Raw genomic sequence first — 43075 nt, 5'->3', positions numbered from 1 at the left:
GCGCGGCCCGCGGGCGCGCCCGCCCCCCCCCCGCCCGGCCCCCCCCCCGCGGGGTCGTGGCGTCAGCCCGTGTACTTGCTGAAGATCTTCGCGAACTCGTACGGCTGCTGGGTGATGTTGGTGCACTTGGCCAGCGAGCCGGTGCAGGCGTTGGCGTCCCGGGTGGCGTCCCAGAAGGCGAGCAGGCCGAGGTGGTTCTGCTGGGCGAAGGTCGTCAACTGCTGGGCGGCGGCCTGGTTGTAGATCTGGTGGTCGTCGTTCTCGCCGATCATCGGGGTGACCCCGACCATGGCCCACAGCTGGGCGTCGGTCTTCGCCGGGTAGAGCGCCTTGAGCTGGCCGAAGGTCGCCTGCGCGGCCTGGACGGCGGCGTTGCCGTAGTCGCTGCCGGAGCGGTAGTAGTCCATCGCCATGATGTTCACCAGGTCCAGGTTGACCCCGGCGTCCCGGGCGGACTTGACGATGGCGACGCCGTCGCTGGTCAGGCCCTCGGGCAGGACGGGCAGGGTGAGCGAGACCTTGAGGCCGGGGTGGGCCTGCTGGAGCTTGGCGAGCGCGGCGGAGCGGCGGTCGTTGGAGGCGGTGTCGGCGATCGCCGCGCCCTCGATGTCGTAGTCGACGTAGCGCAGGTTGTAGGCGTTGACGACCGCGTCGTACTCGTTGAACAGCGAGTCCACCGAGGTGCAGGCGGCGGCGAGTTCGGTGCCGCTGGCGCCGCCGAAGGAGAGCCTGACGTCGCCGCCGGCCGCGCGCAGCGCGTCGACCTGGTCCTTGGCCCAACCGGTGCGCGGGTCGTAGGCGTTGAACCAGCTGGCCTTGCAGCCGACGCCGGTGACGAAGCCCATGGTGTAGCCCTTGACGCCGCCGGCCTTGGCCATGTCGGGCATGGACGGGGTGGGCCAGGCGCCCATGTCGATGTACGGGGCGACGGGGAGGGCGACGTTCGGCGGCGGGGTGGTCGGGCCGCCGGTCGGGGTGGAGGTCGGCGGGGTGGTCGGGGGAGTGGTCGGTCCGCCGCCGCCGGGGCCGGTGAGGGTGACGTCGTCGGCGAGGTAGGCGCCCTGCCCGTACCAGCCGTGCAGGTAGACGTTGACGCTGGTGGTGCTCGGTCCGGTGGTGAAACTGGCGGACAGCTGCTGCCAGTTGGCGCCGCCCGGGGTCCACACGGCGGGGTCGGTGACGCCGCTGCCGGTGGCGCCGAGGTAGACGTACTGGCCCTGCACCCAGGCGCTCAGGGTGTAGGTGGTGTTGGGCTGGACGCTCACGGTCTGGCCGCACTGCGCGGTGTCGCTCGCGCTCACCGCCCCCTTGAGGGCGTCGGTTCCGCTGTGGGCGCCGGAGGTGACGATGCTTCCGGTGCCGGCGGAACAGCTCCACGGGGCGAGCGTGCCGCTCTCGAAGCCGCCGTTGGCGAGCAGGTTCGCGTCCGCGGCGCCGGCGTTCCCGGCGAGGGCGGCGAGGCCGCCGGCCGCGAGCGCGGTGGCGGCGGCGAGGCTCAGCAGGGTGGTCCGGCCGGCGGGGCGGCGGCGGGTGGGGGCGTGCTGGGGCGCGCTGGGCATGGGGGTGCCTCTCGGAGCGTGGGGCCGCCCGCGCCGCGAAGGGGGGAGACGCGGGGCGGGCGGCAGCATGGGGGCTGTTCCGGTGCGGGAGGAGCGCGGTGCTGAGGATCAAACTGGACTAGACCAGCTGTGCACGTCAAGCACTTCCCGGGGTTCGGGAGCCTTCCGAGAGCAGGTTTTAGGGAGGGTTTAAGGAGGGCGGGTCGGCCCGTGACGGCCCGTCAGCCGGTCAGCCGCCGCAGCAGGGCTTGCACTCCTTCACCTGGACGTCGTCGAGCACCGGCCCGAAGGCGCCCCGCACGGTGCTCTCGAAGGTCAGCGTGGTCGAGGAGTTGTACGCGACGAAGCTGAACTGCCGTCCGACGTAGCCCATGGCGGCGCGGGTCCTGCCGGTGACGTCGAAGGAGAAGTCCTGGAAGTCCTGTCCGTCGATCAGCACTCGGCCGGTCCGCAGGGCGGGCCCGCCGCCGGGGTTGCCGGCCAGTGCGTAGCTCACCGAGTAGGTGGCGCCGGGGATCGTGGTGAAGGTCTGGGCGATGGCGCCGCTGTCGGCACCGTTGAGGTCCACCGACTGGTCGCCCTCGGCGGCCTGCCAGAACCCGGCGCCGATCAGGTCGACGCTGCCGCTGGTGACCAGCCACGGGCCGATGCTCTGGCCGGTCACCGGCTCGGTGAAGGTGTTCGGCGCGATCTTGGGGGACTCGAAGCTGCCGTCGTCGAAGCGGCTGAGCGCGCGGTGGCCGGCCGCCTGGGCCGGGGCGGCGAGGCCGGCGGTGGTCAGCGCGGTGGCGGCGGCGAGGGTGAGGGCGAGGGCGGCGGTGCGGGTGCGCGAGAGCGACATGGGTTCCTCCCCGAGGCGGGCGACGTCTTCGGTCGCCTCCGTGGCGGCGGGCCGGGTCGACCGGCCGCGGACCGAGCCTCGACCGTCGCGGCGAGCCGTGCCAAGACCGGACCGGCGGCGCCAGGTGGCGCGATGATCCCGCGACCGGGCCCCCGCGCGCCGGTTTGGCGGGGCGGACGTCCGCCGGGCCCGGGCGGACCGTCCGGGGGCGAACGCCCGGGCCGACGGCCGGGTGCGGGAGCCCGGTGGTGAAACCGGAGGCGCGCGCCCCGTTCGCGCCGCACGGCGGTCCGATGACCGTACCGGAGGCGGGGGTTGACCTCGGAAGGCTTGACCTCGAGTGCACTCCAAGGGGGAAGCTGGCGGCGTTGATCCACTTCGGCTCAGCGGAACCACAGAGCGGAACCACAGAACGGAGCACCGTCATGCGCAGCGCCTTCTTCGGCAGCGGCGGCCCGGAGGTCGGCGTGATCGGCCTCGGCTGCATGGGGATGACCCACGCCTACGACGTCCGGAGCCGGGACGACGAGAGGTCCGTCCGGGTCATCCACCAGGCCCTGGACCTCGGCGTCACCCTGATCGACACCGCCGACGTCTACGGCCCGTACAGCAACGAGGAGGTGGTCGGCGCCGCCCTGGCCGGCCCGCACCGCGAGCGCGCCTTCCTCGCCACCAAGGTGGGCATCGTCCCGGGCGGCGGCGGCCCGAACGTGCGCGACGGCCGGCCCGAGCACGTGCGCCGCTCGATCGACGACAGCCTGCGCCGGCTCGGCACCGACCACGTCGACCTGTACCAGCTGCACCGGGTCGACCCGGCCGTCCCGATCGAGGAGACCTGGGGCGCGCTCGCCGAGGCCGTCCGGGCCGGAAAGGCCCGCCGGATCGGGCTCTCCGAGGTCGGCGTCGAGGAGATCCGGCGCGCCCAGGCGGTGCACCCGGTGGCCTCCGTGCAGTCCGAGCTGTCGCTGTGGACCAGGCACGTGCTGGCCGAGGTGCTGCCGTACACCGAGGAGCAGGGCATCGCCTTCCTGCCCTTCTCGCCGCTCGGCCGGGGCTTCCTGACCGGCAGCATCTCCTCCTTCGACGAGCTGCCCGAGGACGACCTCCGCCGCCGCCTGCCGCGCTTCCAGCAGGACGCGCTCAAGGCCAACCTGGCGCTGGTCGGCAGGGTCCGGGAGATCGCCGAGCGGCTCGGCACCACCCCGGCGCGGGTCGCGCTGGCCTGGGTGCTGGCGCAGGGCCGGTACGTCCTCCCGATCCCGGGCACCAAGACGCCGCGCTACCTGGAGGACAACGTGGGCGCGGCCGCGGTCGAGCTCTCGGCGGCCGACCTGGCCGAGCTGGACGCGCTGCCGGCCCCGGAGGGCGGGCGCTACTGAGCGCCCCGGGCGTCGCCCGCCCCGAGGGCCCGGGCCGTCACCGCTCCATGACCCAGACCAGCTGCCGTCCGGTCTCGCCCGGGGCCCGGACGGCGGCCTCGGTGACCCGGTCCAGCCGGTAGCCGAGCTTGCGCGGGACGGCCGCGCTGGCGGTGTTCGCCCGGTCGCAGCGGATCTCCACCCGGGCGATCCCGGGCAGCGCCAGCGCGGCCTGGGTCAGCGCCCCGGCCGCGGCGGTGGCGATGCCGCGGCCGACGTGCCGGGCCGCGACCCAGTAGCCGATCTCCAGCGCGCCCGGGCCGAGCCGCGCGTGCAGCCCGAGGGCGGCGACCACCCGGCCGGGGGCCTCGTCCAGGTCGGCGAGGTACATGAAGTCCGTCCCGGCCTCCCAGGCGGCGGTGCCGGCCCGGGTCCGTTCGGCGGTCCGGGCCCGGGTGGGGACCTCGGCCGCCCAGTCCAGCCAGGGCCGCAGGTGCTCCAGGTTGGCCCGGACCGCCCGGTGCAGCGCGGGTGCGTGGGCGCTGCGGCGGCGGTGCAGGCAGAGGCCGCCGGGCAGCCGCAGCAGTTCGGGCGGCCGCCCGGTGGTCACCTCGGGTGCCGCCCGGACGGGCTCGCAGGACTGCGGCAGTGCGGGGCTCATGGCGGCGATTATGTCCTTGGCCCGGACCTGCCACATCCGGACGGGGGCGCATCCCGTCCCGCCGACCGGCGGGGGCGGGCGGGAGCGGGAGAGGGGCGGGAGGAGGCGGCCTCCGGCGCGTCAGAGCCGGACCATCACCTCGTCCAGCTCCTTGCGCCGCAGGTCCGGCACCCGCGCCCCCTCGGCGGGGTAGCCGACCGGGATCACGTACGCGGCCCGCTCCTCCGCCGGGCGCCCGCACACCTCGTTGAGGAACCGCATCGGGCTCGGCGTGTGGGTCAGTGTGGCCAGCCCGGCCTGGTGCAGCGAGGCCAGCAGCAGTCCGACCGCGATCCCCACCGACTCCTTGGTGTAGTACGGGCGCGGCGAGTCGGGGCCCTTGTGCACCTCGAAGACCACGATCACGGCCGGCGCGTCCTCCAGGAACGGCTTGTGCCAGTCGGTGCCGATCGGCGCCAGCGCGGCCAGCCACTCCTCGGACGCCCGGTGGCCGTAGAACTCGCGCTCCTCCGCCTCGGCCGCCTCGCGCAGCAGCCGCTTGCGCTCCGGGTCGGTGATCACCACGAACCGCCAGGGCTGGACGTGGGCGCCGCTGGGCGCGGTGCTCGCGGTGCGGACGGCCCACTCGACCACCCCGTCCGGGATCGGTTCGGTGGAGTAGTCGCGGACGGTCCGGCGCTGCGCCATCACGTCGTGGAATGCCTTGCTGCGGGCCTCGGCCTGGTGGGCCGGCACCGTCATCGGGGTGAGCGGGACGGTCGGGTGGGGCGTCCCTGCCACTGCGCTGTCAACCATGGCCGACAGCACAGCACATGACGGCCGCTCCGGGAAGAGGTAGAGACCAATTCCCGGGGCGGCCGTCCGTGTCTCGAAGGAGCCTAGAGCTCGTGCACCCGGCCGCCCCGGACCTCGATCCGCCGGTTCACCGCCACCGTGTCCAGCATCCGCCGGTCGTGGGTGACCAGCAGCAGGGTGCCGGTGTACGAGCCGAGCGCGGACTCCAGCTGCTCGATCGCGGGCAGGTCCAGGTGGTTGGTGGGCTCGTCCAGCACCAGCAGGTTGACCCCGCGGGCCTGCAGCAGCGCCAGCGCGGCCCGGGTGCGCTCGCCGGGGGAGAGGGTGCCCGCCGGGCGCAGCACGTGCACCGCCTTGAGGCCGAACTTGGCCAGCAGGGTGCGCACCTCCTCCTCGGTGAGCTCCGGCACGGCGGCCGCGAAGGCGTCCGCCAGCGGCTCGCCCCCGAGGAAGAGCCCGCGCGCCTGGTCGACCTCGCCGACCACCACGCCGGAGCCCAGCACGGCACTGCCGGAGTCGAGTGCGAGCCGGCCGAGCAGGGCCGCCAGCAGGGTGGACTTGCCCGCGCCGTTGGCCCCGGTGATCGCGACCCGGTCGGCCCAGTCGATCTGCAGGTCCACCGGGCCGAAGGCGAAGTCGCCGCGCTGGGCGACGGCCGCCCGCAGGGTGGCCACCACCGAGCCGGAGCGCGGCGCGGTGGCGATCTCCATCCGCAGCTCCCACTCCTTGCGCGGCTCCTCGACCACGTCCAGCCGCTCGATCATCCGCTGGGTCTGCCGGGCCTTGGAGGCCTGCTTCTCGGTGGACTCGGTGCGCTTCGCCTTGGCGTTCTTGTCGTTGTCGCCGCCCTTGCGGCGGGCGTTGCGGACCCCGTGCTCCATCCAGTTGCGCTGCATCTGCGCCCGGGCCTCCAGCGAGGACTTGGTGTCGGCGTAGTCCTCGTACTCCTCGCGGGCGTGCCGGCGGGCCACCGCCCGCTCCTCCAGGTACGCCTCGTAGCCGCCGCCGTACAGGTTGACCTGCTGCTGGTGCAGGTCCAGCTCCAGCACCTTGGTCACGGTGCGGGCCAGGAACTCGCGGTCGTGGCTGATCAGCACGGTGCCGGCGCGCAGGCCCTTGACGAAGGCCTCCAGCCGCTCCAGGCCGTCCAGGTCGAGGTCGTTGGTGGGCTCGTCCAGCAGGAACACGTCGTAGCGGGAGAGCAGCAGCGAGGCCAGGCCCGCGCGGGCGGCCTGGCCGCCGGAGAGCGCCGTCATCGGCAGGTCGAGGGAGACCTTGAGGCCGAGCGAGTCGGCCACCTCCTCGGCCCGCTCGTCCAGGTCGGCGCCGCCGAGGTCCAGCCAGCGGTCCAGGCTCGCCGCGTAGGCGTCGTCGGCGCCGGGGCGGCCCTCGACCAGGCCCTCGGTGGCCTCGTCCAGCTCGGCCTGGGCGGCCGCCACGCCGGTGCGCCGGGCCAGGAAGCCGCGCACCGACTCGCCCTCGCGCCGCTCCGGCTCCTGCGGCAGGTGGCCGACGTTGGCGCTCGCCGGGCTGAGCCGCAGCGACCCGCCCTCGGGGGTGTCCAGCCCGGCCAGCAGCCGCAGCAGGGTCGACTTGCCGGCGCCGTTCACGCCGACCAGGCCGATCACGTCGCCGGGGGCGACGACCAGGTCCAGGCCGGTGAAGAGGGTGCGTTCGCCGTGGCCGGCGGCGAGGTCCTTGACTACGAGTGTCGCGCTCATGATGGAGCCGATTGTAGGAGGACCGGGCCCCGAGCCGGAAAAGGCGGCGGGGCCGCGGCTGCCTTCCGGCAGTCGCGGCCCCGCACGGGACCGGGGCGGGTCTCAGCCGCCGATCACTTGGCCTTCTTGGAGAAGTAGTCGAACATGTGCGCCGCGACGTCCTCCAGGTAGGGGCCCGCCTCGTAGGTGTTGGCGCCGTTGCCGACGGAGGTGTCGCTGACCAGGGCCGGCTTGCCGTCCTTGGTGGTGTACCAGCCGCCGCCGCTGCTGCCGCCGGTCATGTTGCAGCCGATCATCAGCATCGCCGGGCGGCTCGGGTCACCGGGCTTCGCGGCCGGCTTGCCGCCGTCGCAGTGCTCCAGCTCGACGCCGTCGAAGGGCTTGCCCTCCGGGAAGCCGTAGTTGGCGACGGAGGCGAGCTGGTCGCGCGGGGCGTTGAACCACAGCGGCACGGAGCCGCCGACGGTCTCCTCCAGCGACTTGCCGCTCGGGTCGGGGTTGGTGACCTTGATGATGCCGAAGTCGTACTGGCTCCACGGGCCGCCCTTCTCCGGGTCGGCCTCCTGGGTCCACTGCGGGGAGACCATGCCGGCGGTCGCGCCCCACTCGCCGTACGGCTCGGCGTCGTCCAGCTTGGACTTCTGCTTGTTGCCGTTGCTCAGCACGCCGTTGCTGTTGAAGGCGGGGGCGAAGGTGATGTCGGTGTAGTACTTGTTGCCCTTGCCGCCGTGCAGGCAGTGGCTCGCGGTCCACACCAGGTTGCTCTTGCCCGGGTTGGCCGGGTCGGAGACGACGGTGCCGGAGCAGACGTAGTCCTCGTTGCCGTCCTTGAAGAAGATCTTGCCGTTGACGTGCATGTTCTTCGGGAAGGGGTGCGCCACGGGCTTGGCGGCGACGACCGGGGGCAGCTGGTCCGGGCCGGTCGGCGGCTGGGCGGCGGTGGGCTGGGCCGGGGCCGCGCTCGTCGGCTGGGCGGTCGGCTGCCCGGTGGGCTGGGCCGGCGCCTGCGGCAGCGGCTTCGGCTTGGCGTTCAGCAGCTTCTGCAGGGTCCAGTAGCCCTTGGCCGCCGGGGTGATCACGTTGGCCTGGGCCCACTTGTCCCAGTCGTCGAGCTTCCAGGTCTTCAGCTCTTCGACCGTCGGCAGCTTGATCGGAGCCGCGCCCGGCTTCCCGGAGGCACTGGCCGCGACCGACGGCGCGGAGGTCTGGGCGCCGGCCGGGTCGCTGTTGTCCGGGCCGCAGCCGCTGGCGACCACCATGGTGAGCGCGGCGACGGTGGCGCCGAGGACGGCACGGCTCGGCCTGGATATCGGTGACATGATTTCAAATCCCCCTGTTGACTACCGCCATACGGCCCGGTCCTCGGGTGCGGCCGACCGGGGCCGCAGGTATGGCAGGTGAGGAGTCTGCCATGCGGATAAGGAACTCCTTACAGGCGCCCCCGGCCGGTACGAGGCCGTCACCGGATCGGCACCGGATCGGCACGGGGCCGCGTTCGGCCCGGCGCGCGGGCGGTCCGGAAAACCGGTTGCGACCGTTCGCCGACGTGCCTAGCGTGGTTCGCGTCATCCGCCAGACAAGGAGAAGGCCGTTGCTCTACTGAGGTCCCGGGACACCGCCCCCGCCACGCAGGCCCCGCTGCCGCTGTCGTTCTGACGGCCGCAGTTGTCGCCGCAGTCGCAGTCGCAGCCGTAGTCATAGCTGTAGCTGTGGCCCTTGCCGCGTGGTGTGCGAGTGTGCGACCTCAGTCACGGCCCGTGGCGCGTCATCGCGCCGTCCTGTCCTCCGGCCGTCCCGGTTCCGCACCCGCGGTGTCTCCCCGTGTTGCTCGTCACCCCTTCAGCAACCACCCGGGAGGCCTTGCATGGCACAACCCACCACCGCCGTCCTCTGCACCGACCTCGCGTTCGAGTGGCCCGACGGCAAGTCCGTCCTGGACGGCTTCCACCTCGCCGTCGGCCCCGGCCGCACCGGACTCATCGGCCTCAACGGGGCCGGCAAGTCGACCCTGCTGCGGCTGATCGCCGGCGAACTCACCCCCACCGGCGGCACCGTCCGGGTCGAGGGCGAACTCGGCCACCTGCCGCAGGGCCTCACCCTCGACACCGGCCTGCGGGTCGACGAGGCGCTCGGCATCCGGGCCGCCCGCGAGGCCCTGCACGCCATCGAGTCGGGCGACACCGACCAGCGGCACTTCGACGCCGTCGGCGACGACTGGGACGTCGAGGAGCGCGCCCGCGCCACCCTCGACAAGCTCGGCCTGCGCCGCCTCGGCCTCGACCGCACCACCGGCGAACTCTCCGGCGGCGAGGCGGTGTTGCTGCGACTGGCCGCCCTGCTGCTGAGCCGCCCCGACGTGCTGCTGCTGGACGAGCCCACCAACAACCTCGACCGGGCCGCCCGCGAGCGGCTCTACGAGACGGTGGCCGGCTGGCAGGGCGCCATGGTGATCGTCAGCCACGACCGCGAACTGCTCCGGCACGTCGACCAGATCGCCGACCTCCGGGACGGCGGGGTGACGTGGTACGGCGGCAACTACGACGACTACGAGCGCACCCTCGCCGCCCAGCAGGAGACGGCCGAGCGGCTGCTGCGCAACGCCGAGGCCGACGTCCAGCGCCAGAAGCGGGACTTGGCCGAGGCCCGCACCAGGCTGGACCGCAGCGCCAGCTACGGCAAGAAGCGCGCGGTCACCCGCAACGACCCGCACATCTTCACCGGGATGCTCAAGCGCAAGGGCCAGGAGACGGCCGGCCGGCTCACCGGCATGCACGCCGAACGGCTGGAGGAGGCCAGGGCGCGGCTGACCGCCGCCGAGGAGGCGGTGCGCGACGACGCCGAGATCCGGATCGACCTGCCGCGCACCGAGGTGCCGGCCGGGCGCACCGTGCTCACCCTGCAGAAGGTCCGGCTGCCCTTCGGCGCCACCGTCGACCTCGACCTGCGCGGCCCCGAACGGATCGCCCTGGTCGGGCGCAACGGCTCCGGCAAGACCACTCTGCTGCGCACCATCGCGGGCGAACTCTCCCCGCTGGAGGGGCAGATCACCACCCCGGAGGGGCTGCGCCACCTGCCGCAGCGGCTCGACCTGCTGGACGACGCACTCACCGTCGTGGAGAACGTCAAGCGGTTCGCCCCCGCCGCCGGGGACAACGCGATCCGCGCCCGGCTGGCCCGCTTCCTGTTCCGGGGCGCCCGGGCCGAGCAGCCGGTCGGCACGCTGTCCGGCGGCGAACGCTTCCGGGCGACGCTGGCCGCCCTGCTGCTGGCCGACCCGCCGCCGCAGCTGCTGCTGCTCGACGAGCCGACCAACAACCTGGACCTCGCCAGCGTCCACCAGCTCACCCAGGCGCTGGCCGCCTACCGGGGCGCGCTGATCGTGGTCAGCCACGACCTGCCCTTCCTGCGCGGCCTGGGCCTGACCAGGTGGCTGGAGCTGGACGGCGAACTGAGGGCGGTGGATCCGATGTAGCGGCTCCTGCTACCGCTGCCGCAGGGGGCCCTGGCCGCCCCGGGCATCCTCGGCGAGCACCCGGCGGGCCGTGCTCAGGGCGGAGTCCTTGAGCGCGGCCAGCTCCTCGGGGCTGTACACCGGGGTCCGGAGGTCCGGCGCGATGCCCGGGCCGTCGAAGGTGCTGCCACTTCGGGTGAGGTACTTCTCGTTCGGCAGGACGACCGCGAAGTCCGGCGAGAGCGGCTTGATCAGGACGTCCGAGTAGACGCCCTGGGTGTTCTCGCCGATCCGGGTCACGTGCGGGGAGCGGCCCATCAGCGCCTGGGTGAAGGTCTCCGCCGCGCTGGCCGAGATCGAGGAGGTGAGCAGGGCCACAGGCCCGGTGAAGTGCTCGCCGTCCGAGGGCTCCACGCGGACGGGTACGGGCCGGGTGAACTTCGTCGGGTCGGCCGGGTCGTTCCGCGCCACCTTCCGGTAGGCGAGGTACGGGCGGTCGGTGAGCCGGGCGGCGATGTGCAGCCCGAGCGCGTCCGAGCCGCCGCCGTTCAGCCGGACGTCGAGCACCAGCCCGGTGAGCCCGTCCGGGTCGGCGAGCAGGGCGTCCAGCGCCCTGTCCAGCTCGGCGACCTGGCTGCGGTAGTCGCCGCCGGTGTAGCCGTCGAAGCTGCCCACCCGCAGGTAGCCGACGTCGTCGGGAAGCCGGCCCACGCCGAGCTTCCCGGCGGCGAAGAGCTGCTCCGGCCCGGTGAGCTGGGCGGCGACGGCCTCCCCGGCCCGGGTGGTCAGCTCCTTGGTGCGCACCGTCGAGCCGGGCCGCCGTCCGCCGAACACCCCGGTCGGCTGCCCGTCGACGATCCGGGCCAGCCCGGTGTGGGCGTCGCCGAGCGGCCGCAGCATGTCGACGAACACCTCCTGCAACTGGTCGGTGGTCGTCGTCGGCGTGATCCGTCGCCGCTGCTCGTCCCGGACGGCGTGCCAGTCGATCCCCTTGGCCGCGAAGAAGGGGTAGTTCTCCTCGAAGTCCTCCCAGAACCGGTCGAAGACCGCGAGCGGGTCGTTCGGTGCCGGGGTGGTGCACAGGGCCGGCAGGGCGGGGAGCCGGTACAGGTCCTTGGTGCCGACCCCGCCCTCCTCGCGGTCGACCAGCCGGTCACGGCCCTTCGGGGTGAGGGTCACCGCGTTGCTGCCCACGACGTAGCGGACGGTACCGTCCGGTCCCGGCGGGCCGGCCTGCGTCGCGGTGATCCAGCCGGGCACGCAGCTGTGCGCGGTCACGTCGTAGGTGGTCAGCTTGCCCCCGTCGACGGCGACCACCGTGCCGTAGCCGTCCATCCGCCAGACTCCGGTCGGCGGACTCCCCGGCCGCCCCTCGGCGGCGGCCGCCGTCCCCGCCGCCGGCCCGACCGCCGTGGCGAGCACCAGTGCCGTCGCCAGCGCCGTGGTGGTGGCCGCCGCCCTGGCGACCTTCCGGGACCTCGCCCTCGGCCCCCGCCGTCCCTGCTCGAGGTTCGGCCTCCGCCGACCCTGCTCGATGTTCGACCCCCGCCGACTCTGCTGCATGTCCGGCCTCCGCCGAGTGTCCGGCCTCCCCCGCGGAACCCCTCCGCCACCGTGCCCACGACGCTACGGTCGCCCGCACCGCCCGGTCGTCATCCGACGCGCCGCTCCCGTCCCCTCCTCCGGGCCCACTCGCACGCCCGGTCGAACCACCTCGGGAGGGATGGACGGCAAACCCTTTTGACGGCGGGTGGAAATCCGTCGTGGCGGATCCGAGGCCGGCCGCGTCCGCCTCTCCTACTCCTGCGCCTCTTCCCGCTTCCACCTGCCCGCGACCAGGGTGCCCAGCCGGTCCAGCCCGACGACGGCGGCGCCGAGCACGATGAACTCGACCGTCAGCTGGGCTATCTGGCCCCAGACGTAGCCGTAGCCCTTGGTCGTCGGGTCGAAGAAGAAGTACGGGTAGGGCCTCGGGAAGTCGGCGAACAGCGCGTTGCGGGCGAGCACGATCGCCGCGTAGCCGAGCGGGAAGGCCAGCCAGAGCGGGAGGTTCTTCCAGGTCGACGCATTGCGCGGCTTCAACGCCACCCAGTCGACCAGCACCATCACCGGCGTGACGTAGTGCAGGAAGAAGGAGGACCAGTGCGCCAGCCGGTCCGGCCCGTCGACCAGTCCGGGCAGCGGGCTGGCGCCGTGCTGGAGCAGGACGTGCGAGACCAGTCCGGTGATCAGGATGTACAGCGTGGCGGCCCCGCGCAGCCGGGGCGCGGGCGCGTCCACGGTGTCGCGCTGGAGCATCCAGTACACCGCGCCGATGAAGTAGCCGAGCACGATGACGTTGCTCTGCACGGTGAAGTACACCAGCGACGCGTCCCCGAGGGTCAGGCCGAGGCCGGCCGAGAGCACGATGCCCATGCGCCACCACAGCGCGGGACGGGTCCGGACGGTCATGCGGCCACCAGTTCGTTCCAGGCGATACGGGAGGTATCGGACGTTCGGAGGGGAAGATCGCACTCTACTCGGTGGTACCCATCGAGGGAACTTGTGTACGAACTTCCGCCGCCGAACCGTCGCGGCCCCCCCTTCGGTCACCCCGGCAGGACGAAGCCCGATTCGTAGGCCGCGATCACGGCCTGGGTGCGGTCCCGGGCGCCCAGCTTGGCCAGCACGCTGCCGACGTGGGTCTTCACCGTCTCCTGGCTCACCACCAACTGCCGCGCGATCTCCGCGTTGTTGAGTCCGGTGGCCATCAACCGCAGCACCTGGCCCTCCCGTTCGGTCAGCCGCCCGATCGGCCCCCGGTCCGCGGCGGCCTCCCGGCGGCCGTCCGCGCCGTGCCGCAGCGCGAGTTCGCGCACCGCCGCCGGGAACAGCAGCGAGTCACCGCGCGCGACCAGTCGCACCGCCTGCACCATCTCCTCGGCCCGGGCCCGCTTCAACAGGAAGCCGGCCGCGCCCGCGCGCAGCGCGTCGTACACGTGGTCGTCGTGCTCGAAGGTGGTGACCACCAGGATCCGCGGTGGCTCGGCCATCCCGCGGACCAGCTGCTCGGTGGCCCGGATCCCGTCGATGCCGGGCATCCGGACGTCCATCAGCACCACGTCCGGGCGCAGTTCGCGCGCCAGCGGTACGACCTCGGCGCCGTCGGCGGCCTCGCCGACCACGGAGAGGTCCGGTTCGGCGTCGATCACCACCCGCAGGCCCATCCGGACCAGGCGCTCGTCGTCCGCGATCACCACGCGGATGGGCCCGCCCCCCGCGCCGCCCCCCGCGCCGTCCCCCGCACCGTTGCCGTCGTTCATCCCCCAGTCCCTCCCAGCGGCAGCCACACGGCCAGCCGCCACGTCGTCCCGTCCTCGCTCGGCCCGACGGCGCTCCCGCCGCGCAGGGCCGCCGCCCGTTCCCCGATCCCGCGCAGCCCGCGCCCGCCGCCGGGGCGGCTCGGGCGGGCCGCGCCCAGCGGGTTGGTCAGTTCGATCTCCAGTCGGCCCGCGTCCAGCGCGACCCGCAGCCCTGCCGGGGCGGGCCCGGCGTGCCGGAGCACATTGGTCAGCCCCTCCTGGACGATCCGGTACGCCTCGCGGGAGACCCCGGCGGGCAGTGCGCCCAGGCCGGGCGCCAGCTCGGCGTCCACCGTCACGCCGGTGCGGGCGAGTTGGCGCAGCAGGTCGTCCAGCCCGGCCAGCGTGGGCCCGGCCGGTCCGGTGCCACCGTCCTCCTCCTCGCGCAACAGCCCCAGCACGGTGTCCAGTTCGGCGACGGCCCCGCGCGCGGTCTCCTCGATCGCGCGCAGCGCCTCCGCGGCGAAGTCCGGGTCGGTGCGCAGCACCCGGGCGGCCGCCGAGGCCTGGATGCCGACCGCGCTGAGCGCGTGCCCGACCGAGTCGTGCAGTTCCCGGGCCAGCCGGTTGCGCTGGGCGAGCACGGTGGCACGCCGTTCGGCGGCGGCCAGCCGCTCCTCCGGGGTGGGGCCGAGCAGCCTGGGCGCCCAACGGGCCAGCAGCGCACCGCAGCCGGCGTTGCTGACGACGATCAGCAGCAGAACGGCCAGGCCCAGTGCGGGGCCGGTGAGCATCCAGCCGGGGAAGCGGTCCGTCCAGTAGCCGGAGAGGTCCTCGGACCCGATGAGGCCGAACATCAGCACCACCGCGAAGGGCGCCCCGGCCAGCGTCATCCCGGCGACCACCCCGCCGGTGAACAGGTGCAGCACGAAGAACGCGGCGGTCCGCCACCGGGCGGCCCAGGACCGGGACGGCCCGGTGGCCAGTTCCTCCGGCCGGGCCACCGCGCACAGCGCCCGGGCGGCCGCGCCCTCCAGCCCCCGGACGGTCGGCACCAGCGCGGTCACCGCGGCCATCGGCAGCGAGGTGAACAACGACAGCATCTGCAACAGCAGTTGGCGGGCGTGGCCCTGGTTCGGGTTGAGCGCCCCGAGTCCCACCGTCGACAGCAGGTAGTAGGGCATCAGCAGCGCGCCGCCCAGCACCAGGTGCACCCAGCGCAGTCGGGCCCGCCGTCCGAACAACACCTCGCCCGCCCGCCGGATCCGGCGGCCCCCCGTACTCACCCGGGCGACTTTACGTCAGCACCGCCGGGGCCGTCAGTGCCGTCGGGCCCGTCAGTGCCGTCGGGTCCGGCTCCCCGGCCGGGCGCGGCCCCCCGTTCGGTCAGGGCCACCGCGCCCGCGGCCAGCATCAGGGCCCCGGCCGTGAACTGCCCGGCCTCCACCAGGGCCAGGAACCCCGGTACGGCCCGCGGCAGGTCCGGCACCGTCGTCGAGGTCCCGAACGCCACCAGCAGGAAGCCGCCCCAGCCGAACAGCGAGCCCGCGCCGGTCCAGGCCACCAGCAGCGGCACCCGCAGCCGCCGTCGCGGCCCGATCCGGAAGACCAGCACCAGCAGGGCCAGGGCCGCGGCGACGGCGGTCACGGCGGTGGTCGCGTCCATCGTCGCCATCGACCGGTCGTACTCCTCGGCCATCCGCAGCGGCAGTCCCACCGTCCCGCCCGCCGCCCAGTACGCCCGGGCCGTCGCGACCCCCAGCGCGACCAGCGCGGCCACCACGGCGAAGGCCCGCTGCACGTTGCGGGTGGGGGAGTCGGGCAGGTCGCCGATCCGGTCGTGGAGCAGGCCCGTCCAGCGTCGGCGGGCGTACAGCGCGAACGCGGTGAACAGGGCGGCGCCCTGCACCCCGAAGCCCCCGTAGACCACGGCGTACACCCACCCCGCGAGGCCGTCGTCGGCCTGCTGCGCCGCCGTCCGGTGCTCCGCCCCGAACACCAGCGAGCCCAGCAGGTCCAGTGGGACGACCACCAGGATCGTCCCCAGCAGCCCGGTCGCCACCCACATCGGGAACGCCACCAGCGCGGCCGGGGCCCGCCGCCCCCACGGCCGGACGAAGGCGAGCGCGAGCAGCAGCGCGACCACCTCCATGCCGAAGGTGAGGAGGTTGAGCGTCCACAGCCCGTCCAACGCCTTCGCGTCGCGCACGCCCACGGGGGAGCCGGACAGCCACAGCAGTTTCAGCGTCAGATAGGGCACCGTGGCGGCCATCGCGATCCCGGCCGCCGCCCCCCGCACCACGTCTTCCTTGCGCCTCATGCCCCCTACGCTGCCGCCCCACCCCGGGCCGCGGCCTCGGCCCGGGGTGCGATCCCCCTCCCCCCGGCGGGGGATCTCCGGCCCCTCCCTACGCCATCCGGTGGATCAGCCGGTCCTCCTGGTCGACCCGCCCGTCCGGGTCCGGCACCAGCCCGAGCCGCTCGGCCAGCCGGCGCGACGGCAGGTTGTCCGCCCTGATCAGCGCCGTCACCGGAATCCCGGGGAACCGCGGCAGCGCCTCCGCCATCGCCGCCCGGCACGCCTCCGCCGCGTACCCCTTGCCCCACGCCGACGGCCGGAACCGGTAGTACAGGTTGAACACCGGCTCCCCGTCCAGCGAGTGCAGGAACAGCCCGGCGACCCCGATCACCACCCCCGGCTCCTCCCGGGTCGCCACCATGCAGTACCCCACCCCGTCCCGCGGCCAGTCCGCGATGAACCCGGCCAACTGCTCCCGCGCCGCCCCGAGATCCCGCTGCGGCCCGTCCGGGTTGTACCGGTTGGTCTCCGGATCCCCGTGGATCGCGAACATCGCCTCCGCGTCCCCCTCCTGCGGCCGGCTCAACACCAGCCGCTCGGACACGGCGACGACCGTGCGGGCATCGGTGGGCAGATCAGTGGTGGTCATGGAGGCTCCCCCTGCGGTGCGTAATGGTCCGATGGCACGATAGACCATTACGCCGACACCCGCCCGTCCATTTCCTACAGGATCGGCTCACACCCGATCGCCTTGCCCCCGGCGACGAGGAACTGCTTCCAGGTCTCGTCGCCGTTGGGGACGAGATCCCAGAGACCATCCGGTTTGAACCGGAAGCGGGTGGGGCGTCCCTGGCAGGTTGTCACCGCCTCGAACGTTCCCACTTCCTGAGCTCGGCCGAGTGTGGGCCCGGGGTCGCCGGTCGGTGCCGCCACGAGTCTGGGATCGGTGCCGATCGTGAAGGTGATCGAGGACCTGGGGTCCCTGTCCGAATGGATGAGGCAGGTCCACAGCGGGTCGGTCGCGGACGTCACGGTCGCCCGGTAGGCGGGGCCGCCGGGCGTGTCGGGCATGGTCAGTCCTGGCAGGCCGCAGGCGGCGTTGCGGTCGAGCGCGCGGTCCGTGCCCGCCGGGGTCAGCTCGTGCGGGGCGGGGAGCGGCGCCTTGCCACAACCCTGTTGTTCCGCAGCATGGTTGGCCACCGAGACGGCGAGCCTGGCGAGCCCCTGGGCGTCGGATGAAACGGACTTGGCCGTCGCCTGTTGCCCGCTCTCGCAGTCCGCCGGGAACAGCGCGAAGGCGAAGGACGAATCGCGCACGGCGCCGGCCGAGCCGCCGTTCGCCGAAGCGGCGAACAACCGCGACCCCGCGTCGACCGCGAACGGGGTGAGGTTCCCGCTCCTGCGGAGGTCGACGGCGACGAACCGGTCGTCTCCGAAGACCCCTCTGCTCACCTTCGCCACGCAGGACGAGCCGTCGGCCTTCAAGGTCTTTCCGTCGCCGTACATGGTGTCGCTGACCTTGCCCCATCCGAGGGCGTCGTTCACCGCGTCCGCGCTCACCGCACCACCGCACAGGCTGTCCGGCCCGAAGGCATTGGTCAGGTTGTCCGCCAGGAATGCGGCCCCGCCGGTCAAAGCCGCCAGGGCGACCGTCGCGATGACGGCGGCCCGCAGTCGTCGGGGGTGCGGCTCGCCGGGGACGTCGGCCTTCCGGTCGTCGTTGATCGCCACGGTCACCCCTTGCCGAACGCCGCGTGGTACGCGGTGTTGATCCCGTTGTCGTAGAAGGGTCCCGCGTCGAGCAGCAGATGGTTCGTCACCGTGCCGGCCCGGGCCGCATCCTTGGGGTCTATGCCGTACTGGCTCGCCTTGCCCACGAGCATCGCGTCCAGCTCGGAGCGCCCCGCCGAGTAACGGTCGCTCACGCTCGCAGAGGTGGCGCTGTCGATCGGGGCCTTGGCCTGCTCGGCCCACGCGGCGGTCCCGACGTCGACGAGGCGCTGCGCCGCGTCTCCCAGCGGGATCACCTTCGAGACCCCCGGCATCAGGAAGTCCGGCGCCAGGTTCACGGGTGTTCCGATCGCGTGGTAGAGCATCCGCTGCTGCCAGTCGATGCTGGCCTTCTCAGCGTCACCGTGATCGGTGGCCGCGTTGACGAACGCCGCGTCGAGCCCGCCGAGAACCTTGGCGGACTGCTCCGAGAAGGCGGACAGGACGTGGTCCGGACGTCCCGTGGCATCGGGCTTGAAGTCCTCCGGCCGGAATGCGTCGAGGCGGCGGGCGATCTCCTCGGTCTGCGCCTTGTGCATGATCTGGAACGTGTCCGGGTCCTCCAGGGTGCCGCGGACCATGCGCAGGAGCTGCTCCGGCTTTGCCGTCAGCCCGTTCGGCTCGGACGGGGTCTGCAGGCTGTTGCCGAGGATCTGGTACATGTCCGGGGCGTAGTCGGCGAGCATCCTGGCCACCGGCTTGCGGAGGATCGCCGCCACCGACGTCCGGTCGTCGGGGGTGGTGCCGCCGAGGGTCTTGACCGTCTCGTCCATGATCCGCTGGCTGACCGGGTCGTGCGGGGCCGGGTGCTGGTTCCGGTCGGGGCCGTGGCTGGTGGCAGAGTCTTCCAGCATGTCGGCGAACAGCTTGTGGGCGGTGTCGCCCAGGACGTCTGCGGGCAGCTTGCGTTCCTGGTCCTGGTCGAGCCAGTCACGGTCCTTGAGCAGGTGGACGAGGTTCTTGTTCTCGCTGGGGTCGAGGAACGCCTGGACGGTTTCCCGGTCGCCCTTCATCATCCTCAGCAGCGGGGCCAGCGGGTCGGCGTTGCGGGGGTCGTAGGAGAACTGCGGACCCCAGAGGTCGTCGCCCTTGAGCTTGGTAGAGGCCTCGTAGTCGAGCAGATCGGTGCCGACCCTGCGGACGAAGCCCTTGTCGAACGTCCCCTTCGCTGCCATGAGGGCGGTGAGCGCCGGGTAGTTGTCGTTCATCCCGACGGCCCCGGCGCTGGGGCGGCGGGCGGCTGCGAAGAGGTCGGCCTCCCAGTCCTTGCCCATGCCGCCGTCGCGGGTCGCGGTGGCGAGCAGCATCGACAGGTTGCCGTATACGTCCTGGTAGCCCTGGGCGTTGTGCTTGCCGTGGGCGAAGTCGCCGTAGATCTTGGTGTACTCCAGGAAGGCGCCCGGGCCCTTCTTGCCGCCGTAGTTGAGCCCGCTGAGCAGCGTCGTGGCGAAGTCCTTGTTCTCCGCGTTGGCGGCCAGCAGGGTCTGCAGTTCCTTGAGCTGGTCGCCGGTCAGGCTGCCGGCCTTCGACATCAGGTCGGTGGCGCGTTTGGCGTCGGCGATCGGGCCGGTGCCGCCGGGGGTGGGGTTGAAGGCGGTGTTGCTGGTGCCGATGTCGCTCTGGAGGTGGAGCGTAGCCCGCTGGTCGGCGGCGGTGGCCTTCTCGACGGCCTTGGCCAGGCGCTCCGAGATGGCCTTGGACTTGGCGGCCATGTCCCGTGCGAGAACCTCACTGTCCGGATCGTTCCTCGCCTCCTTCGGCAGCGTCCAACTGACGGTGCCGTCCGCCGACACCGTCAGGTCCTGCGTCTGGGCGTCGTGGAGTGCCGTGTCGAGGTCGCGGCGGGCGGCGGCGAAGTCCTCGGCGGCGGTCTTCATGATCGCGGCGAGGGCGGTGGCGACGGCCGAGGCCTGTTTGAAGTCGCCGTCGATGCCCTGCATCACCTTGGTCGCCTCGTCGGCGGCCGCGCCCTTCCAGCCGGCCCGCTGCGGGGTGCTGGTGAGGTCCTTGGTGACCCGGCCGTCGAGGGCGGTGAGGGCCTTGGCGACCCCGGCCCACGCCTCGGCGGCGTCGGAGACCGCGGAGAACTCGGCCTCGTGAAGTTCCTTGAAGGACACCATCTCTCTGTTCCCCCTGTCTTTCTAGCGGGCCGCGCGGAGGTCGGCGACGGTGGTGATCTCGTTGCCGTGGTAGTACTCGCGGGTCCGGTCGAGGCTGTTGGCGGCACCGGTGACCTTGTCGTGCAAGGTCTTGCACTGCTGCAGCCACCGTTCGGTGCTGCCGGTGAGGGCGCCGCCGAAGGAGAAGCCGCGGATCTTGGTCGAGGCGGTGCTCGCGTACTCGGTGAGGCTGTGCGCGCCGGGCCCGGCCTTGCTGTTGGCGCCGTCGAGGTCGGTGGCGATCTGGCGGGCCAGTCCGGCCGAGGCGGTGAGCTCGTACGGGGTGTCCAGTTGGGTGGTCGGCTTGCCCGGGGGGATCAGCGGGAAAGGGGGCACGGTGTTGCCGCCGTCGCCCGGGGCCGCCGGGTTCGCGTACGGCGACTTCTTGGCCGTCGTGCTCGGCATCGGGTCCGTGGCCGGGGCGACCGGCCCGGTGGTGAAGTACGGGCTGCCCATGTCTGCGTGTTCCTCCCCTGGTCGGCGGGGGTTCGCACACCCCCTTCGGCATGACGACCGTACAGGTCGGCTCCGTCAGTACACCGACGCACCCTCCGTGCCGCCGGTTGCACTGGCTGTGATCGGCTCCATCAAGGTTTCGTCAGGGGGGAGTTGGCGGGTGTCCGGCGACGCGGCCGCGGGGCCGAGGGCTTGTTACCGGCCGGTCGCTTCCCTATCATCGCGAGTGTTACAGCTTTACTGTCAAACCCCGGAGGGTCTGCAGCCAGTGCGTGACACAACCAGTACGGCCGCCGGCTCCGGCCCGTTGGCAGGGGTGCGGGTGGTCGAACTCGCCGGGATCGGGCCGGGGCCGTTCGCGGCCATGCTGCTGGGTGACCTCGGGGCGGACGTGGTGCGGGTGGACCGCCCGGAGCCCTCGCCGCTCGGGACGGACCCGGCGTACGACCTGACCAACCGGAACAAGCGGTCGGTGCTGGTGGACCTCAAGTCGCCGGAGGGGCCCGGCCTGGTGCTGGACCTGGTCGAGCGGGCCGACCTGCTGATCGAGGGCTACCGGCCGGGGGTGGCGGAGCGGCTCGGGGTGGGCCCCGAGGTGTGCCTGGCGCGCAATCCGGCCCTGGTGTACGGGCGGATGACCGGGTGGGGCCAGCACGGTCCGCGGGCCGCCACCGCCGGGCACGACCTCGGGTACGCGGCGGTGGCCGGGGTGCTCGGGCTGGTCGCCGCGGAGGGCGGGGCCGAGGCGCCGCCCGGGATCCCGGCGAACCTGCTCGGCGACTACGCGGGCGGCTCGCTCTACCTGGTGGTCGGCCTGCTCGCCGGGCTGCACCATGCCCGAGTCACCGGCGCCGGGCAGGTGGTGGACGCCGCGATCGTGGACGGCGCGGCGCACCTGGGCAGCATGCTCTGGGGCCTGCTCGCGGCCGGTCACTGGCAGGACCGCCGGGGCGTCAACCTGCTGGACGGCGGCGCCCCGTTCTACGCGTTCTACCGGGCCGCCGACGGCGGGCACCTCGCGGTGGGCGCCCTGGAGCCCCGGTTCTACGCGGAGTTCGCCCGCCTGCTGGAGCTGGGCCCGGACGCGCCCGGCCAGTACGACCTCGCCCGCTGGCCCGAACTGCGGGCCCTGATCGCCGCCCGCTTCGCCACCCGGACCAGGGCCGAGTGGGAGGCCGTCTTCGCGGGCTCCGACGCCTGCGTGGAGCCGGTGCTGACGATGCGTCAGGCCGCTGCCGAGGAACACCTGTTGGCGCGCGGTACGTACGTCGAGGCGGATGGCGTCACCCAGCCCGCCCCCGCCCCGCGGTTCTCCGCCACCCCCGGGGCGCTGCGCCGCCCGCCGACCCGCCCGGGCGCGGACACCGCGGAGGTGGCCCGGGACTGGGGCCTGCCGGCGCTCCACCCGCCGGCCGCCACCACCGAACCTCTCAACTCCGCGACCGAACAAGGGGAGTAGCGTTGCAGCGCGAGATCTTCACCGAGCAGCACGAGGACTTCCGGGCCACCGTGAAGGCCTTCCTCGCCAAGGAGGTGCTGCCGCACTACGACCGCTGGGAGAAGGCGGGCATCGTCGACCGCTCGGTCTGGCTGGCGGCGGGCCGGCAGGGCCTGCTGGGCATCGCGGTGCCCGAGGAGTTCGGTGGCGGCGGTTCGCCCGACTTCCGCTACGCCGCCGTGGTGGCCGAGGAGTTCGCCCGGGCCGGTGCGTCGGGGCTGGCGATCGGGTTGCACAACGACATCATCGGCCCGTACCTCACCTCGCTCGCCACCGAGGAGCAGAAGCGGCGCTGGCTGCCCGGCTTCTGCAGCGGTGAGCTGATCACCGCGATCGCGATGACCGAGCCCGGCACCGGTTCCGACCTCCAGGGCATCCGCACCCAGGCGGTGGACCGGGGCGACCACTTCGTGCTGAACGGCGCCAAGACCTTCATCTCCAACGGCATCCTGGCCGACCTGGTCGTCGTGGTCGCCCGGACCACGCCGGAGGGCGGTGCGCACGGGCTGAGCCTGCTGGTGGTCGAGCGCGGGACGCCCGGGTTCGAGCGCGGCCGCAACCTCGACAAGATCGGCCAGAAGGCCCAGGACACCGCCGAGTTGTTCTTCGAGGACGTCCGGGTGCCGAAGGAGAACCTGCTCGGCGAGCTCAACGGCGGCTTCGTCCACCTGATGCAGAACCTCGCCCAGGAGCGGCTCACCATCGCCGCCGCGGCGATCGCCGGTGCCGAGTACCTGGTCGAGATCACCACCGACTACGTCAAGCAGCGCGAGGCCTTCGGACGGCCGCTGGCCAAGCTCCAGCACGTGCGCTTCGAGATCGCCGAACTGGCCACCGAGTGCGCGATCACCCGGACCTTCGTCGACCGCTGCATCACCGAGCACAACCGCTACGCGCTCACCCCGGCGGACGCCTCGATGGCCAAGTGGTGGGCCACCGAACTGCAGAAGCGCACGGCCGACCGCTGCCTCCAACTCCACGGCGGCTACGGGTACATGAGCGAGTTCCCGGTCGCCCGGGCGTTCACCGACGGCCGCATCCAGACGATCTACGGCGGCACCACCGAGATCATGAAGGAGATCGTCGGCCGCTCCATCCTCGGCTGACCCCTCCGCCGACCCCGCTCCGCCCGGCCAACCCCGTTCCGCCCGGCCAACCCCGTTCCGTCCGGCCGACCCCGCTCCGCCCCGCCCACCCCGCTCCGCCCGGCCCCGCCCCGAAAGGCATCCCCATCGTGACCACCGAAGCGTACGTCTACGACGCGATCCGCACCCCGCGCGGCCGCGGCAAGGCCACCGGCTCGCTGCACGGCACCAAGCCGATCGACCTGGTCGTCGGCCTGATCCACGAGATCCGCCGCCGCTACCCCGAGCTGGACCCGGCGGCGATCGACGACATCGTGCTCGGCGTGGTCAGCCCGATCGGCGACCAGGGCTCCGACATCGCCCGGATCGCCGCCATCGCGGCCGGCCTGCCCGACACGGTGGCCGGCGTCCAGGAGAACCGCTTCTGCGCCTCGGGCCTGGAAGCCGTCAACCTGGCCGCCGCCAAGGTCCGTTCGGGCTGGGAGGACCTGATCCTGGCCGGCGGCGTGGAGTCGATGTCCCGGGTCAAGATGGCCTCGGACGGCGGCGCCTGGTTCGCCGACCCGATGACCTCGTACGAGACCAACTTCGCCCCGCAGGGCATCGGCGCCGACCTCATCGCCACCATCGGGGGCTTCTCCCGCACCGACGTGGACGCCTTCGCCGCCGAGTCCCAGGCGCGCGCCGCCAAGGCGCAGGCGGACGGCCTGTTCGACCGCTCGGTGGTCCCGGTGCGCGACCGCAACGGCCTGGTCGTGCTGGAGCGCGACGAGTTCATCCGCCCCGGCACCACCGTCGAGACCCTGGCCGGCCTCAAGCCCTCCTTCGCCGCGATCGGCGAGGCCGGCGGCTTCGACGCCGTCGCCCTGCAGAAGTACCACTGGGTGGAGGCCATCGACCACGTCCACCACGCGGGCAACTCCTCCGGCATCGTGGACGGCGCCGCCCTCGTCGCGATCGGCAACCGCGAGGTCGGCGAGCGGTACGGGCTGCGCCCGCGCGCCCGGATCGTCTCCGCGGCGGTGTCCGGCTCCGAGCCGACCATCATGCTGACCGGCCCCGCCCCGGCCACCCGCAAGGCCCTCGCCAAGGCCGGGCTCACCGCCGCCGACATCGACCTGGTCGAGATCAACGAGGCCTTCGCGGCGGTCGCCCTGCGCTTCATCGGCGAACTCGGCTTCCGGCCGGACCAGGTGAACGTCAACGGCGGCGCGATCGCGCTCGGCCACCCGCTCGGCGCGACCGGCGCGATGCTGCTCGGCACCGTCGTCGACGAGCTGGAGCGGCGCGACCTGCGCTACGGCCTGATCACCCTGTGCGTGGGCGGCGGCATGGGCGTCGCCACCATCGTCGAGCGCGTCTGATCCCCCTCTCCCCCCGGTAGACCTGGAGACCTTGAACCCATGAGCGACACCACCACCATCCGCTGGGAGCAGGACCGGGACGGCGTGGTCACCCTCGTCCTCGACGACCCCACCCAGTCCGTCAACACCATGAACGAGGCCTTCACGGCCGACTTCGAGGCCACCGTCGAACGGCTGGCCGGCCTCGGCGACGCGTTGCGCGGCGTGGTGGTCACCTCCGGCAAGAAGACCTTCTTCGCCGGGGGAGACCTGCGGATGCTGTCCGCCGCCCGCCCCGAGGACGCCGAGGCCGTCTTCGAGAAGTCCATGCGGATCAAGCGCTCGCTGCGCAAGCTGGAGACCCTCGGCAAGCCGGTCGTCGCCGCCGTCAACGGCAGCGCCCTCGGCGGCGGTCTGGAGATCGCCCTCGCCTGCCACCACCGGATCGCGCTGGACACCCCCGCCAGCCGGATCGGCCTGCCCGAGGTCACCCTCGGCCTGCTCCCGGGCGGCGGCGGCGTGGTCCGCACGGTGCGGCTGTTCGGCATCACCGACGCCCTGCTGAAGTTCCTGCTGCAGGGCCGCCAGTACCGCCCGGCGCAGGCGCTGGAGCACGGACTGGTGCACGAACTGGTCGACACCCCGGAGGAGTTGACGGCCCGGGCGAAGGCGTGGATCGAGGCCAACCCGACCGCCGTCCAGCCCTGGGACGTCAAGGGCTACAAGATTCCCGGCGGCACCCCCGCGACCCCCGCCTTCGCCGCCAACCTGCCCGCCTTCCCGGCCAACCTGCGCAAGCAGCTCAACGGCGCGCCCTACCCGGCCCCGCGCAACGTGCTGGCCACCGCGGTGGAGAGCAGCCAGGTCGACGTCGACACCGCGATGGTGATCGAGGCCCGCTACTTCACCGAGCTGGCCTGCGGGCAGACCAGCAAGAACATGATCCAGGCACTGTTCTTCGACATGCAGGCGGTCAACTCCGGCGCGGGGCGGCCCAAGGACGTCGAGAAGCAGCTGGTCCGCAAGGTCGCGGTGCTCGGCGCCGGGATGATGGGCGCCGGCATCGCCTACGCCTGCGCCAAGGCCGGCATCGAGGTCGTGCTCAAGGACGTCAGCACCGAGGCCGCCGAGCGCGGAAAGGCCTACTCCGAGGGCCTGCTGAACAAGGCGATCGCCCGCGGCCGCTCCACCGAGGCGAAGCGCGACGAGCTGCTGGCCCGGATCACCCCCACCGGCACCGCCGCCGACCTGGCCGGCTGCGACGCGGTGATCGAGGCCGTCTTCGAGAACACCGAGCTCAAGCACAAGGTGTTCCAGGAGATCGAGGGCGTGGTCGCCCCCGACGCGCTGCTCTGCTCCAACACCTCCACCCTGCCGATCGGTGTGCTCGCCGAAGGCGTCCGGCGCACCGGCGACTTCATCGGCCTGCACTTCTTCTCGCCGGTCGACAAGATGCGCCTGGTCGAGATCATCCGGGGCCCGCAGACCGGCGACGAGGCGCTCGCCCGCGCCTTCGACCTGGTCCGGCAGATCGACAGGACCCCGATCGTGGTCAACGACTCCCGGGGCTTCTTCACCTCGCGGGTGATCGGCCAGTTCCTCAACGAGGGCGTCGCCATGGTCGGCGAGGGCATCCACCCGGCCTCCGTCGAGCAGGCCGCCGCCCAGGCCGGCTACCCCGCCAAGGTGCTCTCCCTGATGGACGAGCTCACCCTCACCCTGCCGCGCAAGATCCGCGACGAGTACCGGCGCGCGGTCGAGGCCGCCGGCGGCACCTGGACCCCGCACCCGGCGGACGCGGTGGTGGACCGGATGGTCGACGAGTTCGGCCGCCCCGGGCGCAGCGGCGGCGCGGGCTTCTACGAGTACGGCGCGGACGGCAAGCGTGGCCGGCTCTGGCCGGGGCTGCTGGAGCACTTCGCCGGTGGCGCCGGACCGGTCGACCCCGCGGAGGTCCCGTTCGAGGACCTCAAGGAGCGGATGCTGTTCAGCGAGGCGATCGACTCGGTGCGCTGCCTGGAGGAGGGCGTGCTCACCTCGGTCCCCGACGCCAACGTGGGCTCCATCCTGGGCATCGGCTTCCCGGCCTGGACGGGCGGCGTCTTCCAGTACATCAACGGCTACCCGGGCGGCCCGGCCGGCTTCGCGGCCCGCGCCCGCGAGCTCGCCGCCGCCTACGGCGAGCGGTTCGCGCCGCCGGCCCTGCTGGAGCGGATCGCGGCGGAGGGGCGGACCTTCACCGACTGATCGTCACCGACTGATCGTCACCGACTGATCCTCACTGACTGCCCGGGGCAGGGTGGGTGGGCCGGGTGGGGGCGTGCGCGCGAGGGCACGGCCCCACCCGGCTCCTGCTAGTTGCCGGTTTCCCCGCCCGACTCCTCGCCCGACTTCTCGATCGGCTCCTCGCCCAGCTCGTCGCCCAACTCCTCGCGCAGGAAGCGTTGGAACGCGGTGACCAGCGCCTGCGCCACCATCGGCTGGATGTGGTCGGTCAGCTCCTTCATCCGGGCCAGCTCCGCCGGATCCGGCTCGCTCTCCCGGTACGGCTTCCAGACCGTCTCCCGGAACAGCCGCTGCAACTCCCGCGCGGTCGCCCGGCTGTGCTCCACCACCACCGCCCGGGCGGCCAGCAGCGTCTCCAGCGGGATCGGCACGTCCAGGATCCGCACGCCCAGCGGCAGCAGGCCCGGATCCGTCCGGAACACCTCCGGGTCGGCGGTGCGCTCCAGCGCCCCCATCGCGACCAGGCGTTCCACCTGCTCCTCCGACAACCCCCGACCGGCCCGCCGCTCCAACTGGGCGCGGCCCACCTCCTCGGCGGTCTCCGGCGTCCAGGACGCCACCAGCGCCCGGTGGATGGCCAGGCCCAGCGGGGTGCTGTCCTCCGGCAGCCGGGCCAGGTAGCGCTCGATCGCGGCCAGGGTCAGCCCCTGCCGCTGCAACTCCTCGATCAGCCCCAGCCGGTCCAGGTGCGCGGCCCCGTACAGCCCCACCCGCCGCGGGCCCAGTTCCGGCGGCGGGAGCAGCCCCTTCGTCCCGTAGAACCGCACCGTCCGCACCGTCACCCCGGCCCGCGCCGCCAACTCGTCCACCGTCAGCCGCACCTCGCCCACCCCGGCGCCGTGCTCCCCCATCTGCTGCCTCCCGCGCTGGCACACTCCTGCTGTGACAGCTGCAGTGTGACAGTGCGGTGCGATCAGGTCCATCGGACGGGGTGGGCGGCCCGGGGACGGCGAAACGGGGACGGCGGTCCGGGGACGGCGGTCCGGGAGTCGCGACCCGGAGACGGCGAACCGGCGCCGGCCCCGGTGTCGGGGCGGGCGCCGGTTTCGGGTCGCCTGTGGGTCCCGCGCGGGAGGTGGGTCCTCGCAGGCGGTGGGTCCCTCGCAGGTGGCGGGTCAGGCGAGGGCGGCGTGGTGGCGGCGGGTGACCTCGGGGTGGGCCCGGGTGTAGCCCTTCCACTCGTTGAAGCCGAAGTCGGCGAAGAGGGGGTTGGCCGGGTCCTCGGTGGCGCCGGGGGCGTGGTGGGCGAGGGGGAAGTCGAGCGGCTCGACGTGGGCGTCGAGGCGGGGGTTGTAGAAGAAGGGGACGGAGTAGCGCTCGCGGGCTCCGGCCGGGCTGACCACGCGGTGGCTGGTCGCCTTGAGGTAGCCGTCGGTGGCCACCTCCAGCAGCTCGCCGAGGTTGACCACGAAGGCGCCGTCGAGCGGCGGGACGTTCAGGAAGGTGCCGTCCGGGCGCTCCACCTGGAGGCCGCCGACGGTGTCCTGCAGGAGCAGGGTAATGAACCCGTAGTCCTTGTGGGCGCCGACGCCTTGGCCGGCGCCGTCCGGTGCGGTGCCCGGGTAGCGGACCAGTTTGAGCCGCAGGTGGGGGTGGCCCGCGAAGGCGTCGTCGTAGAAGTCGGGGCGGGCGCCGATCGAGGCGAGGAGCTCGTGCAGCAGGCGGCGGGCGACCGCGCCGAGGTGGTCGATCCAGCCGAGCGCGGCGGTGCGCAGCTCAGGCAGCGCGGCCGGCCACTGGTTGGGGCCCTCCAGCCACCAGTACGGGGGCTCGCCGCTTCCGGGGGTGTGCGGGGGCAGCTCGGCGCCGATGTCCAGCTGGTCGCGCCAGTCCTGGCTGCCGCCGGTGCGCTCGTCGCCGGTGCGGGTGTAGCCGCGGTAGTGGGGGGAGTTGAGGTTGCTCACGGAGAGCCGGTCGGCCTCGGGGAGGGCGAAGAAGGCGCGCATGGCTCCGGTGAGCGCGGCCGTCTCCTCCGGGGTGATGCCGTGGCCGACGAGCTGGAAGAAGCCGACGCCGGTGGCGGCGGCGCGGAGCTCGTCGTGCAGGCGGCGGCGGTCCTCGGGGCTGCCGTCGGCGAGCGAGAGGTCGATCACCGGGAGGGCCTCGGGGTGCGCCTCCGGGGTGGAGCCGGTACCGGATATGGGCGTGTACTGCTGCGTCATGTGTGACATCCGCTGGTCTCGTCCCGGCTGGTCCCGGTGGTCGACCAGGGAAGGCCGGAGCCGCGCCTGGTGCGGCGGGTGCTCCGGGTAGCCGGGAGGTGGTGGCGGCCGCGTCGGGGCTGCCGTGAGGGTGGGTGGCGCGAGGTTCAGCCGGAGCGTCGACAGGACATGGTCGTCACGCGGAGCAGGTCCACGTGGCGGCGGCGAACAAGGATGAGCACCTCACCAGGGTAGATGACCCGTTCGGTGGAGGGCGAGCCCCCTGGCGCGGAGGGGCACCCCTCACTTGTCCGTGCTCAATCAATCACAGTTGCTTCCCTTCCTGCCTGCTTGGTCCCGCTGCCTCCCGTCCTTGCCTCCTCCCTCGTGCTCCAGTCCTTCCGGGGACGTCTCCTTCCGGGGACGTCGAGGCCCTCAGGAGTTGTTGAGGTAGGCCAGGACGGCCAGGACCCGGCGGTTGTCGTCGTCGGAGGGCTGGAGGTCGAGACGGACGAAGATCGACGCGGTGTGCTTGGCGACCGCCCGCTCGGTGATCACCAGCTGCTGGGCGATCGCCGCGTTGGAGCGGCCCTCGGCCATCAGCGCCAGCACCTGCCGCTCGCGCGGGGAGAGGGTGGAGACCGGGCCGGCCGAGGAGTTGTGGGTGAGCAGTCGGGTGATCACCTCCGGGTCCATGGCCGTACCGCCCTGGGAGACCCGGCGGACAGCGTCGAGGAACTGGGCACCGTCCAGCACGCGGTCCTTGAGCAGGTAGCCGATCCCGCCGGAGCTGCCGGCCAGCAGCTCACGGGCGTAGAGCTGCTCCACGAACTGTGAGAGCACCAGTACGGGGAGTCCCGGGTGGGCCTGCCGGGCCGCGAGTGCCGCGCGCAGCCCTTCGTCCGTGAAGCTCGGCGGCAGCCGCACGTCGACCACGGCGATGTCGGGCCGGTCGGCGGCGATCGCGGCGAGCAGCTGCTCGCCGTTCTCGACCGCCGCGGTGACCTTCATGCCGTTGGCCTCCAGCAACCGGGTCAGCCCGTCCCGGAGGAGGAAGAGGTCTTCGGCGATGACAACGCGCACGGGATCTCCAGGTTCACGATGGTCGGTCCGCCGGACGGACTGCTGATCGCGAGTACCCCGTCGAAGGCGGCCAGTCGGCGTTCGGTTCCACTGAGGCCGGTGCCCTGGGACGGGTCCGCGCCTCCGCGCCCGTCGTCGGTGACCGATATCCGCAGCAGCCCGTCACTGTGCCCTATCTCGATCCACAAGTGCGAGGCCCCGGCGTGTTTCACCGCGTTGGCCAGCAGTTCGCTCACTGCGAAGTAGGCGGCCGACTCCACCGGGGCCGGCGCCCGGCCGGGCAGCCCGCCGGTGAAGGTGACCGGAAGGGGCAGGTCCAGCGCGGTGGCCTCCACCGCGTCGGCCAGGCCTCGGTCGGCCAGGACCGGGGGATGGATGCCCCGGACCAAGTCCCGTAGCTCGCTGAGCGCCTTGACCGAGGACGTCCGCGCCTCGGCGAGCAGCGGCCCGAGGGCGTCCGGGTCGTGCTTCACCTGCTCGGCGACGGTCAGCAGCATGCCCAGCGCCACCAGCCGGGCCTGCGCCCCGTCGTGGAGGTCCCGCTCGATCCGGCGCAGCTCGGCCGCCCCGGCGTCGATGGTGTCCGCCCTGGTGCGCGCCAGATGGCTGACCTGGCGGGCGAGTTCGGTCTGCCGGGAGGGCCCGAGCAGGGACCTGGCCGCCCTCTCGTGCACCCTCAGGACGGGCGGTGCGGCCCACAGGAGGGCGAACGGGGCCACCCAGAGGCCCATGCCGTAGACGATCATCAGCGGGAACAGCAGCCCGTTCCGGCCGAAGACCTCCATCGCGAGCGGTGTCAGCACCACGACCGCGGCCGTCAGCAGTACGGCGGATCCGGTGAGGAGCGTCCAGGCGAGGTCCCGCCAGGTCGCCGGGTCGGCCAACCAGCCGCCGGCCCGCAGCCGTTGCCAGGCGCCGGCGTCGCCGACCGGGCGGTGGTACGGCGCCGGGACCGGCCGCCCGCTCCACCGCTCGACGACGCGTCGGCTCTCGGTGGCGATCCAGCGCGCGCCGAACAGCCCGAGCACCAGCAGCGACGGTGCCAGCCAGAGCGAGACGGACCGGCCGCCGGGCGCGGCGCCGCCGTACAGGTGGGTCGCCGTCACCGCGAGCGCGCCCGGGGCGAACAGCACGGCCCCCACCGCCCGGCCGGAGCCGCCGGTGGCCCAGCAGAGCGCCCAGAGGGCGACCGGCCCCAGTGGCACCGTCAGGATCAGCGGCCCGCCCGGCCCGAAGTGCCCGGACTCGTCCGGGCCGAACAGCGCGGAACCCAGCACGATCGGCCCGGCCAGCAGCGAGATCAGCCCCGTCACGGCCATCGTCGCCACGTACCAGGCGCGCACACCGTCCGCGCAGGCCCGGCCCAGCCGTCGAGCCACCCCGGTGATCACTCCCACCCCCATGTCGGCCCCCTTTCCGTCCCGGGCCCCGCGGGGCCCGAAGTCTGTGTTCCGGAGCCCTCGGTGGGCGTCCGTCCCGATCTTCCGCGGAGTCAGTCTGCCCGGCGTGATCGTCCGGCGCTCTAGGCCTGAACACCCAGTTCGGGGTGTATCTGGATACACCCCCAGGAGGCCGCCCAGACGGCTGTCCGGGCCCGGTCGCGGCTTCGTAGCGTGATGTTCCGTCAGCCGGTCCCGGGCCTCCCGGAGCCGGACCCCGAACCGTGGAGGGCCCGTGAACGCGCCGATCATCAGGATCCGCGGCGTCAGCAAGACGTACGAGCGATCCGACGCAGCCCGTCCCGCCCTGGCCGGGCTCGACCTCGAGGTGCGGGCCGGCGAGGCGGTGGCCGTGCTCGGCCGCTCGGGCAGCGGCAAGTCCACCCTGCTGAACCTGGTCGCCGGCCTCGACCGTCCGAGCGAGGGCGGCGTCGAGGTGGACGGCGTGGCCGTCCACGAACTCGGCGAGGCCGCGCTCGCCGAGTACCGGCGGACCAGGATCGGCATGGTGTTCCAGTTCTTCAACCTGCTGGACGACCTGAACGTCGAGGACAACGTGCTGCTCCCGGCCCAACTCGCCGGGATGCGGCGGGAGGCGGCCCGGGCCCGGGCGGGGGAGCTGCTGGAGCGGCTCGGGGTGGCCCGGCACGCCAAGGCCTTCCCGGGCCGGCTCTCCGGCGGCGAGCGCCAGCGCGTCGCGGTGGCCCGGGCGCTGATGAACCGTCCGCCGCTGCTGCTGGCCGACGAGCCGACCGGGGCGCTGGACACCGCCTCCGCCGCCGACGTCCGCGAGCTGCTCCGCGGGCTCAACGCCGAGGGCCAGACGATCCTGCTGGTCACCCATGACACCGCGCTCGCCGAGGCCTGCGCCGACCGGACGATCGAGCTGCTCGACGGCCGCCTGGTCAGGGACACGGCCGCCGCGTCGCTCCCCGGCGACCGGAGCGGGGTGGGCGCATGAGTGTGATGGGCAAGGTGGTCCGGGCGGGGGTGGGCCGCAAGCGGGTGCAGACCCTGGTCATGGTGCTCACCACGATGATGTCCGTGACGGCGTGCATCCTCGCCCTCGGGCTGGTGGTCGCCGCCCAGGGCCCGTACGAGCGCGCCTTCGCCGACCAGCACGGCGCCCACCTCAACGTGCTGTACGACCCGACGAAGGCGAGCCCCGCCCAACTCGCCGCGGCCGCGCACGTGCCCGGGGTGACGGCCTCGGCCGGCCCCTACCCGGCGGTCACCCTCCAGCCGCGGGCCGGCCAGGACAGCAGGATCCCGCCGGCCGGCAGCCTGCTGCCGCCGATGACGCTGGTCGGCCGGGCCCAGGACGGCCCGATGGACGACCTGCGGGTCACCAGGGGCCGCTGGATCGCGGGCCCCGGCGAGGTGGTGTTCCTGAACGGGCGCTCCCCGCTGTCGGTGGGCGACACCGCGCAGTTCCCCGACCTGCCCGGGCGCCCGACGCTCAAGGTCGTCGGCCTGGCCGACTCGGTCTCCTGGAGCGCGGACGGCTGGGTCGCCCCCGAGCAGGTGGCGGGGCTGACGGCGCCCGGCACGACGCCCGCCGCCCAGTACCTCTACCGCTTCGCCCACGCGGGCAGTGACGCCGAGGTGGACGCCGACCACGCGGCGATCGCCGCCGCGGTGCCGAGCGGTGCGCTCACCAAGGCGACCACCTACCGGCCCGCCCGGGAGGAGGCCAACCGGACGGCGTCGACCTTCGTCCCGTTCGTCACGGCCTTCGGAGTGCTCGGCCTGGCCATGTCGGTGCTGATCATCGGCGTGGTGGTCAGCGGCGCCGTGAGCGCCGCCACCCGGCGGATCGGCATCCTCAAGGCCCTGGGCTTCACCCCGGCCCAGGTGGCGCGCGCCTACGTCGGCCAGGCGCTGATCCCCGCCGGGGTCGGCACCGCACTCGGCGTGCTCGGGGGAAACCTGCTGTCCGTACCGGTGCTGGGAGTGGCCCGCAAGGCCCTGCGCGGCGGTCTGCTCGGCATCCCGGTCTGGGTGGACGTGGTGGTCGCGGGCGCGGCCCTGGCCGCAGTGGTCGGCACCGCGCTGGTGCCGGCGCTGAGGGCCGGACGGCTGCGCACGGTCGAGGCGCTCGCGGTCGGCCGGACGGCGCCCGGCACCAAGCGGGCGGCGGCCAGGGGCACGACGGGTCGGGCCGGTCCGGCGGGCCTTCTGTCCGCGGCGCAGGACCTGATCGGCCGGCTTCCGGGGCCGCGAGCGCTCAGCCTCGGGCTGGCGTCCCCGCTGAACCGGCCGGGCCGCTCGGCGACCACCGCCGCCGCGGTGGTGCTCGGCACGGCCGGGGTCACCCTCTGCGTCGGGCTGACGCTCTCCCTGGGATCGATCCAGGACGGCCTGGCGGCGGACAGCGCGGGCAAGGTCCTGGTCCAGGTCCCGGTCGACGGCTCCGCCCCGGTCGACCACGTGGACGAGGCAGCCGTGGTGAAGGCGATCGAATCCCGTCCCGGGACCAGGGCCTGGTACAGCAGCGTGCCCGCCGTGGCCACGGTGGCCGGGGCCACCGATCGCTACGAACTGGTCGCCTTCACCGGCGACGCCTCCTGGAGCGGCTTCCAACTGGTCACGGGCCACTGGTTCCACGGCCCCGGCGAGACGGTGGTCAGCGCCGCCTTCCTGCGGGCCAACCAGAAGAAGGTCGGTGACACCGTCACCCTCACCGACCACGGGCGCACCACCCCGGCGAAGATCACCGGGGAGGTCATGACCACCCAGGACGTGGTGTTCGCGGACCGCGCCTCGCTGGAGCCACTCGGCGGCGCGATCCACGCCGAAGCGGTCTCCTTCCACATCGACCTCACCTCGGGCACCGACGCGCCGTCCTACGCCGACGGACTGGACGCAGTGGTGAAGCCGATGGGGCTGAGCGCCGACCCCGGTGAGGGCCGCCTCAACATCGTGGTGCTGGCGATGAACACCCTGGCGGGCACGCTCACCCTGCTGCTCGCGGTGGTCGCGGGGCTCGGGGTGCTCAACACCGTGCTGCTGGACACCCGGGAACGGGTGCACGACCTGGGGGTGTTCAAGGCCCTCGGGATGTCGCCCCGGCAGACCGTCGGCATGGTGCTCACCTCCGTCTGCGGCAGCGGGCTGGTGGCCGGGCTGATCGGGGTCCCGATCGGGATCGGGGTGCACCACCTGGTGATGCCGGCGATGGCCCGCGCCGCCGGCATCGGGGTGCCGGACGCGGACCTCACGGTGTTCGCCCCGTCGGTGGTGGGGCCGCTGATATGCGGCGGGGTGGCGTTGGCCCTGCTCGGCGCCCTCCTGCCCGCGACCTGGGCCGCCCGCACCCGGACGGTCACGGCCCTGCGGACGGAGTGACGCCGGGGCGCCCCCGGGGCGACTTCCGGCGGGGTGGCCGACCAGGACCGGGGTGGCCGACCCGGACCGGGACGGCCACCGGGGGGCGGGGGCTGCCGTGCGGACTGCTGTGCGGACTGCCCGATGGGGGCGGCTCCGCCGAGCCGCCCCCGCCCCACCGGGCGGGGTCGGGCCGCCGGTCCGAGCCCGGTGCCTCGGCTCAGGAGAGCCGAGCCGCCGCGTACGCCTCCATGGCGGCGCGCTGGTAGGCGGCCAGCCCGGGAGCGATGGCCTCGTACGCGGCGCTCCACTGCTCGTTCTCCGTGCACGAGCGGGCGAGGGCGAGGTACTCGTCCAGCGGAACACCGGTCCGCAGACCGATGAGCACTCGGTAGTCCTCAGCGACCATCTGCTGCGTGCGCTCGCCCTCGGCCGGGTGGCCGGCGGCCATCAGTTCCGCCAGGCGGACCATCCGCGCGGTCCGCTCGCGCTGGCCGGCTTCGATCTCCGCCGGGGTCATCCCGGCGGTCGCGAGCCGGGTGGCCTCGATGTGCTCGGGGAAGTCCCGCAGGCTGCTCTCGATGTCGGCGGGCTGGATGCCGTCGAACAGGTTCTCGGGCCGGTTGATGCTGGTCATGGGTGTGCCGTCCTTCCGGGAGCGTTCCAGGTCGGCGATCGTGCGCGAGACGGTGGCGGCCAGGGTGTCGAGCCGGTCGCGCTCGGCGACCAGTCGGCGGTGGTGGCCCCGCAGGGCCTCCAGTTCGTCGACCTGGGCGCCGACGATCCGGGAGATCTCGGTCAGCCCCACGCCCAGTGCCCGCAGCACGAGGATCTGCTGCAGCTTCAGCAACTGCCGCTCCTCGTAGTAGCGGTGGCCGTTGGAGCCGATCCAGGCCGGGGGCAGCAGCCCGATCTCGGCGTAGTGCCGCAAGGTGCGGGCCGTCACGCCCGACATCCGGGCGACTTCCGCGATCGGCCAGGCCATCGCCGTCTCCTCTCCTGCGGGGCTGTCGCCCCGTTCCGTCACCGTGCACGTCCGCTCGGACCGGGGCCGGTTCCTCCGGCCCCGGTCACGACCGTAGGAGCTGCCGCTGCGGCAACTTCAAGTCCGACCGCTGCAGCCCGATCACCGCGTGCGCCGCGCGCGCGATCACCGCCTGCGCCGCGCGGGCGGTGATCGCCCGCACCGCCTCCGTCGCCCACTCCGCCGACAACCCACCCCCCGCCACCTACACCGTCCGCACCGCCGACGCGGGAGCTGCCACCGATCGGAGTGCTGCCACCAGCGCCCCGAGCACCGGCTGCCCCCAGGCACCCTCCCGTACGGCGGCGTGCAGGGTCCGTACCGGCTCCGGGCCGCGCACCCGGCAGACCGTGACGCCCGGGTGGCGCTGCGTCAGGCCCAGTTCCGGAAGCAGCGACACTCCCAGCCCCGCCGCGACGAAGCCCTGCGCGGTGACGTAGTCCGCGCCGTCCACCGCGAGTGCCGGACGGAATCCGGCCGCGTCGCAGGCGTCCTCCACCAGGCTCCGACAGGGGCCGGGCGGCTCGGCGCCGACCCAGGGCTCCTCCGCCAGCTCGGACAGGTCCAGCACGCGCCGCCCGGCCAGCCGGTGGCCCCGGGGCAGTACGGCGCGGTACGGATCGTCCTGCAAGTGCACCAACCGCAGCCCGGTCGGGGCGTCCTCGGCCCGGAACACCACCGCGAGGTCGGCCCGGCCGTCCCGCACCTCGATGAGCGGGTCGACGGGGTCGGTCAGGCCCAGGTCGAGCCGAACGCCCGGGTACTCGCGGCGGAAGACGGCCAACGCGGGTGCCACCAGGGCGGAACCGGCCGTGGTGAAGTACCGGACGGTCAGGCAGCCGGTCCGTCCGGCCCGCAGGTCGGCCAGTGCCGCGCCCGCCTCGGCGACCTGCCGGTCGATGGCTGCCGCGTGCCCGGCGAGCAGCAGTCCGGCGGCGGTCGGTCGCACGCCGCGCCCGATCCGTTCCAGCAGCGCCGTCCCGGTCTCCCGCTCCAGCGTCGCCACCTGCTGGCTGACGGCGGACGGGGTGTAGCCGAGTGCGCCGGCGGCCGCGCTCACCGAGCCGTGGTCGACCACGGCGCGCAGCACCTGCATCCGGCGGACGTCGAGTGAGGCAATCATGCAGCGCAGCTTAAAGGTGGTTCAGAACTTTTCGCTTGTGCTAAGTGATCACCGCGCGCGACCGTCATCGGGCACCCCGAAACCCGACCGACACCACCATCGACAAGGAGCTGGACCGTGCTGCGGATGGCCGTCCTCGCCCTGCTCTGGGGCTCAGGCTTCCTCTGGATCAGGATCGCGCTGCAGCACGGGCTCACCCCGGTGCAGATCACCGTGCTGCGCGCCGCCCTCGGCGCCGCCGTCCTGCTGTTGCTCGCCCGCTCCGCCGGGCAACGTCTGCCACGCGGCGGCGCGCTCTGGCGGCGGCTCGCCGTGGCCGCGTTCTTCTGCAACGCCCTGCCGTTCCTGCTGACTGCCTACGGCGAACGCAGCGTCGGCTCCGGCCTGGCCGGGGTGCTGCACGCGACCACCCCGCTCTGGTCGCTGCTGATCGGCTTCGCCTTCGGGACCGAGCGGGCCCGGGGCCCACTGCGCCTGGTCGGTCTGCTGCTCGGCTTCGCCGGCGTGCTGCTGATCCTCGCCCCGTGGCGCGACGGCGGCGGAATCGGTGACGGGATCGGCGGCGGCGCCGGCGGGGGCATCAGCATCCCCGGGGCGCTCACCCTGCTCGGCGCGGCGGCGAGTTACGCCATCGCTTTCGCCTACATGGCCCGGGCATTCGCCGGGACGGACACCGCCCCGCTCGCCCTCTCCGCCGCCCAGCTCTCCGCCGCCGCCGGGCTGAGCGCGATCGCCCTGCCCACGGTCGGCCCGCTGAACCCGCTCGCCGGCGCCGATCCGCTCGGCCTGGCCGCCGTCACCGTCCTCGGCATCGCCTGCACCGGGCTGACCTTCCACCTCAACTACCGCCTGATCGCCACCGAGGGCCCGACCGGTGCCGCCACCGTCGGCTACCTGCTGCCGGTCGTGTCCACCGCGCTCGGCGCCCTGTTCCTCGGTGAGCAGCTGACCGCACGGGCGGTGGCCGGGATGGCCGTCGTCCTGGCCGGGGTGTTCCTCGTGAAGCACCGGCCGAAGCCCGCCCCCGCCCCGGCCTCCGCCCCCGCCCCCGTCCTCCCGGACCCCGCCCCCGTCCTCCCGGACCTCGCACGTGACTGAACGGACCATGCGCCCCGACTCCCTCTGTCGGATCCCCGACTTCCGCACCCTCTTCACCGCCACCGCTCTCACCCAACTCGGCACCAACGTCGGCTACGTCGCCGTCCCCCTGGTCGCCGTCGAGGCCCTCGGCGCGGGCCCCGGTCAGGCCGGTCTGCTCGCCACCCTGAGCACCCTCGCCTTCCTGCTGATCGGGCTGCCCGCCGGCGCCTGGGTCGACCGGATGCACCACCGCCGCGTCCTGATCGTGGCCGACCTGGTGAAGGCCGCGCTCTACGCCTCCGTCCCGCTGGCCTGGTGGCTCGGCGGGTTCACCCTCGGGCAGCTGTACGCGGTCGCGCTGCTCACCGGCGGTGCCACGGTCTTCTTCGACGTCGGCTCGCAGAGCGTGCTACCCGGGCTGGTCGGCCGGGAGCATCTGGTGGACGCGAACTCCGCTGTGGTCGGGCTGATGGCGGTCGGCAACGTCGCCGGACGCGGTGCGGGCGGGATGCTGGTCCAGTTGCTCACCGCGCCACTGGCGATCGCGGTGACCGCGCTCAGCCACCTCGGCTCCGCCCTGCGCCTCACCGCGCTGCGCCGCACCCCCGCCGATGACGTCCCCGCCGCCGACATCCCCGCCGATGACGTCCCCACGGCCGCCCACCCCGACACCGCCACCCGCCCCGTCGTCCCCGTCCCCGTCCCCGGCCTCGGCGCGCAGATCGCCGAGGGCCTGAGGCACGTCCTCGGCAACCCGGAGCTGCGGGCCCTGGCCGCCACCGCCTCCCTCAACAACCTCGGCTCGCAACTGGTCAACACCCTGCTTCCGGTGCTGTTCGTCCGTGAACTGAACCTCCCGGCCTGGGCGTTGGGCCTGTTCTGGGCGGTCGGCGGGGTCGGCATCCTGCTCGGTTCGCGCTGCGCCCGCCCGGTCTCGGCCCGGTTCGGTGACGGTCGCACCCTCGCCCTGGCGGGTCTGTGCCTGGCGCCCGCCGGACTGCTGGTGCCGATGATCGTCGGCGGGCCGTGGCTGTTCCTGGCCGGGGCGGGCTGGCTACTGGTCTCGCTCAAGACCGGCATGGACAACGTGCTCGGGGTGAGCCTGCGTCAGCGGATGACCTCGGACCACCTGCTCGGCCGGATGAACGCCACTTTCCGTTTCCTGCTCTTCGGCGCGCTCGCGATCGGCTCCGCGCTCTCCGGGCTGCTCGGCGAACTCCTCGGCCTGCGCACCACGCTCTGGCTCGGCGGGGCCGTCCTCGCGACGGCCTTCCTGCCGGTCTACCTGTCCCCGCTGCGCACCCGCCGCCGACCGCCCGCAGCACCGGTGAGCACGGCCACCAGCACCGCCACCGGTACGGCCGCCACCCGCACCGCCCCCACCCGCACCGCCCCCACCGGCACCGCCCCCACCGGCGCCGCCGCCACAACCACCTGCGCGCCTACCAGCCCGGCCCGGTACCGTGCCTCGGCTGCCAGTCCAGCCCCGGGTCCGGACGCGGACGGACGGTGTGCACCAGCGCGATGACCGACCAGACCACCACGGTCAGCAACGCGTAGAACAGCAGCAGCGCCCAGAACGGCGTGGTGGACAGGCTCCGGTCCTCGAACCGGCACCAGGCGTCCGGCGGGAGCCAGGAGGCGCCCGTCTCCAGCAGCCGACCGCCGCCCGATACCAGGCCGCGCTCGCAGCGCTCCCCGTAGTCCAGCGACCGCACGTACAGCAGGGCGTACAGCGCGCCCGCCGAGGTGAGGGAGAGGCCGGCGCCGATGCCGAGGAGCACCACCCGTCTTCGCCCGGCCGCCGTACGGATGTTCGTCACCGGGGCAGCGTACCGGCGCGGCGGCGCCGGCCGAGGGAGGAGCGTCCCCCGGCGTTCAGCCGAGCAGCCCGCCCAGGTGCCCGTCCTCCGCGAGCAGCCGCCAGGACCGCCCGGGCGAGGCGAAGGCCTCCGGGTCGACGCCCTCGACCAGCCGGTCCACCACGGTGCTCAGCAGCGACTGCGGGTCGAACACCGCCCAGGTGTCCCGACCCCGGCCGTGCTCGCCACCGTGCTCGCGGCCATGCTCGCCGCCGCGTTCCCGGCCGTGCTCCCAGCGCTCCCACTCGGCGCGCAGCCGCTCGTACGTCCACAGGGCGTAGAGCAGGGCGGTCAGGTCGCGGTTGAGGTAGGCCTCGGGCTGCCCGTCGTCGTACCAGTCGGGCAGTTCCAGCCGCCCGGTGGCGCCGTCCAGGGCGATGGTGAGGTCGGACGGCCAGTCCCCGAGCGCGAGGTAGTCCCGCTGGTACGGGCGTTCCTCCTCGCCGTCGAAGTACTCGGGGTACGCCTCCGCCATGGTGACCAGCGGCTCCTCGCACACCCCGAACATCGCGCCGCCGAGCGGCAGGCCGACCTCGGTCAGCAGTCGGCGGGTCGGCTCGTGGGTGAGCGCGGCGGGCAGCGACTCCGGCCGGAACCGGTGCACCCGGCCCGCCCCGCCGTCCTCGTCGGTCAGCGCCGCGAGCTCGGCGACCAGTTCGGTGCCGACCCGGTACGCGGGGCCGCCCGGGCCGCCGGGCAGCGCGCCCCAGCCCAGTGCGCGGACCAGCAGGGCCGTACCCCAGTGCGCGGGCGTGGCGTCGCGCCCGAACAGCCCGGGATCGATCTCCCGCATCCGCCGCTCGGCACCGGCCGTCACCTCGGCCACCACCGCGGGCCCGCGCCGTCCGTCCAGCGCCTCCGGGCGCCGGGCCGCTTCGCCCACGGCCTCCACCTCCCGTACCAGCGCGGCCAGTGCGGGCAGGTCGGAGGCCAGCAGGTCCCGTCGGGGGCCGCCGTTGCCGAGGAGCACCTCGCCGGTGGTCCCGTCCAGCAGCACCAGGTCGCCGACGGGGGCGAAGGGGGTGCAGTAGTCCGTCTCCCCGAGGATGAAGAGCCGCTCCGCGCCGGCGGTCGGGAAGGCCTTCAGCGAGCCGCCGCCGAGCACCCGGAAGTCCAGGAACGCCCCGGCCGCCGGCAGCCCCTCCCGCACCAGGAACTCCCGGCTCCCCTCGTGCACCACGCCACCCGGCACCCCGGCCACCCGCACACACTCCACGTGCCCCGCCCTTCCCCGTTCCGCCCCCTGTTCCACCCGACCCTAGCGGGCCGACCCGACAGCGCCACGGCGGTTTCCCCGGCCGGCAGCCGGCCCCCGGGTCCGCCCCCTCGAAGCTGCGAGTCCGCACCCACCCCTTCGTGCCGGTGCCTACGGGTGCACCACCTCGTCCACGTTCCACCGCTCCGGCAGGTCCGCGTCGCAGAAGACGCAGACGTGGTGCCCCTCCCGGACGATGCCGCACCGCCCGCCCGTCCAGGCGGCGAACTCGCCCTCGGCGCGTACGGGTCGGCCGCCCGGATTCCCGGGGGCCTACGGCCGCAATTCCGACGGCTGCATCCCCGCTGGCCGCAACTCCGCCGACCGCGGCCCCGACGGGTACAACTCCGGCGGCCCCACATAGCGGTACGCCCGCCCGAAGCCCTCCTCGACCTCCGCCGCGACACCCCGCTCAGCCAGCTGCACCTGCCACCACGCCATCTCGACGGCCGTCCCACTCAGCCCGAACTCCCGTAGTTCGTCGAGCAGTTCGTGAGCCTCGTGGAGCGTGACCCCGGCCCCGTCCCGCAGCACCCGCAGGGCCGCCACCGGATCCCCGAGCGGATCCCCGAGCGGATCGCCGGGCGGATCGTCGGGCGGACCGGAGAGCCGCAGTCGGGCCGGACCGTGGGCGGCCAGCAGCGCCGCCCGGACGTCCGTCGGCATCGCCTCCGGGCCCGCGTGCTCGCACAGGTGCGGGCCGCAGGACGGGCAGTGCAGCTCGGCGTCCCACCACAACTCCCGCCCCTGGTGCAGGAACTGCCCGATGCTCCGGACGGCGGCGCCCCCGCACTGCGCGCACCGTACGGACGTCCTGACGCCCGCCCCGTGTCCGCCCCCGCCCCCGTCCCCGCCCCCATCCCTGTCCCCGCTCCCACTCCCGCCCCCGGGCTCAAGCGAGTCCGCCGGCCCGTCGGGCCGCCTGCTCCACCCGGTCGTGGTGGGCCCGCCACCACGAGGCGTCGCCGGGGGCCGTGTTGGCGCCGTCGGACCGCTGGCCGGTGGCGCCGTCGATGAGTTCGCGGACCAGGTCGGCGTGGCCGGCGTGCCGGTGGGTCTCGGCGATCAGGTGGACGAGTACCCGGTGCAGGGTCTGCTGCGGGCGGTCGCCGAACGGGAGCCGGCCGACGGCGTCCAGCGGCAGTGCCTCGATGGTGGCGTCCGAGTGCGCCCAGACCCGGCGGTAGCGCCCGAGGACCTCCTCGGTGCTCTCCTCGGCCCGGGCCCACAGGTCGCCGTTCGGCTCGTCGGTGCCGACGATCCACAGCGGGGTCGGTTCGGGGAAGGGGCGCCCGAAGGTCTCGCCGAGGTACAGCGCCTCGGCCCCGGTGACGTGCTTGACCAGCCCCAGGAGGTTGGTGCCGGTGGGTGTGAGCGGTCGCCGGAGGTCGTACTCGGAGAGGCCGTCCAGCTTCCACAGCAGGGCGTCGCGGGCGTCCTGGACGTAGATCCGCAGGTCGTTCTTGTCGTCGTTCGCCGTCATGGGATCAGTCTGGTGACGGCCGGGAGCCTGTCCACCGGTTTAAGACCGACCGGTTCAAGCGTGACGGGACGTCAGCCCTCCTGCCCGGTCAGCCCCGCCGGATCACCGGGCCGTGCCCCGGGCGAGGTCCACCCCGGTGGGGTTGCGCGGTGCGCCGTTCTCGTCGTCGTCGCGCTGCAGCAGCGAGGACTGCCGCTCCTTGAGCTCGTGCTGCTTGCCCGCCGAGAAGCTGGCGTGCAGCTGCTCGAAGCCGGTGGCGGAGATCTGGCCCTGTCGCGCCGGGGTCCGCCAGGGCAGCAGCCCGGCCCGTCCGGCGCGCAGCAGCAACTGGTCGACCAGGGCCAGCACGGTGAGCAGCACCACCAGCCCGGGCAGGGTGACGAAGACGAGGAGTCCCATGGGTCGAGTATCCGTGTCCCCAGCGGTCCGCAACAGGCCCGGGCGCCGGGAACGCACGCCGGGAACGCCGGTCAGCGCACGACGTCGAAGATCTGCTTCTGCAGGCCGTTGCCGTAGACCTGGTGCTCGACCAGCTCCAGCTTCTGGGCGTCCTTGTCCGTGGCGCTGAACAGGCGCTTGCCCGCGCCGAGCAGCAGCGGGTAGACGAGCAGGTGGTAGCGGTCGATCAGGCCGGCGTCCGAGAGGCTGTGGTTCAGGGCGGCGCTGCCGTGCAGGATGATCGGCCCGCCCTCGGT

The 43075-nt window shown here is 73.6% G+C and carries 37 protein-coding genes (1 of these 37 cut by a window edge); 10 read left to right on the top strand and 27 right to left on the bottom strand.

Features of this window, described 5'->3' with window-relative positions:
* Positions 1 to 62: 62 nt before the first annotated feature.
* Entirely contained in the window at positions 63 to 1559 is a 1497-nt protein-coding gene (locus tag ACFWXO_RS12610; protein WP_380523589.1) for a carbohydrate binding domain-containing protein, read from the bottom strand.
* A 229-nt stretch (positions 1560 to 1788) separates the two neighbouring features.
* Entirely contained in the window at positions 1789 to 2400 is a 612-nt protein-coding gene (locus ACFWXO_RS12605) for a choice-of-anchor C family protein (protein ID WP_380523587.1), read from the bottom strand.
* Between the two features lie 425 nt (positions 2401 to 2825).
* On the opposite strand from ACFWXO_RS12605, the gene ACFWXO_RS12600 reads away from it, so the two are divergent.
* Positions 2826 to 3779 (top strand): aldo/keto reductase, encoded by a 954-nt coding sequence (locus tag ACFWXO_RS12600; RefSeq protein ID WP_380523584.1) that lies wholly within the window; start codon positions 2826 to 2828, stop codon positions 3777 to 3779.
* Between the two features lie 37 nt (positions 3780 to 3816).
* On the opposite strand, the gene ACFWXO_RS12595 is transcribed toward ACFWXO_RS12600, so the two are convergent.
* The 4 genes from ACFWXO_RS12595 to ACFWXO_RS12580 all read right to left on the bottom strand — a co-directional run bounded on the left by ACFWXO_RS12595 (position 3817) and on the right by ACFWXO_RS12580 (position 8254).
* Positions 3817 to 4419, bottom strand: coding sequence for a GNAT family N-acetyltransferase (locus tag ACFWXO_RS12595; protein ID WP_380523582.1), 603 nt, complete (start codon positions 4417 to 4419; stop codon positions 3817 to 3819).
* A gap of 120 nt (positions 4420 to 4539) precedes the next feature.
* Complete coding sequence (locus ACFWXO_RS12590) at positions 4540 to 5214, bottom strand: nitroreductase family protein (protein WP_375891153.1); 675 nt, start codon at positions 5212 to 5214, stop codon at positions 4540 to 4542.
* An 83-nt stretch (positions 5215 to 5297) separates the two neighbouring features.
* Positions 5298 to 6935: an ABC-F family ATP-binding cassette domain-containing protein gene (locus ACFWXO_RS12585; RefSeq protein WP_375891155.1), complete on the bottom strand. Its 1638-nt coding sequence runs from the start codon at positions 6933 to 6935 to the stop codon at positions 5298 to 5300.
* Between the two features lie 113 nt (positions 6936 to 7048).
* Positions 7049 to 8254, bottom strand: a complete 1206-nt coding sequence (locus ACFWXO_RS12580) for a trypsin-like serine peptidase (protein WP_380523578.1) — start codon at positions 8252 to 8254, stop codon at positions 7049 to 7051.
* A 545-nt stretch (positions 8255 to 8799) separates the two neighbouring features.
* Between ACFWXO_RS12580 and ACFWXO_RS12575 the strand changes: the two genes are divergently transcribed.
* On the top strand, positions 8800 to 10407 hold the full coding sequence (locus ACFWXO_RS12575) for an ABC-F family ATP-binding cassette domain-containing protein (RefSeq protein ID WP_380523576.1): 1608 nt from the start codon (positions 8800 to 8802) through the stop codon (positions 10405 to 10407).
* Between the two features lie 9 nt (positions 10408 to 10416).
* Here ACFWXO_RS12575 and ACFWXO_RS12570 read toward each other — a convergent pair whose 3' ends face one another.
* The 9 genes from ACFWXO_RS12570 to ACFWXO_RS12530 all read right to left on the bottom strand — a co-directional run bounded on the left by ACFWXO_RS12570 (position 10417) and on the right by ACFWXO_RS12530 (position 20351).
* Positions 10417 to 11949 (bottom strand): S41 family peptidase, encoded by a 1533-nt coding sequence (locus tag ACFWXO_RS12570; RefSeq protein WP_380523574.1) that lies wholly within the window; start codon positions 11947 to 11949, stop codon positions 10417 to 10419.
* A 234-nt stretch (positions 11950 to 12183) separates the two neighbouring features.
* Entirely contained in the window at positions 12184 to 12837 is a 654-nt protein-coding gene (locus tag ACFWXO_RS12565; protein WP_380523572.1) for a Pr6Pr family membrane protein, read from the bottom strand.
* 137 nt (positions 12838 to 12974) lie between these two features.
* Entirely contained in the window at positions 12975 to 13688 is a 714-nt protein-coding gene (locus ACFWXO_RS12560; protein ID WP_380523570.1) for a response regulator, read from the bottom strand.
* Positions 13685 to 14953 carry a sensor histidine kinase gene (locus tag ACFWXO_RS12555; protein WP_375891164.1) on the bottom strand — a complete coding sequence of 423 codons (1269 nt, stop codon included), beginning with the start codon at positions 14951 to 14953 and terminating at the stop codon, positions 13685 to 13687. The genes ACFWXO_RS12560 and ACFWXO_RS12555 overlap by 4 nt, the downstream gene beginning before the upstream one ends.
* The gene (locus ACFWXO_RS12550; protein WP_380523567.1) at positions 14950 to 15987 is read right to left on the bottom strand and encodes a hypothetical protein; all 1038 of its coding nucleotides are present in this window, start codon (positions 15985 to 15987) and stop codon (positions 14950 to 14952) included. The genes ACFWXO_RS12555 and ACFWXO_RS12550 overlap by 4 nt, the downstream gene beginning before the upstream one ends.
* Positions 15988 to 16075: 88 nt before the next feature.
* Positions 16076 to 16615, bottom strand: coding sequence for a GNAT family N-acetyltransferase (locus ACFWXO_RS12545; protein WP_380523565.1), 540 nt, complete (start codon positions 16613 to 16615; stop codon positions 16076 to 16078).
* A gap of 74 nt (positions 16616 to 16689) precedes the next feature.
* Positions 16690 to 17697, bottom strand: a complete 1008-nt coding sequence (locus ACFWXO_RS12540; protein ID WP_380523563.1) for a hypothetical protein — start codon at positions 17695 to 17697, stop codon at positions 16690 to 16692.
* A 2-nt stretch (positions 17698 to 17699) separates the two neighbouring features.
* Positions 17700 to 19856 carry a hypothetical protein gene (locus ACFWXO_RS12535; protein ID WP_380523561.1) on the bottom strand — a complete coding sequence of 719 codons (2157 nt, stop codon included), beginning with the start codon at positions 19854 to 19856 and terminating at the stop codon, positions 17700 to 17702.
* A gap of 21 nt (positions 19857 to 19877) precedes the next feature.
* A complete protein-coding gene (locus ACFWXO_RS12530; protein WP_375891174.1) occupies positions 19878 to 20351 on the bottom strand; it encodes a hypothetical protein in 474 nt (157 codons plus the stop codon).
* A gap of 316 nt (positions 20352 to 20667) precedes the next feature.
* Between ACFWXO_RS12530 and ACFWXO_RS12525 the strand changes: the two genes are divergently transcribed.
* From ACFWXO_RS12525 to ACFWXO_RS12510, 4 genes are all read left to right on the top strand, one after another.
* On the top strand, positions 20668 to 21810 hold the full coding sequence (locus ACFWXO_RS12525; RefSeq protein WP_380523600.1) for a CaiB/BaiF CoA transferase family protein: 1143 nt from the start codon (positions 20668 to 20670) through the stop codon (positions 21808 to 21810).
* A gap of 2 nt (positions 21811 to 21812) precedes the next feature.
* Positions 21813 to 22955 (top strand): acyl-CoA dehydrogenase family protein, encoded by a 1143-nt coding sequence (locus ACFWXO_RS12520; RefSeq protein ID WP_380523558.1) that lies wholly within the window; start codon positions 21813 to 21815, stop codon positions 22953 to 22955.
* A gap of 128 nt (positions 22956 to 23083) precedes the next feature.
* Entirely contained in the window at positions 23084 to 24298 is a 1215-nt protein-coding gene (locus tag ACFWXO_RS12515) for an acetyl-CoA C-acetyltransferase (RefSeq protein WP_375891177.1), read from the top strand.
* Positions 24299 to 24337: 39 nt separating this feature from the next.
* Entirely contained in the window at positions 24338 to 26524 is a 2187-nt protein-coding gene (locus tag ACFWXO_RS12510) for a 3-hydroxyacyl-CoA dehydrogenase NAD-binding domain-containing protein (protein ID WP_380523555.1), read from the top strand.
* A 107-nt stretch (positions 26525 to 26631) separates the two neighbouring features.
* Here the strand turns inward: ACFWXO_RS12510 and ACFWXO_RS12505 are convergent, their stop codons facing one another.
* The 4 genes from ACFWXO_RS12505 to ACFWXO_RS12490 form a co-directional block, all read right to left on the bottom strand.
* On the bottom strand, positions 26632 to 27414 hold the full coding sequence (locus tag ACFWXO_RS12505; RefSeq protein WP_380523553.1) for a MerR family transcriptional regulator: 783 nt from the start codon (positions 27412 to 27414) through the stop codon (positions 26632 to 26634).
* A 264-nt stretch (positions 27415 to 27678) separates the two neighbouring features.
* A complete protein-coding gene (locus ACFWXO_RS12500; RefSeq protein WP_380523551.1) occupies positions 27679 to 28725 on the bottom strand; it encodes an isopenicillin N synthase family dioxygenase in 1047 nt (348 codons plus the stop codon).
* Between the two features lie 414 nt (positions 28726 to 29139).
* On the bottom strand, positions 29140 to 29787 hold the full coding sequence (locus ACFWXO_RS12495; protein WP_375891184.1) for a response regulator: 648 nt from the start codon (positions 29785 to 29787) through the stop codon (positions 29140 to 29142).
* Positions 29739 to 31190 carry a histidine kinase gene (locus ACFWXO_RS12490; protein ID WP_380523549.1) on the bottom strand — a complete coding sequence of 484 codons (1452 nt, stop codon included), beginning with the start codon at positions 31188 to 31190 and terminating at the stop codon, positions 29739 to 29741. Before ACFWXO_RS12490 ends, ACFWXO_RS12495 begins: the two co-directional genes overlap by 49 nt.
* A gap of 271 nt (positions 31191 to 31461) precedes the next feature.
* Between ACFWXO_RS12490 and ACFWXO_RS12485 the strand changes: the two genes are divergently transcribed.
* Together ACFWXO_RS12485 and ACFWXO_RS12480 are read left to right on the top strand one after the other, a co-directional pair.
* A complete protein-coding gene (locus ACFWXO_RS12485) occupies positions 31462 to 32187 on the top strand; it encodes an ABC transporter ATP-binding protein (RefSeq protein WP_380403129.1) in 726 nt (241 codons plus the stop codon).
* Positions 32184 to 34574 (top strand): FtsX-like permease family protein, encoded by a 2391-nt coding sequence (locus ACFWXO_RS12480; protein WP_380523545.1) that lies wholly within the window; start codon positions 32184 to 32186, stop codon positions 34572 to 34574. The genes ACFWXO_RS12485 and ACFWXO_RS12480 overlap by 4 nt, the downstream gene beginning before the upstream one ends.
* A gap of 199 nt (positions 34575 to 34773) precedes the next feature.
* Here the strand turns inward: ACFWXO_RS12480 and ACFWXO_RS12475 are convergent, their stop codons facing one another.
* Both ACFWXO_RS12475 and ACFWXO_RS12470 read right to left on the bottom strand, forming a co-directional pair.
* Positions 34774 to 35538: a MerR family transcriptional regulator gene (locus ACFWXO_RS12475; protein WP_380523543.1), complete on the bottom strand. Its 765-nt coding sequence runs from the start codon at positions 35536 to 35538 to the stop codon at positions 34774 to 34776.
* Positions 35539 to 35782: 244 nt separating this feature from the next.
* Positions 35783 to 36673 carry a LysR family transcriptional regulator gene (locus tag ACFWXO_RS12470; RefSeq protein WP_380523598.1) on the bottom strand — a complete coding sequence of 297 codons (891 nt, stop codon included), beginning with the start codon at positions 36671 to 36673 and terminating at the stop codon, positions 35783 to 35785.
* A gap of 153 nt (positions 36674 to 36826) precedes the next feature.
* Between ACFWXO_RS12470 and ACFWXO_RS12465 the strand changes: the two genes are divergently transcribed.
* Both ACFWXO_RS12465 and ACFWXO_RS12460 read left to right on the top strand, forming a co-directional pair.
* Positions 36827 to 37798, top strand: coding sequence for a DMT family transporter (locus ACFWXO_RS12465; protein WP_380523596.1), 972 nt, complete (start codon positions 36827 to 36829; stop codon positions 37796 to 37798).
* Positions 37799 to 37805: 7 nt separating this feature from the next.
* Positions 37806 to 39308: an MFS transporter gene (locus ACFWXO_RS12460; protein ID WP_380523594.1), complete on the top strand. Its 1503-nt coding sequence runs from the start codon at positions 37806 to 37808 to the stop codon at positions 39306 to 39308.
* On the opposite strand, the gene ACFWXO_RS12455 is transcribed toward ACFWXO_RS12460, so the two are convergent.
* The 6 genes from ACFWXO_RS12455 to ACFWXO_RS12430 form a co-directional block, all read right to left on the bottom strand.
* Positions 39223 to 39603, bottom strand: coding sequence for a hypothetical protein (locus tag ACFWXO_RS12455; protein ID WP_375891194.1), 381 nt, complete (start codon positions 39601 to 39603; stop codon positions 39223 to 39225). The two genes, ACFWXO_RS12460 and ACFWXO_RS12455, sit on opposite strands and share 86 nt — an antisense overlap.
* A gap of 55 nt (positions 39604 to 39658) precedes the next feature.
* Complete coding sequence (locus ACFWXO_RS12450) at positions 39659 to 40843, bottom strand: SUKH-4 family immunity protein (RefSeq protein ID WP_380523540.1); 1185 nt, start codon at positions 40841 to 40843, stop codon at positions 39659 to 39661.
* A 327-nt stretch (positions 40844 to 41170) separates the two neighbouring features.
* Entirely contained in the window at positions 41171 to 41635 is a 465-nt protein-coding gene (locus ACFWXO_RS12445; protein ID WP_380523538.1) for a hypothetical protein, read from the bottom strand.
* Between the two features lie 154 nt (positions 41636 to 41789).
* On the bottom strand, positions 41790 to 42380 hold the full coding sequence (locus ACFWXO_RS12440) for a DinB family protein (protein ID WP_380523536.1): 591 nt from the start codon (positions 42378 to 42380) through the stop codon (positions 41790 to 41792).
* Between the two features lie 102 nt (positions 42381 to 42482).
* A complete protein-coding gene (locus ACFWXO_RS12435) occupies positions 42483 to 42779 on the bottom strand; it encodes a DUF6191 domain-containing protein (RefSeq protein WP_380523534.1) in 297 nt (98 codons plus the stop codon).
* Positions 42780 to 42850: 71 nt separating this feature from the next.
* A protein-coding gene (locus ACFWXO_RS12430; RefSeq protein WP_375891204.1) for a dihydrofolate reductase family protein crosses the window boundary here: on the bottom strand, positions 42851 to 43075 show its final stretch. Its footprint extends 348 nt past the window's final position; only the last 225 of its 573 coding nucleotides appear in the window; its start codon lies beyond the right edge, outside the window; it ends in the stop codon at positions 42851 to 42853.

It is taken from the genome of Kitasatospora sp. NPDC059088 (assembly GCF_042738155.1).
In the GTDB taxonomy this organism is placed as follows: domain Bacteria; phylum Actinomycetota; class Actinomycetes; order Streptomycetales; family Streptomycetaceae; genus Kitasatospora.
This window is presented reverse-complemented; position numbering and strand designations above follow the sequence as displayed.

Excerpts from the sequence above, each read along its gene's own strand:
- ACFWXO_RS12610 (WP_380523589.1), bottom strand. The coding sequence starts at position 1,559 with ATGCCCAGCGCGCCCCAGCACGCCCCCACCCGCCGCCGCCCCGCCGGC.
- ACFWXO_RS12605 (WP_380523587.1), bottom strand. The coding sequence starts at position 2,400 with ATGTCGCTCTCGCGCACCCGCACCGCCGCCCTCGCCCTCACCCTCGCC.
- ACFWXO_RS12600 (WP_380523584.1), top strand. The coding sequence starts at position 2,826 with ATGCGCAGCGCCTTCTTCGGCAGCGGCGGCCCGGAGGTCGGCGTGATC.
- ACFWXO_RS12595 (WP_380523582.1), bottom strand. The coding sequence starts at position 4,419 with ATGAGCCCCGCACTGCCGCAGTCCTGCGAGCCCGTCCGGGCGGCACCC.
- ACFWXO_RS12590 (WP_375891153.1), bottom strand. The coding sequence starts at position 5,214 with ATGGTTGACAGCGCAGTGGCAGGGACGCCCCACCCGACCGTCCCGCTC.
- ACFWXO_RS12585 (WP_375891155.1), bottom strand. The coding sequence starts at position 6,935 with ATGAGCGCGACACTCGTAGTCAAGGACCTCGCCGCCGGCCACGGCGAA.
- ACFWXO_RS12580 (WP_380523578.1), bottom strand. The coding sequence starts at position 8,254 with ATGTCACCGATATCCAGGCCGAGCCGTGCCGTCCTCGGCGCCACCGTC.
- ACFWXO_RS12575 (WP_380523576.1), top strand. The coding sequence starts at position 8,800 with ATGGCACAACCCACCACCGCCGTCCTCTGCACCGACCTCGCGTTCGAG.
- ACFWXO_RS12570 (WP_380523574.1), bottom strand. The coding sequence starts at position 11,949 with ATGCAGCAGAGTCGGCGGGGGTCGAACATCGAGCAGGGTCGGCGGAGG.
- ACFWXO_RS12565 (WP_380523572.1), bottom strand. The coding sequence starts at position 12,837 with ATGACCGTCCGGACCCGTCCCGCGCTGTGGTGGCGCATGGGCATCGTG.
- ACFWXO_RS12560 (WP_380523570.1), bottom strand. The coding sequence starts at position 13,688 with ATGAACGACGGCAACGGTGCGGGGGACGGCGCGGGGGGCGGCGCGGGG.
- ACFWXO_RS12550 (WP_380523567.1), bottom strand. The coding sequence starts at position 15,987 with ATGAGGCGCAAGGAAGACGTGGTGCGGGGGGCGGCGGCCGGGATCGCG.
- ACFWXO_RS12545 (WP_380523565.1), bottom strand. The coding sequence starts at position 16,615 with ATGACCACCACTGATCTGCCCACCGATGCCCGCACGGTCGTCGCCGTG.
- ACFWXO_RS12535 (WP_380523561.1), bottom strand. The coding sequence starts at position 19,856 with ATGGTGTCCTTCAAGGAACTTCACGAGGCCGAGTTCTCCGCGGTCTCC.
- ACFWXO_RS12530 (WP_375891174.1), bottom strand. The coding sequence starts at position 20,351 with ATGGGCAGCCCGTACTTCACCACCGGGCCGGTCGCCCCGGCCACGGAC.
- ACFWXO_RS12510 (WP_380523555.1), top strand. The coding sequence starts at position 24,338 with ATGAGCGACACCACCACCATCCGCTGGGAGCAGGACCGGGACGGCGTG.
- ACFWXO_RS12505 (WP_380523553.1), bottom strand. The coding sequence starts at position 27,414 with ATGGGGGAGCACGGCGCCGGGGTGGGCGAGGTGCGGCTGACGGTGGAC.
- ACFWXO_RS12500 (WP_380523551.1), bottom strand. The coding sequence starts at position 28,725 with ATGACGCAGCAGTACACGCCCATATCCGGTACCGGCTCCACCCCGGAG.
- ACFWXO_RS12490 (WP_380523549.1), bottom strand. The coding sequence starts at position 31,190 with ATGGGGGTGGGAGTGATCACCGGGGTGGCTCGACGGCTGGGCCGGGCC.
- ACFWXO_RS12480 (WP_380523545.1), top strand. The coding sequence starts at position 32,184 with ATGAGTGTGATGGGCAAGGTGGTCCGGGCGGGGGTGGGCCGCAAGCGG.
- ACFWXO_RS12475 (WP_380523543.1), bottom strand. The coding sequence starts at position 35,538 with ATGGCCTGGCCGATCGCGGAAGTCGCCCGGATGTCGGGCGTGACGGCC.
- ACFWXO_RS12470 (WP_380523598.1), bottom strand. The coding sequence starts at position 36,673 with ATGCAGGTGCTGCGCGCCGTGGTCGACCACGGCTCGGTGAGCGCGGCC.
- ACFWXO_RS12465 (WP_380523596.1), top strand. The coding sequence starts at position 36,827 with ATGGCCGTCCTCGCCCTGCTCTGGGGCTCAGGCTTCCTCTGGATCAGG.
- ACFWXO_RS12460 (WP_380523594.1), top strand. The coding sequence starts at position 37,806 with ATGCGCCCCGACTCCCTCTGTCGGATCCCCGACTTCCGCACCCTCTTC.
- ACFWXO_RS12440 (WP_380523536.1), bottom strand. The coding sequence starts at position 42,380 with ATGACGGCGAACGACGACAAGAACGACCTGCGGATCTACGTCCAGGAC.
- ACFWXO_RS12435 (WP_380523534.1), bottom strand. The coding sequence starts at position 42,779 with ATGGGACTCCTCGTCTTCGTCACCCTGCCCGGGCTGGTGGTGCTGCTC.